The organism is Streptomyces sp. NPDC044704 (assembly GCF_056433525.1).
Genome location: NZ_JBWKGY010000035.1, coordinates 1 through 50,437 on the forward strand (window position 1 = coordinate 1; position 50,437 = coordinate 50,437).

General features: G+C 71.9%; 50 protein-coding genes. 10 read left to right on the forward strand and 40 right to left on the reverse strand.

The window, feature by feature from the left end; translation table 11 throughout:
- Window positions 1-126 precede the first annotated feature (126 nt).
- The 22 genes from AC07B0_RS39110 to AC07B0_RS39215 form a co-directional block, all read right to left on the reverse strand.
- Window positions 127-1,092, reverse strand: coding sequence for a Gfo/Idh/MocA family protein (locus AC07B0_RS39110; protein WP_478900456.1), 966 nt, complete (start codon window positions 1,090-1,092; stop codon window positions 127-129).
- Window positions 1,092-2,504 carry an NDP-hexose 2,3-dehydratase family protein gene (locus AC07B0_RS39115; RefSeq protein WP_469383691.1) on the reverse strand — a complete coding sequence of 471 codons (1,413 nt, stop codon included), beginning with the start codon at window positions 2,502-2,504 and terminating at the stop codon, window positions 1,092-1,094. Before AC07B0_RS39115 ends, AC07B0_RS39110 begins: the two co-directional genes overlap by 1 nt.
- Window positions 2,501-3,805 carry a lipopolysaccharide biosynthesis protein RfbH gene (rfbH, locus tag AC07B0_RS39120; protein ID WP_356879473.1) on the reverse strand — a complete coding sequence of 435 codons (1,305 nt, stop codon included), beginning with the start codon at window positions 3,803-3,805 and terminating at the stop codon, window positions 2,501-2,503. The genes AC07B0_RS39115 and rfbH overlap by 4 nt, the downstream gene beginning before the upstream one ends.
- Complete coding sequence (gene rfbB, locus AC07B0_RS39125) at window positions 3,802-4,812, reverse strand: dTDP-glucose 4,6-dehydratase (protein WP_356879471.1); 1,011 nt, start codon at window positions 4,810-4,812, stop codon at window positions 3,802-3,804. Before rfbB ends, rfbH begins: the two co-directional genes overlap by 4 nt.
- Before the next feature lie 106 nt (window positions 4,813-4,918).
- Window positions 4,919-5,155 carry an acyl-CoA carboxylase subunit epsilon gene (locus AC07B0_RS39130; RefSeq protein ID WP_356879469.1) on the reverse strand — a complete coding sequence of 79 codons (237 nt, stop codon included), beginning with the start codon at window positions 5,153-5,155 and terminating at the stop codon, window positions 4,919-4,921.
- A gap of 32 nt (window positions 5,156-5,187) precedes the next feature.
- Window positions 5,188-6,750, reverse strand: coding sequence for an acyl-CoA carboxylase subunit beta (locus AC07B0_RS39135; protein WP_356879467.1), 1,563 nt, complete (start codon window positions 6,748-6,750; stop codon window positions 5,188-5,190).
- A 30-nt stretch (window positions 6,751-6,780) separates the two neighbouring features.
- Entirely contained in the window at window positions 6,781-7,731 is a 951-nt protein-coding gene (locus tag AC07B0_RS39140; protein ID WP_356879465.1) for an ACP S-malonyltransferase, read from the reverse strand.
- 16 nt (window positions 7,732-7,747) lie between these two features.
- Window positions 7,748-8,581, reverse strand: coding sequence for a 4'-phosphopantetheinyl transferase family protein (locus AC07B0_RS39145; protein ID WP_356879463.1), 834 nt, complete (start codon window positions 8,579-8,581; stop codon window positions 7,748-7,750).
- Window positions 8,578-8,940: an acyl carrier protein gene (locus AC07B0_RS39150; protein WP_356879461.1), complete on the reverse strand. Its 363-nt coding sequence runs from the start codon at window positions 8,938-8,940 to the stop codon at window positions 8,578-8,580. The genes AC07B0_RS39145 and AC07B0_RS39150 overlap by 4 nt, the downstream gene beginning before the upstream one ends.
- 96 nt (window positions 8,941-9,036) lie before the next feature.
- The gene (locus AC07B0_RS39155) at window positions 9,037-9,606 is read right to left on the reverse strand and encodes an NADPH-dependent FMN reductase (RefSeq protein ID WP_478865517.1); all 570 of its coding nucleotides are present in this window, start codon (window positions 9,604-9,606) and stop codon (window positions 9,037-9,039) included.
- The gene (locus tag AC07B0_RS39160; RefSeq protein WP_478900459.1) at window positions 9,495-11,045 is read right to left on the reverse strand and encodes an MFS transporter; all 1,551 of its coding nucleotides are present in this window, start codon (window positions 11,043-11,045) and stop codon (window positions 9,495-9,497) included. The genes AC07B0_RS39155 and AC07B0_RS39160 overlap by 112 nt, the downstream gene beginning before the upstream one ends.
- A 162-nt stretch (window positions 11,046-11,207) precedes the next feature.
- Window positions 11,208-13,523, reverse strand: coding sequence for an SDR family oxidoreductase (locus tag AC07B0_RS39165; protein WP_478900460.1), 2,316 nt, complete (start codon window positions 13,521-13,523; stop codon window positions 11,208-11,210).
- Window positions 13,524-13,525: 2 nt separating this feature from the next.
- Window positions 13,526-14,500 carry an aromatase/cyclase gene (locus tag AC07B0_RS39170; RefSeq protein ID WP_356879455.1) on the reverse strand — a complete coding sequence of 325 codons (975 nt, stop codon included), beginning with the start codon at window positions 14,498-14,500 and terminating at the stop codon, window positions 13,526-13,528.
- Between the two features lie 122 nt (window positions 14,501-14,622).
- Window positions 14,623-15,408: a 3-oxoacyl-ACP reductase FabG gene (gene fabG / locus AC07B0_RS39175; RefSeq protein WP_356879453.1), complete on the reverse strand. Its 786-nt coding sequence runs from the start codon at window positions 15,406-15,408 to the stop codon at window positions 14,623-14,625.
- Between the two features lie 141 nt (window positions 15,409-15,549).
- Entirely contained in the window at window positions 15,550-15,819 is a 270-nt protein-coding gene (locus tag AC07B0_RS39180; protein ID WP_356879451.1) for an acyl carrier protein, read from the reverse strand.
- Between the two features lie 102 nt (window positions 15,820-15,921).
- On the reverse strand, window positions 15,922-17,139 hold the full coding sequence (locus tag AC07B0_RS39185) for a ketosynthase chain-length factor (protein WP_478900461.1): 1,218 nt from the start codon (window positions 17,137-17,139) through the stop codon (window positions 15,922-15,924).
- Window positions 17,136-18,404: a beta-ketoacyl-[acyl-carrier-protein] synthase family protein gene (locus tag AC07B0_RS39190; protein ID WP_356879447.1), complete on the reverse strand. Its 1,269-nt coding sequence runs from the start codon at window positions 18,402-18,404 to the stop codon at window positions 17,136-17,138. Before AC07B0_RS39190 ends, AC07B0_RS39185 begins: the two co-directional genes overlap by 4 nt.
- Before the next feature lie 40 nt (window positions 18,405-18,444).
- Window positions 18,445-18,774 (reverse strand): TcmI family type II polyketide cyclase, encoded by a 330-nt coding sequence (locus AC07B0_RS39195; RefSeq protein WP_356879445.1) that lies wholly within the window; start codon window positions 18,772-18,774, stop codon window positions 18,445-18,447.
- A gap of 33 nt (window positions 18,775-18,807) precedes the next feature.
- Window positions 18,808-19,476, reverse strand: a complete 669-nt coding sequence (locus AC07B0_RS39200) for a TetR/AcrR family transcriptional regulator C-terminal domain-containing protein (protein ID WP_356879443.1) — start codon at window positions 19,474-19,476, stop codon at window positions 18,808-18,810.
- Window positions 19,477-19,615: 139 nt separating this feature from the next.
- The gene (locus tag AC07B0_RS39205; RefSeq protein ID WP_478900463.1) at window positions 19,616-21,082 is read right to left on the reverse strand and encodes an FAD-dependent monooxygenase; all 1,467 of its coding nucleotides are present in this window, start codon (window positions 21,080-21,082) and stop codon (window positions 19,616-19,618) included.
- A gap of 233 nt (window positions 21,083-21,315) precedes the next feature.
- The gene (locus AC07B0_RS39210) at window positions 21,316-22,164 is read right to left on the reverse strand and encodes a hypothetical protein (protein WP_478900464.1); all 849 of its coding nucleotides are present in this window, start codon (window positions 22,162-22,164) and stop codon (window positions 21,316-21,318) included.
- A gap of 176 nt (window positions 22,165-22,340) precedes the next feature.
- Entirely contained in the window at window positions 22,341-23,111 is a 771-nt protein-coding gene (locus tag AC07B0_RS39215) for a response regulator transcription factor (protein WP_467300122.1), read from the reverse strand.
- Between the two features lie 228 nt (window positions 23,112-23,339).
- Here AC07B0_RS39215 and AC07B0_RS39220 point away from each other — a divergent pair, with 228 nt between their 5' ends.
- Entirely contained in the window at window positions 23,340-23,963 is a 624-nt protein-coding gene (locus tag AC07B0_RS39220) for a ScbR family autoregulator-binding transcription factor (RefSeq protein WP_467300120.1), read from the forward strand.
- Between the two features lie 161 nt (window positions 23,964-24,124).
- On the opposite strand, the gene AC07B0_RS39225 is transcribed toward AC07B0_RS39220, so the two are convergent.
- The 6 genes from AC07B0_RS39225 to AC07B0_RS39250 all read right to left on the reverse strand — a co-directional run bounded on the left by AC07B0_RS39225 (window position 24,125) and on the right by AC07B0_RS39250 (window position 29,312).
- On the reverse strand, window positions 24,125-25,090 hold the full coding sequence (locus AC07B0_RS39225) for an SRPBCC family protein (RefSeq protein ID WP_356879433.1): 966 nt from the start codon (window positions 25,088-25,090) through the stop codon (window positions 24,125-24,127).
- A gap of 130 nt (window positions 25,091-25,220) precedes the next feature.
- Window positions 25,221-25,484: an actinorhodin polyketide synthase gene (locus AC07B0_RS39230; RefSeq protein ID WP_356879431.1), complete on the reverse strand. Its 264-nt coding sequence runs from the start codon at window positions 25,482-25,484 to the stop codon at window positions 25,221-25,223.
- Between the two features lie 146 nt (window positions 25,485-25,630).
- Window positions 25,631-26,452: an AfsR/SARP family transcriptional regulator gene (locus AC07B0_RS39235; RefSeq protein WP_356879429.1), complete on the reverse strand. Its 822-nt coding sequence runs from the start codon at window positions 26,450-26,452 to the stop codon at window positions 25,631-25,633.
- Window positions 26,453-26,777: 325 nt separating this feature from the next.
- Window positions 26,778-27,599, reverse strand: coding sequence for an AfsR/SARP family transcriptional regulator (locus AC07B0_RS39240; RefSeq protein ID WP_356879521.1), 822 nt, complete (start codon window positions 27,597-27,599; stop codon window positions 26,778-26,780).
- 289 nt (window positions 27,600-27,888) lie between these two features.
- Window positions 27,889-28,548, reverse strand: coding sequence for a ScbR family autoregulator-binding transcription factor (locus tag AC07B0_RS39245; RefSeq protein WP_356879427.1), 660 nt, complete (start codon window positions 28,546-28,548; stop codon window positions 27,889-27,891).
- Window positions 28,549-28,649: 101 nt separating this feature from the next.
- Window positions 28,650-29,312: a ScbR family autoregulator-binding transcription factor gene (locus tag AC07B0_RS39250; RefSeq protein ID WP_478900465.1), complete on the reverse strand. Its 663-nt coding sequence runs from the start codon at window positions 29,310-29,312 to the stop codon at window positions 28,650-28,652.
- A 532-nt stretch (window positions 29,313-29,844) separates the two neighbouring features.
- Between AC07B0_RS39250 and AC07B0_RS39255 the strand changes: the two genes are divergently transcribed.
- Complete coding sequence (locus tag AC07B0_RS39255; RefSeq protein WP_356879423.1) at window positions 29,845-30,828, forward strand: ScbA/BarX family gamma-butyrolactone biosynthesis protein; 984 nt, start codon at window positions 29,845-29,847, stop codon at window positions 30,826-30,828.
- Window positions 30,829-30,858: 30 nt separating this feature from the next.
- Here the strand turns inward: AC07B0_RS39255 and AC07B0_RS39260 are convergent, their stop codons facing one another.
- Complete coding sequence (locus AC07B0_RS39260) at window positions 30,859-31,833, reverse strand: NAD-dependent epimerase/dehydratase family protein (protein ID WP_469383662.1); 975 nt, start codon at window positions 31,831-31,833, stop codon at window positions 30,859-30,861.
- Window positions 31,834-31,872: 39 nt separating this feature from the next.
- Here AC07B0_RS39260 and AC07B0_RS39265 point away from each other — a divergent pair, with 39 nt between their 5' ends.
- Window positions 31,873-32,346, forward strand: coding sequence for a GNAT family N-acetyltransferase (locus tag AC07B0_RS39265; RefSeq protein WP_356879419.1), 474 nt, complete (start codon window positions 31,873-31,875; stop codon window positions 32,344-32,346).
- Between the two features lie 30 nt (window positions 32,347-32,376).
- Here the strand turns inward: AC07B0_RS39265 and AC07B0_RS39270 are convergent, their stop codons facing one another.
- The 3 genes from AC07B0_RS39270 to AC07B0_RS39280 form a co-directional block, all read right to left on the reverse strand.
- Window positions 32,377-33,357, reverse strand: coding sequence for an AraC family transcriptional regulator (locus AC07B0_RS39270; RefSeq protein WP_469383660.1), 981 nt, complete (start codon window positions 33,355-33,357; stop codon window positions 32,377-32,379).
- Between the two features lie 39 nt (window positions 33,358-33,396).
- A complete protein-coding gene (locus AC07B0_RS39275; protein WP_478900468.1) occupies window positions 33,397-34,281 on the reverse strand; it encodes an NAD(P)H-binding protein in 885 nt (294 codons plus the stop codon).
- 85 nt (window positions 34,282-34,366) lie between these two features.
- Window positions 34,367-34,588, reverse strand: coding sequence for a DUF4287 domain-containing protein (locus tag AC07B0_RS39280; protein WP_356879415.1), 222 nt, complete (start codon window positions 34,586-34,588; stop codon window positions 34,367-34,369).
- A gap of 171 nt (window positions 34,589-34,759) precedes the next feature.
- Between AC07B0_RS39280 and AC07B0_RS39285 the strand changes: the two genes are divergently transcribed.
- Window positions 34,760-35,305, forward strand: a complete 546-nt coding sequence (locus AC07B0_RS39285; RefSeq protein WP_356879413.1) for a flavoprotein — start codon at window positions 34,760-34,762, stop codon at window positions 35,303-35,305.
- Window positions 35,306-35,357: 52 nt separating this feature from the next.
- Here the strand turns inward: AC07B0_RS39285 and AC07B0_RS39290 are convergent, their stop codons facing one another.
- The 6 genes from AC07B0_RS39290 to AC07B0_RS39315 form a co-directional block, all read right to left on the reverse strand.
- Window positions 35,358-35,864, reverse strand: a complete 507-nt coding sequence (locus AC07B0_RS39290; RefSeq protein ID WP_356879411.1) for a DinB family protein — start codon at window positions 35,862-35,864, stop codon at window positions 35,358-35,360.
- 42 nt (window positions 35,865-35,906) lie between these two features.
- Window positions 35,907-37,103: an epoxide hydrolase family protein gene (locus AC07B0_RS39295; RefSeq protein WP_478900469.1), complete on the reverse strand. Its 1,197-nt coding sequence runs from the start codon at window positions 37,101-37,103 to the stop codon at window positions 35,907-35,909.
- 43 nt (window positions 37,104-37,146) lie between these two features.
- Entirely contained in the window at window positions 37,147-37,968 is an 822-nt protein-coding gene (locus AC07B0_RS39300; protein ID WP_356879407.1) for an AfsR/SARP family transcriptional regulator, read from the reverse strand.
- Between the two features lie 109 nt (window positions 37,969-38,077).
- Window positions 38,078-38,809: a ScbR family autoregulator-binding transcription factor gene (locus tag AC07B0_RS39305; protein ID WP_356879405.1), complete on the reverse strand. Its 732-nt coding sequence runs from the start codon at window positions 38,807-38,809 to the stop codon at window positions 38,078-38,080.
- A gap of 74 nt (window positions 38,810-38,883) precedes the next feature.
- Window positions 38,884-39,720 carry an AfsR/SARP family transcriptional regulator gene (locus AC07B0_RS39310; protein WP_478900470.1) on the reverse strand — a complete coding sequence of 279 codons (837 nt, stop codon included), beginning with the start codon at window positions 39,718-39,720 and terminating at the stop codon, window positions 38,884-38,886.
- 239 nt (window positions 39,721-39,959) lie between these two features.
- Window positions 39,960-40,586: a ScbR family autoregulator-binding transcription factor gene (locus AC07B0_RS39315; RefSeq protein WP_478900471.1), complete on the reverse strand. Its 627-nt coding sequence runs from the start codon at window positions 40,584-40,586 to the stop codon at window positions 39,960-39,962.
- A 206-nt stretch (window positions 40,587-40,792) separates the two neighbouring features.
- Between AC07B0_RS39315 and AC07B0_RS39320 the strand changes: the two genes are divergently transcribed.
- The 6 genes from AC07B0_RS39320 (at window position 40,793) to tpg (ending at window position 47,865) form a co-directional block, all read left to right on the forward strand.
- Complete coding sequence (locus AC07B0_RS39320) at window positions 40,793-41,566, forward strand: SDR family NAD(P)-dependent oxidoreductase (protein ID WP_469383716.1); 774 nt, start codon at window positions 40,793-40,795, stop codon at window positions 41,564-41,566.
- A gap of 281 nt (window positions 41,567-41,847) precedes the next feature.
- Window positions 41,848-42,546, forward strand: coding sequence for a ScbR family autoregulator-binding transcription factor (locus AC07B0_RS39325; protein WP_356879399.1), 699 nt, complete (start codon window positions 41,848-41,850; stop codon window positions 42,544-42,546).
- A gap of 181 nt (window positions 42,547-42,727) precedes the next feature.
- The gene (locus AC07B0_RS39330) at window positions 42,728-43,996 is read left to right on the forward strand and encodes a ParA family protein (protein WP_469383641.1); all 1,269 of its coding nucleotides are present in this window, start codon (window positions 42,728-42,730) and stop codon (window positions 43,994-43,996) included.
- Entirely contained in the window at window positions 43,993-44,907 is a 915-nt protein-coding gene (locus AC07B0_RS39335) for a ParB/RepB/Spo0J family partition protein (protein WP_469383639.1), read from the forward strand. Before AC07B0_RS39330 ends, AC07B0_RS39335 begins: the two co-directional genes overlap by 4 nt.
- Before the next feature lie 120 nt (window positions 44,908-45,027).
- On the forward strand, window positions 45,028-47,307 hold the full coding sequence (tap, locus tag AC07B0_RS39340; RefSeq protein WP_478900472.1) for a telomere-associated protein Tap: 2,280 nt from the start codon (window positions 45,028-45,030) through the stop codon (window positions 47,305-47,307).
- 3 nt (window positions 47,308-47,310) lie between these two features.
- Entirely contained in the window at window positions 47,311-47,865 is a 555-nt protein-coding gene (tpg, locus tag AC07B0_RS39345; RefSeq protein WP_356879393.1) for a telomere-protecting terminal protein Tpg, read from the forward strand.
- A gap of 127 nt (window positions 47,866-47,992) precedes the next feature.
- On the opposite strand, the gene AC07B0_RS39350 is transcribed toward tpg, so the two are convergent.
- Complete coding sequence (locus AC07B0_RS39350) at window positions 47,993-48,466, reverse strand: MarR family transcriptional regulator (RefSeq protein WP_356879392.1); 474 nt, start codon at window positions 48,464-48,466, stop codon at window positions 47,993-47,995.
- Window positions 48,463-49,179 (reverse strand): hypothetical protein, encoded by a 717-nt coding sequence (locus AC07B0_RS39355; protein WP_030242136.1) that lies wholly within the window; start codon window positions 49,177-49,179, stop codon window positions 48,463-48,465. Before AC07B0_RS39355 ends, AC07B0_RS39350 begins: the two co-directional genes overlap by 4 nt.
- Window positions 49,180-50,437: the final 1,258 nt, after the last annotated feature.

Genomic DNA, 50,437 nt, shown 5'->3' on the forward strand with positions numbered 1-50,437 from the left:
GGGTGTTGGGGTCCCCCTAGCGTCGGCGGGGGGGGGGGGCGGGCGGCCCCCCCCCCGGGGGGGGGGGGGGGGGGGGGGGGGGGGGGGGGGCCGGGCGCCCCCCCCCCCCCCCGCGGGGTGGCGCCCTCACACGACGTGGGCGCTCCGGTGGATCCGGTCGAGCAGCTCCGCCTGACGCAGCAGGGACGCTTCCGGGCCGGCGGCGGCGCGGACGTCGGCCGCGAAGGCCGCGACGGTGCGGAGCACTTGGTCGTCCGGGGCGAGGCCGATCTCCTCGACGCCGGTGCGGCGTTCGAGGCGGACGGTGGGCGGGTGTCCGGCGGGCGGGGTGAATGCCCGCTCGACGGTGACGCGCCCCTCGCTGCCGGTGATCTCGTAGGCGCTGCGGTAGCCGTGGTCGAGTCCGAACGACAGCTGCGCGGTGACCCCTTCGGGGGTGCGGAGCAGGGCCGTGCCGGCCGTGTCGACGGCCCGGCCGGGGCCGCCCCGGACCAGGACGGCGGCCTCGGTCTCCAGCTGGTCGCCGAGGAAGTGCAGGGCGGCGCGGACGGGGTAGACCCCGGTGTCCCACAGGGCGCCGCCGCCGAGGGCGGCGTCGTAGCGGATGTCCGAGTCGGGCAGCCGGGGGACGGTGAACTCGGCCCTGAAGGAGCGCAGTTCACCGATGGCTCCGCCGGCCACGAGGGCGCGGACGGCGGCGTGCTGGGAGTGGTGGACGAACATCACGTTCTCGCGCAGCACCAGGCCGGCGGCCCCGGCGAGTGCCGTGAGCCGCCGGGTGTCCGCGAGGTCGGTGGTGAGCGGTTTCTCCGCGAGGACGTGTTTGCCCGCGCGCAGGGCCGCCTCCACCCACGTGGCGTGCAGGGCCGCGGGGAGCGGGACGTACACGGCGTCGACGTCCGGGCGCTCCAGCAGGGCCCCGTAGCCGGTGACGGCCTCGCAGCCGGCTTCGGCGGCCGTGTCGCGGGCCTTGGCGGCGTCGCGGCTGGCGACCGCGACGAGTGCGGTGCCGGATGCCGCCCGCAGGGCGGGCAGCATCCGGCGGCGGGCGATGTCGGCGCAGCCGAGCACGCCGATGCGAACGGGCTCCATCAGAGCGTTACCGCCCCCGAGGCCAGGCAGGACAGCAGCGTGCGCGCCTGCACGTTGAGGTAGTGGTTGTGCCGCAGCAGGGTGGTGAGCTGCGCCGGGGTGGCCCACAGGTAGCCGGGGGGCGCGTCGAGCGGGGCCTGGTCCTCGTCGGTGTCGAGGAAGAGGTAGCGGCTCTCGGCGTTCAGGAACCGGCCGCCCTCCTCGGAGTGCAGTGCCTCGTAGCGGATCCGGGCGGGATCGGCGCCGAGGACGAGGTCGAGGAAGGGCGGGCGCTCGTCGCGCGGCAGGTGGTCGTAGTTCCCCGGCGTGTACTGGACCGTGGGGCCGAGTTCCACCGTGTCGGCGAACCCGCCCTCGACGCGGGCGTGGACCAGGACGTGGGGCACGCCGGCGATGCGGCGGGTCAGGAAGGCGGTGACGCCCACCCCGGCCGGTTCGAACAGCGGCTGCGTCCAGCTGGCGACCTCGCGGCTGCCGGCCTGGACGCCGACCGCGACGACGCCGAAGTACCGGCCCTCCTCGTGGTCGATGGACCGCTCGCCGCGCTTCCAGCCGGGGATGCCGGCGAGCGGTACCCGTTCGGCGCTGACGTCGTGGCGGGAGCGCTCGGTGGTGAACCAGGACAGCAGCTCGGTGTCCGAGTGCAGGGAGACGGCATCGGCGTCGGGCAGGGGCGCGCAGGCCAGTACGGTGCGCGCGTCCATGTTGATCACGTTGTCCTGCCGCAGCAGCTCGCCGATCTCGCCGAGGGTCAGCCAGCGGAAGTCGTCGTGCTCGGGCACGTCGCCGACCGCCTCGACGAGCATGTTGCGGTTGCTCTTGCGGTAGAACCACGAGCCGTGTTCGGACTGGAGGACGTCGGCGAGGACGCGGCCGCGGCCGGCCTGGGTGAAGTACTCGATGTAGCGGACGTCGGCGCCCTGGTGGGCCTTGGTGTAGTTGCTGCGGGTGGCTTGCACGGTCGGCGACAGCTGGAGCAGGTTGCGGTTGCCGGGCTCCATCTTGGCCTGCATCAGGAAGTGCGGGACGCCGTCGAACTCCTTGACCAGGATGCCGAGGATGCCGACCTCGGGCTGGCGGATGATCGGCTGGTGCCACGTCCGCTCGCGGCCGTCGGAGGCGGCGGTGACCCGCAGTCCCTCGACGGTGAAGAACTTCCCGCTGCGGTGTCCGAGGTTGCCCGTGTCCGGGTCGAAGGACCAGCCGTCCAGGTCGGCGAAGGCGATGCGGTCCACCCGGAAGCGGTGCGCCCGGCGGCGCTCCGCCAGCCAGTCGTGGACGTCGGCGGTGTGCGCCACCGCGCCCTGGAGGGCGCGGGCCGAGCGGGCCAGGCGCGCCGGGAGGCCCTCGTCGGCGCGGCGGCCCAGGACGGGTGCGGAACGTACGGGGGAGGCGGTGGCGGGGCCCGTCACGAGCGGCCTCCCACGAACTCCTTGACGGAGGAGATGACGTAGTCGAGCATCTCGTCGGTCAGGGCCGGGTACACGCCGATCCAGAAGGTCTGGTCGGTGATGATGTCGCTGTTGGTGAGGTCGCCGACGATGCGGTGCGGCTGGCCGATGTAGGCCGGGTGGCGGGTCAGGTTGCCGGCGAACAGGCGGCGCGTGCCGATCTTGCGGTCCTCCAGGAAGTCCACGAGGGCGGCCCGGGTGTAGGGCGCCTCGGGGTCCACGGTGATCGCGAAGCCGAACCAGCTCGGGTCGCTGCGCGGGGTGGCCTCGGGGAGGATCAGGTGCGGCACTCCGTCGAGTCCGTCGCGCAGCCGGCGCCAGTTGCGGCGGCGGGCGTCGCAGAAGTCGTCGAGCTTGTCGAGCTGGGTCAGGCCGAGGGCCGCCTGGATGTCGGTGGCCTTCAGGTTGTAGCCGACGTGGGAGAAGATGTACTTGTGGTCGTAGCCCTCGGGGAGGGTGCCCATCTGGTACTTGAAGCGCTTGAGGCACTTGTTGGTCTCGCCCGGCTCGCACCAGCAGTCGCGGCCCCAGTCGCGCAGTGATTCGACGATCCGCGCGAGCGCCAGGTTCGAGGTCAGGACGCAGCCGCCCTCGCCCATGGTGAGGTGGTGGGCCGGGTAGAAGCTCACCGTCGTCATGTCGCCGAAGGTGCCGGTGAGCTGTCCGTCGTAGGTGGAGCCGACGGCGTCGCAGTTGTCCTCGATGAGGTAGAGATCGTGGTCCTGCGCCAGCTGCGCGATCTCGGCGACCTCGAAGGGGTTGCCGAGGGCGTGCGCGATCATGATGGCGCGGGTCTTGGGGCCGATGGCCCGGGCGACCCGCTCTGCGGTCGTGTTGTAGGTGCCGAGCTCGACGTCGATGAAGACCGGGACGAGGCCGTTCTGGATGATCGGGTTCACGGTGGTGGGGAAGCCCGCGGCGACCGTGATGACCTCGTCGCCCCGCTTGAGGGCCCGGTCCTCCAGCAGGTGTGAGGTGAAGGCCGTCATGGCCAGCAGGTTCGCGGAGGAACCGGAGTTGGTCAGGTGCGCCTTGCGGTGCCCCAGCTTGCGGGCGAAGCGCGATTCGAACTTGCGGGAGCTGGGCCCCGCGGCGATGCGCATCTCCAGTGCCGCCTCGACCAGGGCGGTGCGGTCGCGCTCGTCCAGGACCGCGCCGGCCGGCCAGATCTCGGTGGTTCCGGGCACGAAGGGCCGCTGGTCCTGGGCGTCCTGGTGGAACTTCGCGGTCTCGTCGAGGATGAGTCCCTTGTGGACGTTCATGACGTGGTTCCTTCCCGGCGCTGTCGGCCGATGTCGTCGCTCTGGTGTTTCGCGGCCTTCCACCAGCCGGGGTTGTCGCGGTACCACGCGACGGTGTCGGCCAGGCCCTGCTCGAAGGGGACGCGCGGTGCGTAGCCGAGCTCCTCGCGGATCTTGGTCTCGTCGAGGGCGTAGCGCAGGTCGTGTCCCTTGCGGTCGGCGACCCGGCGGACCGCGGAGGCGTCCGCGCCGCACAGGGCGAGGAGCCGTTCGGTGATGTGTGCGTTGGTCCGCTCGTTGCCGCCGCCGATGTTGTAGACCTCGCCGGCGCGGCCCTTTTCGAGGACGAGGGCGATGGCCCGGCAGTGGTCGTCGACGTGCAGCCACTCGCGGACGTTGCGCCCGTCGCCGTACAGCGGGACCTGGAGGCCTTCGAGCAGGTTGGTGACGAAGAGCGGGATCAGCTTCTCGGGGTGCTGGTACGGCCCGTAGTTGTTGGAGCAGCGGGTGATCGACACGTCGAGTCCGTGCGTCTTCCAGTACGAGCGCGCGATCAGGTCGGAGGAGGCCTTGGAGGCGGCGTACGGGGAGTTGGGCAGCAGCGGCCACTCCTCCGTCCAGGCGCCCTCGGCTATCGATCCGTAGACCTCGTCGGTGGAGACGTGCACGACGCGCCGTACGCCGGTGGCGAGCGCGGCGTCGAGCAGGGTCTGCGTACCGCCGACGTTGGTGCGGACGAACTCGGCGGCGGAGTCCACGGAACGGTCGACGTGCGACTCGGCCGCGAAGTGGACGATCGCGTCGTGGCCGGGCAGCAGCTCGCGCAGCAGTGCCCCGTCGCAGACGTCGCCCCGGACGAAGTCCAGCCGGGGGTGCTCGACCGGCAGGTTGTCCAGGTTGCCCGCGTAGGTGAGCTTGTCGAGGACGGTGACCCGGGTCGCCTCGTGGCCGGTGTATCCGCCGTCGAGCAGGGTCCGGACGAAGTGGGAGCCGATGAATCCGGCGCCGCCGGTGACGAGCAGCCTCATGCCGCCACCTCGCGAGGCGTCCGGTCGAGGACCTCTGGGACGAGGGGTGTCATGTTCGTGTCTCCTTGCGGGGGAAGGACGAGGAAGGGGTGGGGTGGGGGCGCCGTCAGGCGGATCGCGCCTCGTGGGAGTTGTCGCGCCAGGTGCGCGGACCGAGGAAGCCGCGGACCCGTTCGGGCCGGTTCCAGCCGGCCAGGGCCGGCCCGCCGCCGGCCGTACCGCCGTGCTGGCCCTCGTGGGCCGCCGCCCGGGCGAGTACGACGGCGGTGAGCGCCGCCAGTTCCTCGGCGTCGGGCCGTCCCTTCACCACCCGGATGAGGTGGCCGAGCTGTGGCGCGTCCATGGGCTCCTCGTTCCGTGCCGTGCCGCCGGCGCTCACTGCGGCGGGTTTCCGTGCTTGCGGGCGGGCAGGTCGGCGTGTTTGGCGCGCAGCATGGCCAGGGAGCGGATCAGTACCGACCGGGTGTCGCGCGGATCGATCACGTCGTCGATCAGGCCCCGCTCCGCCGCGTAGTACGGGTGCATGAGCTGGTCCTTGTACTCGGCGATCCGCTGCGCGCGGGCGGCCTCCGGGTCCTCGGCGGCGTTGATCTCGCGGCGGAAGACCACGTTGGCCGCGCCTTCCGCTCCCATCACGGCGATCTCGTTGGTGGGCCAGGCCAGCGCCAGGTCGGCGCCGATCGAGCGGGAGTCCATGACGATGTACGCGCCGCCGTACGCCTTGCGCAGGACCAGGGAGATGCGCGGGACAGTGGCGTTGCAGTAGGCGTACAGCAGTTTGGCGCCGCGCCGGATGATGCCGTTGTGCTCCTGGTCGACGCCCGGCAGGAAGCCGGGTACGTCCACGAGCGTGACGAGGGGGATGTTGAAGGCGTCGCAGAACTGGACGAACCGCGCGCCCTTCTCGGAGGCCTCGATGTCGAGGACGCCGGCCATCGCGGCGGGGTTGTTGGCGACGATGCCGACCACGTGCCCGTCGAGGCGGGCCAGCGAGCAGACGAGGTTCGGCGCCCAGGCGGGGTGGACCTCGAAGTGGTCGCCGTCGTCGACGACCTCCTCGATGACCTTGCGGATGTCGTAGGCCTGCCCGGACTGTACGGGGACCAGGTCGAGGAGCGGTTCGTTCGGCCGGTCGGCCGGGTCTCCGGAGTGCTCGACGGGGGCCAGTTCGCGGTTGTTGGAGGGCAGCAGGGCCAGCAGGTAGCGGACCTCGGCGATGCAGGTCTCCTCGTCGTCGTACGCGAAGTGGGCGACGCCGGAGGTCCCCGCGTGGACGTCGGCGCCGCCGAGGCCGTTCTGGGTGATCTCCTCACCGGTGACGGCCTTGACCACGTCGGGGCCGGTGATGAACATCTGTGAGGTCTCGCGGACCATGAACACGAAATCGGTGAGCGCCGGGGAGTAGGCGGCGCCGCCGGCGCAGGGGCCGAGCATGACCGAGATCTGCGGGATGACCCCGGAGGCCCGGGTGTTGCGCTTGAAGATGCCGCCGTACCCGGCGAGGGCGGAGACGCCTTCCTGGATGCGGGCGCCCGCGCCGTCGTTGAGGGAGACCAGCGGGGCGCCGGCCTTCTCGGCCATGTCCATGATCTTGTGGATCTTCTCGGCGTGGGCCTCGCCGAGCGCCCCGCCGAAGATCCGGAAGTCGTGGGCGTAGACGAAGACCGTACGGCCGTCGACCGTGCCCCAGCCGGTGATCACACCATCGCTGTAGGGCTTCTTCGCCTCCAGGCCGAACCCGGTGGCGCGGTGCCGCCGCAGCGGCTCCACCTCGGTGAAGGAACCCTTGTCCAGGAGCAGCGCGATGCGTTCGTGGGCGGTCAGCTTGCCCTTCGCGTGCTGGCGCGAGGTCGCGTCCCCGTCGCCGTCGCGTGCGGACTCCTTGATCCCGCTGAGCTCGTCGATCCGGGACCGGATCGTGTCGTCCGCTGTGGGCATGGTTCTCCCACCCTTTCTGTGGGTCGATGGTCAGACTGTGGTGGCGGTGTGCGCGTCCACGACCCGCGCCAGCCGCTCCGCGGTGTGCGTCGAGTGGACGTGTGCGCCGGGCAGGATCCGGCGGACCAGACCGCCCAGCACCTGGCCGGGGCCCACCTCCACGAACCGGTCCGCGCCGGAGGCGGCGAGCGTCCCGACGGCCCCGGTCCACCGGACCGGGCTGGTGAGCTGGGTGCGCAGGGCGACGACGGCCTCCGCGGCGGTCGTCACCCAGCCTCCGGTGACGCCGGAGACCAGCGGGACGGCCGGGTCGCGGAACTCGGTGGCGATCAGCGTCTCGGTGAACTCCGCCTCGGCCTCGCCCAGCAGGCTGGAGTGGAACGGGCCGCCGGTGCGCAGCCGTGCCACCCGCGCCCCGGCCGCGCCGGCGGCCGCGGCGACGTGGGCCACCGCCTCGGCCTGCCCGGACACCACCGTCTGCCGGGGCTCGTTCTCCCCCGCCACCTCGACGATCTCGCCGGTGGCGGCCCGGGCCTCGGCGCACATCCGCGCCAGGTCCGTGCGGCGCAGGCCGATCACCGCGGCCGTGGCGCTGCCGATGCGGTCCCCGACCGTGGCGACGAGTTCGCCGCGCAGCCGGACGAGCCACAGCGCCTCGGTCCACTCCAGGACGCCGGCGGCCACCAGCGCCGCGTACTCGCCCAGGCTGTGCCCGGCGACCGCGTCCGGCTCCACGCCCTCGCCGCGCAGCACCTCCAGTACGGCCAGGCTCGTCAGGAAGACGGCCGGCTGCGCGACCGCCGGGTCCTCCAGGTCCTGTGGGGAGCCCTCCCAGCAGATCCGGGCCAGGGGTATCCCGAGGAGGTCGTCGGCGGTGCGGTAGTAGGTGTCGGCGAGGTCCGGCCGCAGGGCGAGCAGTTCCCTGCCCATGCCGGCGCATTCGGAGCCCTGGCCCGGGAAGAGGAAGGCGGTGCGGGTCATCCGGTCACGTCCTTTTCTACGGTCGACTGGCGGGAGACGTACGGTCCTGCTCCGGGGCCGGGGCGCCGCACACGGTGTGGCCGACGGACAGCCAGGCGTCGGGCACCCAGCGGACGTCGACCACGGACGGGGCCGGTCCGGCCACCGCGACGGCGGCGGCGTGGGTGGCGTCGGCGGGAACGCCGACCATGGTCCAGCCGTCCGGATGACGGTCGTGGTCGGTGCCGAGGTAGTCCTCGGCGGGGGATCGGCTCAACCCTGTCCCGAGCCCCTTGAGGAACGCTTCCTTGCGCGTCCAGATCTGCCCGAACAGCTGCCGGCGCGCCTCGCCGCCCTCGGCCTCGGCGATCTCCTTCTGCTCGTCCGGGTGCAGGGCCCGGGAGCAGATGTCCACGGTCTCGGCTCCGGGGAGTTTCTCCACGTCGACGCCCAGGGGCACGGTCGCGACGCCGACCATCGCGACTCCCCCGCTGTGCGAGAGCGAGTAGTGCAGCGGGGGCGGCGGGGGCGACAGGGCGGGGCGGCCGTGCGGCTCGCCGCAGCCCGGGCAGGGCTCCCGCATGAAGCGCACGTCCTGGGGGGCCGTGGCCGTGTAGCGTCCGAGGAGCCGGCGCACCGCCACGTGGGCGGCGGCGTAGAGCAGGCCGTCGGCGCGGCGCATGAAGGACTCGGTGCGCGCCTGCTCCTTGGCGTCGAGCTCGCCGATCGCGAGGGCCTCGGCGTCGTCGCCGATGGGGCGGCGTACGAGCCACAGGTCGACCCGGTCGGCGGACAGGGTGAAGTCGGGCGGTGCGAGCTCCTGGTGGTTCACCACCGGACGCCCGACGGGCAGCAGCGTCGTCAGGGTCATGCCGGCACCGGGGCCCCGTGCAGGTGTGCCTCCGGACCGAGCTGGCCGGCGAGGCAGTCGATGAGTTCCTGGGCGCTGTTGGCCAGCAGCAGGCGCTGCAGGTTCACGTCGACGCCGAGCGTCGACTCCATCCGGTACTGGAGTTCGATCCCGGAGATCGAGCCGATGCCGAGGCAGCCCATGGGGCGGCCGGTGGTGTCGACGAGGTGGGGTTCGATGCCGAGGATGCGGCCCAGCTCCTCGCGTACGTACTGCTCCAGGATCCGGGTGCGTTCGCGCAGTCCGGCCGTGGCCAGCACCGTCATGTCGGGCCGGGTCATGTGGACGAGGCCGGTGTCGGTCTCGTAGGTCTGTGACATGTGAAGTGTGTTCATGAGGCTTTCCGGTTCGGGGCGGACGGGGAGGTTGCGTCCCCGTCCGCCCGTGGTCGGGACTGCGGGGCCGGGAGCCTGGCGTCAGGCCTGGTACGGGCTCTTCGCCCGGGCGTCGCGCAGGGCGGTGCCCCACCACGCGAGCTGGTCGAGGAGCACCTTGGCGGCGTTGGCCGGGCCCTGCGGATCCTTGGGCTGCCCGTCCTCGCCGAACTGCTCCCACGCGGAGTGGAAGCTGATCGCGTCGCGGACGGTGACCGCGTGCAGCTCGGCGAAGACCGGGCGCAGCTGCTCCACGGCGCGCAGGCCGCCGGCGAGGCCGCCGTAGGAGACGAAGCCGACCGGCTTGGCGCGCCACTGCGTGTAGTGCCAGTCGATGAGGTGCTTGAGGGAGGCCGGGAAGCTGTGGTTGTACTCCGGCGTCACGACCACGTACGCGTCGGCCTGTTCGAGCCGCGGGGAGACGGCGGCGAGGGCCTCGACGGCCTCCGGGGAGGGCTCGCTCGACAGGGCGGCCGGCAGCTGGTGCTCCGTCAGGTCGATCACGTCGACGACGAGGTCCTCGCGCCGGCGGGCCTGCTCGGCGAACCAGGAGCCGGGGACGGGTCCGAAGCGGCCTTCGCGGACGCTGCTGATGATGACGGCGAGGCGCAGGGGCTCAGTGGACATGGTGGTGCTTCCTTTCGTGGACAACTCTGTGGGCGGGGCGGCCCGGCGGGCCGGTGCAGGCCGCCGAGGGCGACGCAGGCGCCGGCCGATCCGACGACGGTGACCAGCCCGAGCGCGCGGCCCGGACCCGCCGTGTACAGCGCGGAGGCGAGCGCGACCGTGAGGGCGGCGCCCAGCTGCACGCAGGTCTGGTAGAGGCTCCCGGCGGCGCCCTGGAGCGCGGCGGGGACGGAGCCGGTCGCCTGGAGGTGCAGGGCGGTGAAGGCGAGGACGAAGGCGGCGCCGACGAAGGCCGTCGCCGGCAGCAGGTCGGTGTAGCCCGTGGCGGCGTCCACGGCCCGCGGGTGGAGGGCGTAGCCGACGGGGGCGGCGGCCGCGCCGGCGGCGACGGCCCGCGCGGGACCCAGCCGGGCGGCGATCCGGGCGGAGTGCAGCGCCGTCAGGGCGAGCGGGACACCGGCCGGCAGGAAGGCGAGGGCCGTCTGCCAGGGGCCCCAGCCGGCTCCCCGCAGCTGGAGGGCGGCGATCAGGAGGAAGGCGACGTAGGAGCCGTTCAGCGCGGCGGCGGCGGCCGCGGAACGCAGCAGCGGTGCGTGGCGGAGCAGTTCGACGGGCACCAGCGGGCGGTCCGCGCGCCGTTCGGCCCGCAGCAGGACCGCCCCGAGCAGCAGGGCCGTCGCCGAGGCGGCGGCCGCCGCGGGCAGGTCCCGGCCGGGGCCGTACCCGTGCGCCAGGGCGTACACCAGGAGCAGGACCACGGCGGTGAGGCCGAGACCGGCCGCCACCGTGTACCGCCCGGACGGGTCCGGCGCCGACGGTGCGGGCGCGGCGCCTTCGCGCGGGATCAGCCGCGTACCGGCGGCCAGCAGCAGCAGCGCGACGGGGGCCGGGAAGGCGAGCGTCCAGCGCCAGTCGGCCTCGGTGAGCAGCCCGGACAGCAGCAGCCCCGAACAGAACCCGGCGGCGCCGAAGAAGGAGTACAGCGACATCGCCCGGCGGCGGGCGGCGCCTTCGGGCACGGCGGACACGATGATGGCGAGTCCCGTCGGCGCGGTCAGCGCGACGCAGCCGCCCTTCACCACCCGGGTGACGGTCAGCAGGGCCGCGGTGTCGGTGAGCGCCCCCGCCAGTGAGGCGACGGCGAAGACGAACAGCGCGGCGAGGTAGACGCGGCGGCGGCCGAACCGTTCGACGAGCCGGCCGCCCAGCGGCAGCAACCCCGCGAAACCCGCCGCGAATCCGCTGACGGCCCACTGCACGCGGGGTACGGACAGGCCCAGGTCCGCGCCGACGGACGGCAGGGCCACCAGGGTCGCGGACACCTCCAGAGCGTCGACCAGCATGTTCGCGGCGAGGACGGCCACCAGGGCCCAGCGGGCCCGGGGCCGCCCGCCGGAGGGCGCGGATGGCGTCGAGGACTGCATGCTCGCGTTTCGCTCGAAGGGGCGGAAAGGGGAGGGGCGGGCCGCCGGGGAGGGATCCCCGGCGCCCGCCCCGGCGCCGGCGCGGCGCGGGATGTGCGCCGGCGGTCTGTGGCCGTCCGCGCGGTGGACGTGCGCGGTGGGCGTGCGCGCGGACGGGGCGGGTCAGCCGAGCAGCGTGCCGCCGGTGGCGTCGACGAAGGAGCCGGTGATCCAGCGCGCCTCGTCGGTCGCGAGGAAGGCCACCACGTCGGCGACGTCCTCTGGCTCGCCCACGCGGTTGAAGGCGGACAGGGCCGCCATCTGCTCTACGGCCTCGGGTACGTCGAACACCGGGTTGTCGTTGCGCGTGATGCCGGGCGCCACCGAGTTGATGGTGATGCCCCGCGGGCCCAGCGCCTTCGCGAAGTGCAGGGCGAGCTGTTCGAGCGCCCCCTTGCTCATCGCGTAGGCGATCTCGTCCGGGTTCGCGAACCGGGTCAGGCCGGAGGAGATGTTGATGATCCGGCCGCCGTCGGGCATGTTCCGCAGCGCCCGCTGGATCAGGAAGAAGGGCGCCTTGGCGTTCACCGCGAAGATCCGGTCGAACTGGTCGGGGGTGATGTCGGCGGGTCCCACGCCCCCCATCACCCCGGCGTTGTTGACGAGGACGTGGAGGTCGGTGCTGCCGGTGCGGTCCAGCAGGTCCCGTTCCAGGGAGTCGAACAGCCCGTCCACGTCTCCGGGGACGCCCAGTTCGGCCCGTACCGCGAAGGCGCGCCCGCCGTCGCGTTCGACCTCGGCGACGACCGAACGGGCGGCCGCCTCGTCACTGGTGTAGTGGACGGCGACGAGCGCGCCCTCCTCGGCGAGCCGTACCGCGGCCGCCCGGCCCATGCCCCGGCTCGAACCGGTGACCAGCGCGGTCCGGCCCGTCAGCCGGTCCGCACCGCTCCTGCGGTCCCTCGCCACCCGCACGGCCGGCGACGCCGCCACCGGCCCGAGCACGGCGGCGCTCCGCTGCGGGACCCGGGACGGGAGCGGCCCGAACCACCGTTCCAGGGCGGAGGTGAGCTCCTCGCCGCCGGAGTCGTCCGCCCAGACGACGTGGCCGTCCGGCCGGACGAGCAGGGCCGTCGCGCCGGCGCCCTCCGCGGGGGAGGCCGTCGCCACGGTCACCCGGTCCGCCCAGGGCTCGGCGGCGGCGCGCAGCGCCGCCCGCCGTGGCTCGTCGTCCGGGGCGAGGAGCAGCAGGCCCCGCCCCGACCGCAGCAGTTCGGAGGTGGTGGTGGCGCCGACGGCGGCCATCGCCCCGGTCTTCGGGAGCCGCAGGCCGAGCAGCGGACCGCCGCCCGGGGCCACCTCGTAGCGGACGTCCAGGCCCGAGATCATGCCGGCCAGGTGGGCCCGTACGTCCTCGTGGCCGGTCAGTTCCGCGAAGACCTCCCGGATCGCGTCGACCTCGCCCCCGCCGAGCAGGAGCAGCGCCTGGGTCCTGATGTTGCTCTGGACGGCCTGGCCGATCGTGTGGCGTTCCTCGTGGTAGGTGTCGAGGAGGTGGTCGCCGGCGCGGCCGGTGACGGTGGCGGCCAGCTTCCAGCCGAGGTTGAAGGCGTCCTGGAGCCCGAGGTTGAGGGCCTGGCCGCCGATCGGCATCTGCTGGTGCGCCGCGTCTCCCGCGAGCAGGAGCCGGCCGCGGCGGTAGTGCGCGGCCTGCCGGGAGGCGTCACCGAAGGAGTTCACCCACAGCGGGGTGCCGTCGCCGATGTCCTCGCCGGTGATGCGCTTCCAGGTGTCGGCGACCTCTTCGAAGGAGGGCTGTCCGCGCCGGGGTGCGGCCCCGAACTCGTGCACCATCACCCGGGTCACCCCGTCGGGGCGCCGGGCGGCGACGACGAGTCCGCCCTCCAGCCGTTCGAAGCGGCGGCCGGGTACGTCGATGCCGGTCACGTCCGCGCGCAGCAGTTCGCGGGTGGCGTCGGTGCCGGGGAACTCGAAGCCGCCCAGCCGGCGCACGGCGCTGTCCTCCCCGTCGCAGCCGACCACGTAGGCGGCCCGCAGGCGCGCGGGTGCCTGGTCGGGGCCCTGGACGTCGACGACGACCCGGTCCCCGGCCGTGGTGAGGCCGGTGACCTCGTGGCCGCGCCGGACGTCGGCGCCGAGGTCTTCGGCCCACTGCCCGAGGACTTCCTCCAGTCGGGTCTGCGGCACCTTCCACTGCCCCGGGTAGGGGCCGGGCAGGGCGAGTCCGAAGGGGATCCCCCCGAAGTGGCCGGCGGGATCGTTCGGGACGTCGCCCAGCGCGTCGAGCAGGCCCCGGGCGTCGAGGATCTCCATCGTGCGGGCGTGCAGGGTGGACGCCCGCGATTCGGTGGTCGGCGCGGTGAGCTTGTCGAGGACCACCACGTCCGCGCCCGCCAGCCGCAGTTCCCCGGCGAGCAGCAGCCCGACGGGGCCCGCGCCGACCACGATCACCTGGGTGTCGGTGTAGTCCCCAGACATGATCAGCCCTTGTTCTCTGTGTGTCCGGCCCGGCCGCCCTCTTCGGCGTAGCGCTTGGCGTGGCCGAGGGTGGCGCGGCTGTTGGTGCTGAGGGCGTTGCGGACGAACTCGCGGGCGTCCTCGACGGTGGCCTGCTCACCGAGCACCTTGGCGATGTTGTCGGTGTTGATGGTGACGGTGTGCTGCGAGGAGGCCGCCACGCCGCGGTCGTTCTCGGCGAAGGTCCAGTAGCCCGTGTGCAGGGTCATCAGGGCGGGCAGCACGGTCTGCTTGTACGCGATCTTCTCGTGGGGGAAGGTCACCCGGTAGGACTTGGTGGTGTGGGTGGAGCCGTCCTTGGAGTGGGTGGTGTCCATCTCCAGTTCCTGGAGGCCGGGCGTGTCCTCGGTGAGGCGGACGACGGCGACGTGCGGGAGCCGCTGGGGCCACAGGTCGGCCTCGTTGACGAAGTCGAAGACGTCCTTGGCGCTGCCGTCGATCTGGACGGTGTCCTCGAAGGAGAAGGTGAGGTCCTCGGCGGCGTGGGCGAGCTCGACGTTGGTCTTGAGGGCGGCGAGTTCGGTGCGGGAGTTGCGGTCGACGGCCTTGTCGATCCAGGCGAGGCTGCCGGGGTCGTCGTCGACGGCCCGGTAGTCGTGCAGGAGACGTACCCGGGAGGCGTCCTCGCCCAGGGGCTCGATGATCCAGGTGCCGCCCATGGCCGCGATGGGGGGTGCGGGTATCTCCTGGCGGAAGGTGATGACGAGGCCCTCGGGGTCCAGGGTGCGGCGCGAGGTCCAGTTCTTGGGCTCTCCGTTGGCCGTGGCCCAGATGCGGATGCGTTCCTGGTGGGGGCCGTCGGGGGTCTGGTCGACGTAGATGGTCGGCGGGAAGATCCGCGGCCAGTTCCTGACTTCGGCGATCAGGCGGTAGACGGCGGCGGCCGGGGCCGAGATCGTGATCTCGTGCTCCACCTCGCGCAGGCCGGGCTGCGACATGCTGATGACTCCTCGGAACTCGGATTCGGAACTCGGGTCGGAACTCGGACGGGATACGGGATACGGGATACGGGATACGGCGTACGGGGTACGGGGTACGGGGTCGGCCGATCGCGGGGCGATCAGAAGTTGCCGAGGCCGCCGCAGACGTTGAGGGCCTGCGAGGTGATGGAGGCGGCCGTGTCGGAAGCCAGGTAGCCGACGAGACCGGCGACCTCTTCGGGGGTGGAGTACCGCCCGAGGGGGATCTTGGCCTGGAACTTCTCCAGGACGGCTTCCTCCGTGGCGTTGTAGGCCGCGGCGTACCCCTGGCGGACCCGTTCGGCCATGGGGGTCTCGACGTATCCGGGGCAGACGGCGTTCACGGTGATGCCCGTGGGCGCCAGTTCGTTGCCCAGCGCCTTCGTGAAGCCGACCACTCCGTGCTTGGACGCCGAGTACGGGGCGCCCAGGACCACTCCCTGCTTGCCCGCGGTGGAGGCGATGTTGATGATGCGCCCGCGGTTCTTCTCCCGCAGGCCGCCCGTGGTCAGGGCCTCGCGGGTGACGCGGAAGACGCTGTTCAGGTTCGTGTCGATGACGTCGTGCCACAGCTCGTCCGCGATGTCGGCCGTCACGCCGCCGCCCGAACGGCCGGCGTTGTTCACGACGACGTCGATGCCGCCGAAGCGGTCGACGGCGGCCTGGATCCAGGTACGGACGTCCTCGGTGGAGCGGACGTCGACGACGGCGCCGTCCACGTCGAGGCCTTCGCCGCGGAGCTGTTCGACGGTCTTCGCGACCGCGTCGGCGCTGCGGGCACCGATGAACACCCGGTGGTCCTGCGCGGCCAGGAGACGGGCGACGGCCAGCCCGATCCCGCTCGTGGCACCCGTGACGACGGCGACCCGTTCGCGCTGATCCGACATGTGTCTCTTCTCCAAAGAAGGAAGGGGGGAGGGTGAGGAAGGGCGGCCGCCGCACGCGGGCGGCGGCCGCCCGGGTGGCCGGGCGCGGGTCGGTCCGAACGCTGCTCCGTCGAAGCGCCGGCCGGCCCGCGGCCGTCCCGGTCAGGCGTCGACGAGGGCCTTGAGGCTCTCGTTGATGGCCCCGACCAGGGAACGCGGCGTGGTGTGGTCGGCGAAGACGTCGTCGTCGAGGGTGATGCCGAACTCGCGCTCGATCCGGCCCCCGGTCTCCAGGAGGGCCAGCGACTCGTAGCCCAGCGCCTCGAAGTCGGTGTCGAGGACGTCGCCGTCGAGGTCGACGCCCTCGTCGGCCCCGGCGCCCTCCAGGAGGATGCGCTTGAGGTCCTCAAAGGTGAATTCCTGCTTGGACAAAATGGATCCCTTCATCGGAATGCCGCGACCGGGACATGGCCGCGGGGCACAGAGAACGCCCGCCTCCCGGGGTGCCGGAGACGGGCGCCGGTTCGGGAGCCGTCAGTCGACGGCGCGCACCACGACGGCGGAGTTGAAGCCTCCGCGGCCGCGTGCGAGGACGACCGCCGTGCGCACGGACGCGGTCCGCGGCCGGCCGGCGACCAGGTCGAGGTCGTAGGCGGGGGACAGCTCGACGTTCGTGGTCGGCGGGATGAGGCCCTCCCGCATGGCGAGGACCGCCGAGACCACGTCCACCGGCGCGCCGCCCGCGTTGAGCCGGCCGGTCATCGTCTTGGGCGCGGTGACCGGGACCCTGCGCGGGCCGAAGACCGCCGTGATGGCGTCGGCTTCCTGCCGGTCGAGGTCCCGGGTGCCCGCCGCGTCGGCGAAGACCACGTCGACCTCGGCCGGATCGCAGTCCGCGTCCGCGAGGGCGGTCTCCAGCGCCCGCCGCAGGCCGGGCTCGCGTCCGCTGCCCGGGCGGGGGTCGAGCGTGGCTCCGTAGCCCGCGAGTTCGCCGTAGACGGTGCGGGCGCCCCGGGCCCGGGCGCTGTCCTCGTCCTCCAGGACGATCAGCGCCCCGCCCTCACCCGGTACGTAGCCGCAGGCGGCCTCGTCGAAGGGCAGGTAGGCCCGCTCGGGTGCGTCGCTGGTGGACATCAGGCCGCCGGCGAGGTGGGCGGCCCAGCCGAGGGAGCAGACCGACGCTTCGAACCCGCCCGTGGCGATCAGCTTGCCGCCCTTGCGGAGCTGGCGGCGGCCGTGGGCGAGGGCCTCCAGGCCGCCCGCCTGGTCGCCGACGACCACGCCGACGGGGCCGCGCAGGTCGTTGCGGAGGGAGATCTGTCCGCTGTTGACGGCGTAGAACCAGGCGAAGGACTGGTAGGCGCTGACGTGGTTGGGGCCCTCGCCCCAGAGCTTGCGGAGCTCGTTCTCGCCGAACTCGAAGCCTCCGGAGCCGGCCGCGGTGACCACGCCCATGTCGTACGCGTCGATGTCGCCCGGCGCCACCCCGGCGTCCGCGAAGGCCTGGTCGGCGGCGACCAGGGCGAGCTGGGTCACCCGGTCGGTCTGCGGGACGAGCCTGCCGGGGAGGTGGTCCTTGGCGTCGAAGCCGTGGATCTCGCCCGCGAGCCGTGACGGGTAGGGCGAGGCGTCGAAGCGGGTGACGGGCCCGATGGCGTTCTTGCCGATGCGGGTCGCCGCCCAGAAGTCCTCGACGCCGAGCCCGCTGGGCGCGGCCACGCCGATGCCGGTGACCAGGGTCCTGCCGCTCATGCGGTCCTCCTGTCTGGCCGGGCCAGCACCATCGCGCTCTGGAACCCGCCGAATCCGCTGCCGACGGTCAGGACGGCATCGGTGCGGTGTTCCCGCGCGACGAGCGGCACGTAGTCGAGGTCGCACTCGGGGTCGGGGGTGTGCAGGTTCGCCGTGGGGGGCACGACGTGGTGCTCCATCGCGAGGAGGGAGGCGGCGATCTCCATGGATCCGACGGAGCCGAGCGAGTGCCCGATCATCGACTTCACGGAGCTCACCGGCACGCCGTACGCGTGCGGGCCGAGGGCCAGCTTGTACGCGGCCGTCTCGTGCCGGTCGTTCTGCTTGGTGCCCGAGCCGTGCGCGTTGACGTAGTCGATGTCGGCGGGGTTCAGGCGTGCCTCGTCCAGCGCCACGGTGATGGCCTCCGCCATCTCACGGCCGTCGGGGCGCAGTCCGGTCATGTGGAAGGCGCTGGAGCGCGAGGCGTACCCGGCGATCTCCGCGTAGACGTGCGCGCCGCGGCGGCGGGCGCTCTCCAGCTCCTCCAGGACGAACACCGCGGCGCCCTCGCCGAGGACGAATCCCTTGCGGGAGGCGTCGAAGGGCCGCGAGGCGGTCTCCGGCTGGTCGTTGAGCGTGGTCGTCGCCTTGATCGCGTCGAAGCACGCCAGGGTGAGCGGCGTGATCGGGGCGTCGGCGGCGCCGGTGATCATGATGTCGGCGGTGCCCTCGCGGATCAGGTCGACGGCGTGCGCGACCGAGTCGATGCCGGAGGTGCAGCCGGTGGAGACCACCGTGGCCGGGCCTTCCGCGCCGACGGCCCACGCCACTTCCGTCGCGAACGAGCTGGGCACGAAGTGGTCGTACAGGTGGCGCGGCGCGTAGCCGTGGTCGACGGGCGCGAGCCGGCCGTCGTCGCTGACCAGCCGGTACGCGCGGTCGAGGCTGCCCACGGCGCCGACCGCGGTGCCGAGGCTGACCCCGGTCCGGTACGGGTCGAAGCCGGCGAGGTCGAGGCCGCTGTCGGCGAGCGCCTCCCTGGCCGACACCACGCCGAACTGGGCGGCGCGGTCCATGCGGCTGATCTCCTGCGGGGTCAGCCCGTGCGTTTCGGGGTCGAAGTCGGCTTCGGCGGCCACCTTGGAGCGGAACGGGGCGGGGTCGAAGAGGGTGATCCCCCGTGTCGCCGTACGTCCCGAGCTCAGCAGGCTCCAGAAGTCCTTGGTGCCGATGCCTCCCGGCGCCAGCACTCCGATCCCCGTGATCACTACCCGGCGAGCCACCGGTGCTGCCCTCCCCTCGTGTCGGCCTGGCGGAGCGTCATCAGGAGGCCGTCCAGTCGTAGAAGCGGGTGGCCATGGCGTCGGCGGGGGTGCGCCAGGTCGCCGGGTCGTAGGGCTGGATGAAGGGCATCAGGTCGTGGCTGATCTTCATGAACCGCGGGTCCGTGCGGGAGTCCTGGATGCGCTGGCCGCCGTCGTCGTCGGCGAAGTCCTGGAGGTGGAAGTAGAGGCCCTTGTACATGAACAGCCGGCGCCGCAGGGTCCCCATCCGCTCCGGCATGTCGGTCTTGTCGAACTCCGTGAAAAGGTGGGCGACTTGGTCCTTCGACATGCTGTCCATCCGGGCCACGATCAGATTGCTGTGCTGCATCCGTTCTCTCTCTTCCGTGAGGGGGGGCGTTCTTCAGGCGTGGTACAGGCGGATGAAGTCGGCCACGCCGTCCGCGATGAGTGCGTCGGCCTCGGCCTCCGGCAGCGGCAGCGCGCCCAGGAAGGAGCGCTGGACGACGGTGGAGGGGACCAGCAGGATGAAACGTTCCGCCGCCTGGTCGGCGTCGGGGATGTCGAGCAGGCCGCGGGCCGCGACGCCCTGGAGCCGGCGGGCGAGCTCGCGGCGTGCCTGACGGGGTCCGGCGTCCTGCCACTTCTGGACCGCTTCGACCGGGAGGCGGGTGACCTCCGCGCTGATGTGGCGGACGATCGCGAAGTGTTCGCGGAAGGCCTCCAGCGGCGCCAGCCACGCCCGGCCGAGCGCGACGAGGTCCTGCTCCAGGTCGGTGATCTCCTCCAGGTAGCTGTCGGCCACCGCCGCGAGCGCGGCGGCGACGGTGACGGAGCTGTCCAGCAGCACGCTCAGCAGCAGCTGTTCCTGTTCCGGGAAGTGCCGTCTCACGGCGCCCGGCGCCACGCCCGCCTCGGCCGCCGTCGCCTCGGCGGTGCAGCGCGTCCAGCCCTCGCGGGCCAGGACGGTCCGGGCGGCCCGGACGATGCCGCGGCGTTCCTCGGCCGGATCGCGGCGGTCCGCGCCGTGTCCGGCGTCGGGGCGCGCGATCGTTGCATGCGGCGTTGCCATGTGGGTCTCTCCTCGTGACGTGCTCGTCCGACCGCCGGATGCGCCGGTCGTCAGGGGGTACCGGGCATCGGGAGGGCCGGCCGTCGCGCGGGCCGGCCGTGGCGGCCGGTCGTCGGGGGCGGCCGCCGGGCGCCGGTCGTCAGGGGGCGCCGAACCACCGTTCGAGCGCCATGGGAAGGTCGTGGTGACTGCCCGGCGCCGCCCAGGCCACGTACCCGTCCGGCCTGATCAGCAGGGCGGTGGTGTCGTCCGTGCCGTCGGCTGCGGACGCCTCGTGGGGCCGGACCGTGACGGTGTCGACCCGGTCGGCCCAGGCGGCGGCCCGCTGCCGCAGCCGCGGGTTGTCCGCCAGGTCGAGGAGCACGCCGCGGGCGGGGTGCAGCAGTTCGGTACTGGAGGTGCGGCCGCCCGGGCCGCTCAGCTCCAGGTGCGGCATCCGCCGGCCGAGGAGCGGGTGGCCGCCCTTGCCCACGTCGTAGGAGATCTCCAGTCCGGTCACCATCGCCGCGAGGTGGCGGCGCACGTCCTCGTACGCCATCAGCTCGCGCAGCGAGTCCCGCAGCGGCTGTACCTCCGCGCCGCTCAGGAACAGCAGGCCCTGGGCCCGGGTGTTCATCAGCAGCCGCCGGCCGACCGCGTGCCGCTCGGAGTGGTACGTGTCGAGCAGGGCCGGCGGAGCCGTGCCGCGGGCCACCGCGGCGAGCTTCCAGCCGAGGTTGACCGCGTCCTGGATCCCGGTGTTCATGCCCTGCCCGCCGGCGGGCAGGTGGATGTGCGCCGCGTCCCCGGCCAGCAGGATCCGGCCGCGCCGGTACTCGGTGACCTGCCGGGTCGCGTCGCCGAAGGCGCTGACCCACACCGGTTCGGCGGCCGAGATGTCCTCGCCGGTCAGCCGCTGCCAGGCGGCGGCGACCTCCTCGAAGGACGGGGGGCTCTCGCGCCGCCGCGGCGGGGTGCCGCGCTCGCACACCACGATGCGGGTGGTGCCGCCGGGGAGCGGGCCCACCATGACCATGCCGCCCGGCAGGGTCTCGCCGATCATGCGGGGCTTCAGCTCGATGCCCTTGACGTCGGCGAGGTACATCTCCATGGTGGCCGCCGTGCCCGGGAAGTCGAAGCCGGCCGCCTTGCGCACGGTGCTGCGACCGCCGTCGCACCCCACCAGGTAGGCGGCGCGCAGGGTGTGGTGTCCGTCCGGTCCGCGCACCTCGACGTCGACGCCGTCCCCGTCGTCGTGTACCGAGAGCACCTCGTGGCCGCGCCGGACGTCGGCGCCGAGGCCGGTGGCCCAGTCCTCCAGGTGGGTCTCGGTGACGGACTGCGGCACGGTCTTGGCCGCCTGGCAGGCGCCGTCGAGGACCCCGAAGTCGAGGGGGAGACCGCCGAAGTGACCGAGCGTGCTCTTCTCGATCTCGCCGAACCGCCCGAGGAGGCCCCGCTGGTCGAAGGTCTCCAGGGTGCGTGCGGTGAAGCCGAGGCCGCGCGATTCGCCCGTACGCCGGTCCAGGCGTTCCAGGACGACGACGGCGACTCCCGCCAGCCGCAGTTCGCCGGCGAGCGTCATGCCCGCCGGGCCCGCGCCGACGACGATCACAGGGGCGTCCATCAGGTCTCCTCGAATTCGCCTCCGGAGACAGTGCACCGGATCTTGACTACAAGGTTCTTCGGAGACGAGAGGGCATTCAATGGCGCCGGATTCAGGACTCGGTCAGGTTCCACAAGGGCCGGTCCGCTGCGTCGGAACCCGGCCAAGCGCAGGTCAAGTACAGGTCAGAAGGCTCGACCCGGGCCCCGCCGGATGCCGTGCGCGGTCCTGCGCGTCGTCGTGCGCGAAGGGTGTCAGCCGCGCGCCGCACGGCGGCTGAAGCAGGCACGGACATCGGTCTCGCTGTAGTACGTGCGGCCCGCGCGGTTGCGCCTGCGCCAGCGCTCCTCGCTCGCCAGCCGGTAGACGGTGCCCGTCGGCGCGTGCCACAGCCGCGCGATGTCCGCGGCGGTCAGCCAGCGTTCGGTGGCCGTGGCCGCCGGAGCGGTGCCGGCCGGATCCGCCGACTCCATGCAGTGACTGAGCTCGCTCCACCGGTCGCTCGTCCAGCGGTGCTCCGCGTCGGCGTCGCACACGATCGCCGGACCGTCGGCCCGCGCCGCTTCACGGACGGCCAGGGCCAGTCCGCCCGGACAGCCGTGCTCGGGGCAGACGCCGATCCGGACGGCGCGGGCCGGGTCGGGGAAGGCGGCGCGCCGTCCGGCCCGGACCAGCCGGGCTATCTCCTCGGTGGCCTCCGCGGCGGCCGAGTGGGCCGCGAGCCAGTCGGCGTTGCGCAGCAGGAAGGCGGTGAGCGCGGCGACGGTGCGCGGCGGGGAGGTGACGCCGCGCTGCTGCGCGACCAGGCCGCTCCAGGAGCCGAGTACGGACACCATCCGGGAGCGGACGTCCGCCGCGGCCGTGTTGAAGGGCAGTCCGGGGAGTTCGCCTCCCGTGGTCCGCTCGCGCAGGCTGCCGGGGGCTCCGCCGCCGAGCATCCGCCCGCACTCCTCGTAGAGGTGCGCCAGTTCGCCCAGGCCCGCGGCGAAGTGGTCCCGGCAGGCCCGGCACAGCCGGCTGCCCTGGAGCGTGCGCCGGCGGGTCCGGCCGTCGCCGCGGCCGCCGCGGCAGCCCTCCCCGTGGCACAGCGCCGTCACCGTCATGTCCTTCCCCCCTCGGTTCGCCCCGGTCAGCCGTCGTCCCCCCGCCGGCCGCGGAGGCGGTTCCGCCCTCTGGTTCTGCTTTCTGGTTCTGCTCGCTGCTTCTGGTCCTGCTTCTGGTCCTGCTTCAGGTCTGCGGTCGTGCCGACTCGGGCTCGGGATCCGGTCGGTCCGCCGGCTCAGCCCTGGCCGAAGCGGAAGCCGACGCCGCGGATCGTGATGATCCACCCGGCGCCGATCTTGTTGCGCAGGGTGCTGACGTGCGTGTCGACGGTGCGGCGGGACCAGGAGTCCCCCCACACCTGCTGCATCAGCATCTTGCGGGGGATGACGGTGTCGGGGTGGGAGGCGAGGAGGTAGAGCATGTCGAACTCCTTGCGCGTGGTCTCGACGGGCTCCCCGTGCAGGGTCACCTCCCGCGTTCCCGCGTCGATCCGCAACGGCCCGCTGGTGATGGTGGCCGCGACGGGCCGGGCCGGCCGTGACCGGCGCATGACCGCCTCCATCCGGGCCATCAGCTCGCGGAAGCCGTAGGGCTTGGCCAGGTAGTCGTCCGCTCCGGCCTGGAGGCCCAGGACCCGGTCCAGCTCGCTGCCCCGGGCGGTGACGGCGATCACGGGGATCTCGTGTGCGGAACGGATGCCCCGGCAGACCTCCAGGCCGTCGAGGTCCGGCAGTTCGAGGTCGAGGAGCACCAGGTCGGCGTCGGCGTAGCTGCGCAGCGCCTCGCTGCCGGTGGCGACGATGTCGACCTCGTGGCCGTGGCGGCGCAGGCCGCGGGCCAGGGTCTCGGCCTCGACCGCGTCGCTCTCGACGATGAGGATCCGCCACAGCGCCGACTGGACCGGACCGCTCTGTGGCGCCCTCAGACCCTCCGCAAGCGAGAACCCGCCGTTCACTCCCGCGGCGGCTGTGTGAGGTTCCAGCACAGCGTAGGAACGCTGGTTCATCTGCCCCCCTCCCTCAAGCTCGGTTGAGCCAACGTCAAGAAGATACAAACCGCTTCGTCGGTTTGTCAAAGACTGTAAGTGTTCCTCTCCCGCGCGACATACCCTCCAAATCGGGCCAACGGTCGCTCAGATATCCCGTCATTCAGCCATGGAGGCCACCCCACGCGCTATCCAATACCAACGGGACGGTTTAATATCGATAGGAAACTGATACAGGAGCAATGCGTGATGAAACAAGAACGCGCCGTCCGAACCCGCCGGGCACTGGTCGAATCAGCGGCGGCGGTGTTCGGGCAGCGCGGCTACGCGGACGCGACACTGAGCATGATCAGCGCCGGAGCGGGGGTCAGCCCGGGCGCGCTCCACTTCCACTTCGAGAACAAGGCGGCGGTCGGCGCGGCCGTCGAGGCCGCCGCCGCCCGCGCCCTGCGCGCCGTCGCCCGCGAGGTGTACGCGGAGCGGACCTCGGCCCTCCAGGCGCTGGCCGACAGCACGCAGGCGCTGGCCCGGGTCCTCCTGTACGACGTGGTGGCGCGGACCGGCCTCCAGCTCGCCCGGGAACCCGCGTACGTGTCGGCTTCCGCCCTCCTCGGCGAGTGGCACGCGTACGTCCGCCGGCTGCTCACCGAAGCCCGCGCGGAAGGCGCGCTGGCCGCCGGCCTGTCGGACCGGGGCGTCGTGTCCACGGTGGTGGCGGCCACCTACGGCTTCGCGGTCCTGGGCCGGGACGACCCGCAGTGGCTCTCCCGCCGGACCCTGGCCGACTTCTGGCGGGTGGTCATGCCGTGTCTGGCCGGCCCCGCCGTCCTGCCCGCCCGCGACACCCCGGGATCCGCCGGCCGGACGCGGTAGACCCGCTCCGGTCCGGCTCGGGTCCAGTACGGCTCCGGTCCGGCTCCACCCGGGTCGGCCACGGCCGGACCCGGACCGCCGCCCCGCCCCCGCCCCACGCGCCCGGCGGCCCCGGCGCCGGGGCGGTCGTCCCGTCGCGCCGGGGCCGCCGGGCCCGCCCCTCACACCGAGCGCAGGCTCCGTACGGATTCCCGCGCGTGCTGCTGGGCCGGCCCGAGGGTGGCCCTGCTCTCGGCGCCGAGCGCCTCGCGGACGAACCGGCGCGCCCGGGCCAGGTCGGCGTCGGGGCCGAGGACCCGTTCCACCGTCCGCTCGTTCAGCAGGACGTCGTGCCGGGCGACCACGGTGACGCCCGTCGCGTCCGGCTCCACCGACCACTCGCCGGTGTGCGCGCTCAGCAGGGCGTGCGGCCGCAGCTGCTTGAAGACGATCCGGCCGGCCGCGGGGAAGCACACCCGTACGGCCTCGGTGGTGTAGGCGGAGCCGTCACCGGCCAGGTTGACCAGGGTGGTGTGCTGGACGCCGGGGCTGTCCTCGGTCACCTCTGCGCGCACGACGTGCGGAACCCGCCCGGGCCAGGAGGCCGCCCCGTAGAGGAACTCGTAGACCGGCTCGGCCGGCCCCTGGACGCGTACGGACTCCTCGAAGGACAGCGCCGCCCCGTCGAGGCGCCCCCAGCCCTCCGCCGCGGTCCGCAGCCGGTCGAGCGCGGTGCGGGCACCGGCCCGCGCGGACGCGAGGATCCGCTCGGCGTCGGCCGCCCGCTCCGCGGTGACGGTGACGTCCTGCTCCAGCGTCAGCCGGGACCAGCCGGGGGCCAGTTCCTCCACGCTCCAGCTGCCGCCCGTCGTGGTGACGGGGGACGCGGACCGTTCCTCGCGGAAGTCGACGCGCAGGCGCCGCGCGTCCAGGGTCCGCCGCCACAGCGACGGCTGCGGGGTCCCGTCGACGAAGGCCCACTGGTAGTACCGGTCCGTGGTCCCGTCGAAGTCGAGACGCTCCACGTGGATGCTGTCCGGCAGGAGCAGCGGCCACTGCGTGGTGTCGGCCACCAGCGCGTACAGGACTGCGGCCGGCGCGGCCGCGTCGACCGCGTGTGACATCCGGTGTGCTCGCTCGACAGACATCAGACACCTCTCTCAACGCTTGACGCAGAGCCTGTACTGGTCCGCTGGAATCCGCGTGGAGCACGGGTGGAGTTCCGCGACGGCCCGGCATCCTGCGCCTCGGGCGGCCGGTCGGGCCGGCCGCCGTGGATCAGACCCCCGCCCGGCTGCCCAGCACGCCGTTGACCACGGCGAGGAAACGGCGCGGGGTGTCGGCCAGTTCGAGGAGCTCCCCGTCGAGGAGGACGTCGAACCGCCGCTCGACGGAGCCCATGGTCTGCAGGACGCACAGGCTGTCGTAGCCGAGCTCCTCCCAGTACATGTCCTGGACTTCCTCGCTCAGCTCGACGCACTCGTCCTCGCCTCCCCAGGCCCGCAGGATGCGAGTCAGGTCGGTGAGTTCCAGCCGGTCCATGGCTTGCCTTTCTCCTCGTCCGCCGGCGCTCGGGCGCAGACCGGCTCGCCGCGAGCCTGGCCCGGCACGGTGGAGAGTCACTGGGCTCCGGGCCCAGTCCCGCTGGAGCGCGCCCGTCGGCCGCCCCGCCGTCACGGAGTGCGGCCTCAGGCCGCGTACAGGTCGAAGGTGGAGCTGCGGCGGGGTCCGGCCACCACGTCCAGTGCCGGGTCCACCCGCAGCATCGCCTGGTGCAGGCGCTGCAGTTGCTGCGAGGGCTCGACTCCCAGTTCGCCGATCAGCCGGGCCCTGAGCCTGCGGTACACGTCCAGCGCGGTCGCCTGCCGGCCCGAGCGGTACAGGGCGACCATCGCCTGCGAGTGCAGGCCCTCGTGCTGCGGGTTCCTGGCCATGAGCTCGGTGAGCTCGGCGAGGAGCTCGGTGTGCCGGCCGAGCCTCAGGTCTACGTCGATGCGCCGCTCGGTCGTCACGAGGCGGCTCTCCGCCAGCCGCAGCACCTCGATCTCCAGGATCGGTCCCACGCGCACGTCCACCAGCGCGGGCCCCTGCCACAGGCCCAGCGCCTTGCGCAGCAGGTCCGCCGCGCGCTCGTCGTCACCGTCGTCGAAGGCCTGCTGGCCGCCGGCGACGAGGGCGTCGTAGGCGTGCACGTCCACGGACTCCGGCGGGATCTGGAGCAGGTACCCGCCGTGCCGGGTGGCGAGCACGTCCTTGGCCGTGCCCGGGGCGCCCGGCCCCATCGCGGTCCCCAGCCGGCGGCGCAGCTGGAGGATGTACGTCTGCAGGGTGGTCAGGGCGCTCTCCGGGAGCTTGGTCCCCCAGATCTCCTCCATCAGGGTCGGCACGGGCATCACCCGGCCCGGGTAGAGCGCGAGAAGCGCCAGGATCTGACGCGGCTTGCCTGCCGTGGGAACGATCGATGCCCCGTTGACCTCGGCACTCAACGGACCCAGAACCTGAATCTTCACGGTCTCCCGTCTCCCCTCCGTATTTCGTCGACATACTCTCGGTTTTCAGCATTCGACCGGATGACGATAAGTCAGCACGGGGCCTCATCACCGAGATCTCAAGCCGACGTCGAGCAGAACTCCGCAGCACGCGAACATTTGACGGATTCCACCCACATGATTCCGGTTAAGATTCAAACCCCCGGAATCACAGGCGTGAGAGCCTGGGTCACACCCTTCCGGTTCACGCCTCGAAAATTCCTTTGAAGGATTTTTCACCACACCTTCGAAGCAGTCCGGCACACCGCCGCGGCAATTAAGCGGACTGCGATCTTCGATTACTGGATCAGCCGACCTGGGCGAGCCGCTTTCGGGCGGCCGCCGGGGTCGCCGCCGGGTTTTCCGGGCCGGTCATCAGGATCGACCGCTGGAGGCTGCGCAGGGCGGAGGACGGCTCGATGCCGAGCTCGCGCACGAGCGTGGCGCGCAGCCGCTGGTAGACGCTGAGCGCCTCGCCGCGGCGGCCGGAGCGGTGCAGGGCGAGCATGAACTGCCCGTGCAGGTTCTCGTGGATGCGGTAGCGGCTCGCCAGGACCGTCAGCTCCGCGAGGAGCTCCCGGTGCCGGCCGAGCTTGAGATCGGCTTCGATGCGCTGGTCGAGGGCGCACAGCCGGGTCTCTTCCAGGCGGCGCGTCTCCATGTCGAGCTGCACCCCGCCCTGCACGTCGGCGAAGGCCGGCCCCGACCACAGGGCGAGGGCCTCGCGCAGCAGCCGCGCCGCGCCCGCCGCGTCGCCCGCGTCCATCGCCCGGTAGCCCAATCCGGCCAGCCGGTCGAATTCACGGACATCGCTGGTCCCGCCGGCGCTGTTCAGCATGTAGCCGCCGGGCAGGGTGACGAGCACGTCCTTGGGCGTCCGGCTGCCGTCGGTGTCCTTGAGCGCCGTCGCGATCAGGGCCCGCAGCTGGAGCACGTACGTCTGCAGGGTGGTGCGGGCGCTGCGCGGCGGCTCGGCGCCCCACAGTTCCTCGATCAGCGCCGAGACCGGCACGACCTGGTCCGCGTGGAGGGCGAGCAGTGCCAGCACCTGCCGGGGCTTGGCTGCGGTCGGCGTGATGGAGACCCCGTTCTCCCGCACGGCCAGTGCGCCCAGTACATCGATGTCCACGCCGTACTCCCCTGCTTCGTCCATGGATGAGCCCTTGACTTTCGCTGGAATGAGCAAAAAACAGCTGAGCCGGTTTGTCAATACCAAACCGGCTGTGCCGTTTCTCTCGGCCTGTGGTCACGCAAAACGACCAAAACAAGCTCTGACCTGCGGATTCAGCCTTCAGAAGGGGCTCTGGAGCCGCTTTCAGGGGCCCTCAGATCCAAGAAAAAAACCCCTCGGGAAGATCGCCGAGGGGTATGGGGGCGCCAGAACCAACCGACTGGTCCGGCCATCCGGTCGCATTGATCTAGGTCGCGTGGGACGTACGGGCCGAGCCGGATCCGGCGGGGAGCAGCTCCCCGAGCGAGCCGTGCGCGGCGATCCGCGGGAGCACCAGCTGCCAGTACCGGGTGACGGAAGAGGGTCCGAAGCGGTGGGGTTCGCCGGCTCCGAGGACCCCGAAACCGACCATCGCCGCCACGACGGCGGCGGCCGCCGACCGCGGGGACACCCCGTCGGCCAGCCGGCCTTCCTCGTGGGCGGCCCGGAACATGGACTCGACCCAGCGCTGCCACTGCACGCGCAGGTCCCATCCGGCTCCGCCGCCGCGGGCGGTCAGGGTGACCGCCCCGGTGCCCGCGCAGAGCCCGAAGCCCGCGCTGACGACGGGATCGCGGGCCAGCAGCTCCATGAGCTCGTGCGTGGAGTCGACGAGCGCCTGGAGGGCGTTGCCGCCGGAGCTCCGGGACACCGTGATCGTGCGCAGGGTCGCGGAGGCGCGGTGCGCCACGGCTTCCGCCAGCGCGGTCTTGCTCCCGAAGTGGAAGTGCAGCCCGCCGGCGCTGACGCCGGCGCGCTTGCTGATGGCCGCGATGGAGGCGGTGACGAACCCCTCCTCGGCGAACACCTCGGCGGCGGCACGGACCAGGACCTCACGCGTGCGGGCAGCACGTTCCTGCTTGACCATGAGAACTCCACAAACCGCCCTAGCGGTTTGCCGTGGGCTGGACGTCCGCCCATGTTCTGTGCCGATCGTCGAAGCGGATCTGAGTCCTCCTCGAGCCCGGCTCAGGTGTGGGCGTGCTCCTCGACCGACGCGGCCGCGGCCGCCTCGTCCAGCAGCCTGATCTCCGCCGCCACCTGCGAACCCCGGTTGGGCCCCAGATCCAGCCGCGCCAGCACGGCGGGCACCGCGACGCTCGGGTAGAAGTGCTGGTAGAAGACCGAGACCCGGTACTCGATGTCCGCGCGGTCGGTCAGGGTCTGCGAGTAGATCTGCACCCCCGCCCAGCCGGCGGACAGGGCCCAGGCCGCCTCGGCGGTGTTCACGTGGGGGAGCAGCTCCCCCTGCGCCTTGGCCTGGAGGATCACGTCCTCGGTCACCTGGATCCAGCCGGGCACGGATCCGCCGCCGAAGATCTCGCGCATGTCCGGCCCGAGGGACAGTCTGGTACCCGCGCTGAGCAGGGGGTTGTGGCGCACCCGGTATGCGAGCACCATGCCGAGGTCGAAGAGTTCCTGGAGCTTGACCTCGCGCGGCGGGACGGTCCCCTCGGTGAACTGCTCGTCGAGGATGCCGCGTGCCAGGTCCTGCTTCGAGGCGAAGTGAAAGTAGAGCGCGCCCTTGGTGACCCCGGCCTTGGCGAGGATGTCCGCGATGGTCGCGGCCTCGAAGCCCCGTTCGTCGAAGACTGCCGCTGCCGCTTCCAAGATCACACGACGCGTGCGCACTGCACGCTCCTGACGTGCCACGATGCCTCCGATACACAGTGGGTGAACTACGGACGGATCCCCTAGAGGACCCCCTCCCCCCATTGAAACCAACCAGAAGGTCCGTATTTTATCAACCCGCAAACCATAACGCCTACACGCGCGCGAGCCACCCTCCACTCCCCCTGAAGGACACGCGCGGTGACGGGTTTGTTGATCATGAAGGCCCACCGGCGCCGGGTGCCCGCTCGAAGATGACTCGCAGTCACCCTGTGAAACAACCGCCCGGTCGGTTCTTTATCTGGCCCACATGGCTTGATTTACCCCCCTCTCGACCACCCCTCTGATAGGCCTCCTACCCCGCAGTTACCCCTGTGCGGCCTGCGGCCGAAGTGCGGGCGTGGCATGCGGGCCGCCGTCCCCGCCTGGGTTCGACGGGGGCGCGTTCGATAAGTGGAACGCCGTATTTCCTTGCAAATAAAACCGGAGAGTACGTATCTTACGTCTTCAGAGTGCTCGTTTCATCCGTCACCTCGGCTCTGCGGAGAGGTCCATGACCCTGCTCACGTTCGAGAACAACATCACCGCACCGGCTACCCCGCGCACGGCGGGCGGTCAGTGGACGACGCGCTGTAACGACACCCAGCCGCTCACCAGCACCGTTCCCCGCGAGTACGTCCACCGGAGCGCGGTCGCCGAGGTGTTCCTGACGGGTTACGAGCGCATCGGCGACGACGTCTTCCGGGTGAGCGCCCAGTGGCCCCGGGCCCACACCTTCTTCACGAGTGCGGACGGTCTCAGCCACGACCCGGTGCAGGCCGCGGAGACCATCCGCCAGTCGGCCCTCCTGCTGGCCCACGCCGAGTACGGCGTGCCCCTCACCCACAACGCACTGGTCTGGAGCCTCGGTTTCAAGACCGAGCCCGCCGAAATGCTCATAGGCGCCAGCCCCAGTGATCTCGAAATGATCGTGGTCTGCCGGGACTTCGCCTGGCAGGGCAACCGCTTCTCGGGCTTCATCGAGGTGACGATCCGGAGGGGAGACCGGATCGCCGCCACCGGTACGGGGCTCTTCAGCTGCGTGTCCCCGGCGGTCTACCGCAGATTGCGCGGGGACTACGCGACCGCGTCCTCCGCGGCGCTCCGCTCGGACCCGCGCCCGGCCCCGGTCCCCGCCGAGCTGGCCGGCCGGGTCTTCCCGTCCGACGTGGTCCTCTCCGCCGGCGACCGGCCGGGCCGCTGGCTGCTCAGCCCCAACTTCGGGCACCCGGTCCTCTTCGAGCACCCCAACGACCACCACCCGGGCATGGTCCTGATCGAGGCCGCCCGCCAGGCGTCCTGCGGTGTCCTGGAAGGTGAACCCTTCAAGCCGACCGGCATCGACACCTTCTTCCACAACTACGCCGAGCTCGAACTCCCCTGCTGGATCGAGACCGAGCTCGCCCACTCGACGGACCCCGCCGTCCGCGTGGTCCAGGTCACCGGGTACCAGGGCGAGGTGAAGACCTTCGAGGCCACCGTCACCGGAACCGTCTGAACCCCCGCGGCCCCGCCCCCCACGGACCGGTCAGAGCCCCAGCCGCTCCCTGTACCAGGGGGCGTACGCCTCGAACCCGTCCGGAAGCCGCGGCCCGGGTCCGGCACCGACCAGCTTCCACAGCGCCCCGCTGTCGTACCAGTGGTCGGTGGTCAGCAGGGAGAGCCTGCGCCGGGTGGCCGGATCGCCGGCCGCCCCCATCCGCTCCAGCGCCTCGTCGAGGGTGATGTCGCCCTCCGGCAGGGGCATTCCGAGCGCCCGCCCGACGGTGGTGATCAGCTCCCGGGAGGTCACGGGCTCCGGATGACTCGCGTGCAGCACCTGCCCACCGGGCACTTCGGGCAGCCGGGCCAGGTGCGCGACGGCTCCCGCGAGCGCGTCCACGGAGATCATCGAGATCCGCGCACGGCCGCCGTCCACCCAGTTCGGCAGCCTTCCCATCAGCTGCACCAGTGCGGGAACAAGCCAGATGTCGCCACGACCGTAGACGAGGTGCGGACGCAGCACCGTTCCGCCCGCCGCGAGGACCATCCGCTCGCCCTCCAGCCGCGTGACGCTGGTCGCGGAGGAGGGCCGTTCCTCCAGCTCCCCCTCGGCCTCGCCCCGGTGCGGAACGTCCCGGTACACGGCGGCGGTGCCCAGTTGCACGAAGCGCCGTACGCCGGCCCGCGCGGCTTCCGCCAGCAGCGCGCGGGTCCCTTCGGCGTTGACCGCCCGGCACTCCTCCTCGGTGCCGCCGATGCGGGCGGCCAGGTGCAGGACGGTGGTGACGCCCTCGCAGATCCCGCGCAGCGAGGCCGGATCGGTGAGGTCGCCGGTCACGACCTCGGCTGCGTCCGCGCCGGCCGGTGCGTGCCGGTGATGGGTGAGCAGCCGCAGCGCGGGCCCGTCGCCCGCCGACAGCAGGGCGCTCACGTGGGAGCCGACGAAGCCGGCGCCGCCCGTCACGAGGATCCGCTCGGGTGTCAACTGCTGCCTTCCGCCGGTGCCGTGGTGCCAGGTCACCAGTTTATGGCGGCCCGCGCCGGACCGTACGCTGAGAACATGATCAGCTCATCACTCCGTCTGGTGCCCGTCACCGAGGAGAACTTCGAAGCGGTGTGCGCGGTACGCGTCGCCCCGGCCCAGGAGCACCTCGTCTCCCCCGTCGTGAAATCGCTGGCGGAGGCCTACGTCCACGGACCGGTGGCCTGGCCGCGGGCCGTCGTGGACGGCGACGAGGTGGTCGGCTTCGTCATGGCCTTCGTCGACATCGTGTGGAACCCCGCGAAGGACCCGGACGAACGGCGCTCCGGCATCTGGCGGCTGAACGTCGCCGCCGGCCACCAGGGCAAGGGCTACGGCCGGTTCGCGGTGCGGGCCGTCCTGCGGGAGCTCCGTGACCGCGGCGCGGCCGAGGCCTACGTCTGCTGGAGCGGTGCCGAAGGCACCCCCGAGCCCTTCTACCTGGGGCTGGGCTTCCAGGTGACGGGCGAGCTCAGCGGCGACCAGACGGTGGGCGTCCTCCCCCTCGTCTGACCGCCAGAGGACACGGGCGGACGGCACTCCTCAGGGGAGCACCACGGTGCGCCCCGGTGCCGCCGTGACCGGAGCCGCCCCCGCCCGGAACTCCTGCGGGCTGACCCCCCGTACCCGCTTGAAGGCCGCCGACAGCGCGAAGGGGCTGCCGTAGCCGACCCGGCGGGCCACCGTCGCGACCGTGGCGTCCGGCTCGCGCAGCAGGTCGGCGGCCAGTGCGATGCGCCAGCCCGTCAGGTAGGCGACCGGCGGCTCCCCGACGAGTCCGGTGAAGCGGCGGGCCATCGAGGCCCGCGACACCCCGGCCTTGCGCGCGAGTTCCGCGACCGTCCAGCCGTGCGCGGGGTTCTCGTGCAGCAGCCGCAGCGCCACCCCCACGACGGGGTCGCCCTGGGCCCGGTACCAGGCCGGGGCCCCCGCTCCGGGGGCGGCGAGCCAGGCCCGCAGGACCCCGATCAGCAGCAGGTCGAGCAGCCGGTCGAGGACGATCTCCTGACCCGGCTCGTCCCGGGACACCTCCGAGGCCAGCAGCGTGATCAAGGTGGCGTCCGCGGTGCCCGCGGGGCGTACCAGCACCGTGGGCAGGGCGCCCAGCAGCCGCCGTCCGATCTCGCTGGGCGCCTGGTAGGTACCGCTCAGCAGCACCACCGACCGGGGGCCGACGGCCGGTGCGCCCCAGGTGCGCACGCCCAGCGCCATGCTGTCGGTGACGTCCTCGCCGTCCCCGGTGCTGCACCGCTGGTCAAGGCCGACGGTGACCAGCACCGGAGTGTCCGGGGCGTCCGCGAGGGTGTACGGCACGGGTCCGCGTACGACGGCCACGTCACCCGGCCCGACCAGGACCGGCTCGCCCCCGTCGGGCAGCAGCCAGGCCGCTCCCCGCACCGGTGTCATCACCGACAGCGGGGCCCGGTCCTCGACCCGCAGCGACCAGGGCGGGTCGAAGACGGACTTCAGCAGGAAGGCGCCGCGGGCCTTGGGCCCGTCGAGCAGTCCGGTCAGCGTGTCCATGCCCCCATCCTCCCCGTCGCGCGCTCCGCCCTCACCGGCTCAGACGTCCCAGACGCCGGTGGCGGCCGCCTCGCGGGCGTAGTCCGCGAAGTCCTTCGGCGCGCGCCCCAGGACCTCCTCGACACCGTGGACCAGGTGCGCGTTGCGCCCGTCCAGGATCAGCGCGAACAGGTCGGCGAAGTCCTCGGGCAGACCGTGCTCGCGCAGCACCGCCCGGTATTCGGCGTCCGGCACCGGGACGTAGGCGATCTCCCGGCCGGTCGCCCGCGACAGTTCGGCGGCCACGTCGGTGAAGCCGAGCAGGCGCGGTCCGGACAGCTCGTACGTCCTGCCGACGTGCCGGTCGTCGGTGAGCGCGGCCACCACCACGTCGGCGATGTCGTCGGCGTCGACGAAGGGTTCGACGGCGTCGGCCGTCGGCAGGGCGATCTCCCCGGCCCGTACGGCGTCCAGGAAGAAGCTCTCGTCGAAGTTCTGGTTGAACCAGCTGGCGCGGACCACGGTCCAGTCCGCGCCGGAGGCCTTCAGCAGGTGTTCGCTGTGCTCGGCGGCCTCCTCGCCCCGCCCGGACAGCAGCACCAGCCGGCCGGCTCCGGCGGCCACGGCCACCTCGGCGAACGCGCCGACCTGCTCGGCCGCCCCGGGGAAGGCGAGGTCGGGGTGGTAGGTGACGTACACCCGGTCGACGCCTTCCAGCGCCGGCCCCCAGGTGGCGGGCTCGTGCCAGTCGAAGGCGGGTGCGCCGCCGCGCGACCCGATGCGGACCGCCCGGCCCTGGAGGGACAGCTTCTGCGCGACCCGCCGGCCGGTCTTGCCGTTGCCCCCGATGACGAGGGTGAGCGGCCCTCCGACGGAAGCGTCAGCGGCAGTCAGGTCGTTCGTCGTCTCGTTCTCGTTCGTCGTCTCGTTCTCGTTCTTCGTCATGCCCTCAGTCAACCGCCGCTCCGCGAGACGGAACATGGCCGAGGAGCTCACCCGCATACGCGTGCGTCCACCGCCCCGCACGCCGCTACCGCTCCGCGTGCTGCCCCTCCTCCGCGAGGGTGTGGGCGACCAGCGCGTTGGCGTGGCCGTGCCCGATGCCGTGCTCGGCCTTGAGCCAGGAGACGAGCTCCATGTGCCGGGTCAGCGGCGAAGAGCGGATGAGCGTCTTCCACTCCTCGACGGGACGGCCGTACTTCTTCTCGATGGAGGGGAAGTAGCTCGCGGGGCCCTTCACAGGCTCGGTCATGTCCGGTTTCCTTCCGCTGCGCGCGCGGTTCGTCCGCCGCTCTCGGATGTATGACCGGCCCTCCGCCCGGAACTCATCGGTGCCGCGGCGAAAACTTCGCGCGGCTCCGGAAACTTGCTCCGGTGCCCCCTCAAGGGCGGCCGCGGACAAGGAATGTGATCACATGTCCGTATGACGAGGACTCTCTACCTGCTCTGTTCCGCCGCCCCGCCCGTCTTCGACGTGGCCCACGTGATCGAGGACGCCCAGTCGCGCGGCTGGGACGTGTGCGTGGGCCTGACCCCGACGGCGGCGCGGTGGGTGTCCGGGAGCCTCGACGGTCTCGCCGCGCTGACCGGCAATCCGGTGCGCTGGCAGTACAAGATGCCCGGGGAGCCGGACGTGTGGCCGGCCGCGGACGCCCTGCTGTTCGCGCCCGCCACCTTCAACTCCGTCAACGCCTGGGCCCTCGGCCTCACCGACCGTTTCGTCGTCGGCGTCGCCGCCGAGGCCCTCGGCAAGGGCACCCCGGTGGTCGCCATGCCCTGTACGAACGCCGCGCTCGCCGCGCATCCCCAGTTCGAGCAGTCGCTGGCGGTGCTGCGCGGCGCGGGCGCCGAACTCCTCTACGGTGAGGGCGGGTTCGTGCCCGGCCCGGCCGGACCGGACGCCCCGCCGCACTTCCCCTGGCAGGTGGCGCTGGACGCCGTGGACCGCACCGGCACCGCCCCGGCCTGACGGGCCCACCGCCCGGGCCCCCGGTTCTGAGGGGCGGCCCGCCCGCCGGCGGCTACTCGCCGGTGGTCCCGTCGATCGCCTCGCGCAGCAGGTCGGCGTGCCCGTTGTGCCGGGCGTACTCCTCGATCATGTGCGCCAGCACGTAGTGCAGGGAGTACCCCTGGTCCTCGTACCGGCCCTGCACGTCGAGGGATTCCGCCGCGGCCACGACGGCCCGGGAGCGCGCGCAGGTGTCCTCCCAGATCCTGAAGGACTCCTGCGGGTCCGCGTCCTCGACGTGGAACTCCGTCCGCTCCCCGGCCTCGTTCTGCGGGAAGTAGCCGCGTACGTCCTCGCCGCCCACGACGTTGCGGAACCAGCCGCGCTCGACCTCCGCGAGGTGGCGCACCAGCCCGAGCAGGCTGAGTTCCGACGGGGGCACGGCCTTGCGCCGCAGCTGCTCGGGGGTCAGTCCCGCGCACTTCATCATCAGGGTGTCGCGCTGCCACTGCAGGACGCTGGTGAGGGTCTCGCGTTCGTCGCCGGTCAGTACGGGCCGGGTCCGCTGTTCGTCGTTCACCGGGTGATGATCACACCCGTACGGGCGGCCCCTCGCGGAGTTTCACATGCCGGACGTCCGGCCGGACGCGGCGAGCTCCCGGAAGAAGCCGCGGATGTCGTCCACCAGCAGGTCCGGCACCTCCATGGCGGGGAAGTGCCCGCCCCGGTCGTAGGAGGTCCAGCGCACGATCGAGTCGGTGCGCGCGGCGACGTGCCGCAGCGGGATGAAGTTGTCCCGGGGGAAGTCCGCGAGCGCGGTCGGGGTGGCCGACACCTCGGGCGGCTTCCCGTGGTGGTCCGCGTGGGCCCGCTCGTAGTAGATGCGGGCGGCGGAACCGGCCGTCCCGGTGAGCCAGTAGAGCATCACGTTCGTGAGCGTGCGGTCCCGGTCGAGGGGGCAGCGCGGGTCGCTCCACTCGGCGAACTTCTCGCCGATCCAGGCGAGCAGCCCGGCCGGGGAGTCGTTCAGCCCGTACGCGAGGGTCTGCGGCCGGGTCGCCTGGATGTCGGCGTAGCCCTGCCGTTCCCGCGCCCAGACGCGGTACCGCTCCCAGGAGGCCCGCGTGCGGTCCCGTTCGGCGGGGCTCAGCGGGGCCAGTTCCGCCTCGGTGGGCTCGGTGGTGGCGCCGGCGCCGGGGATCAGGTTGAGGTGCACGCCGATGACCCGCTCGGGCCGGATGCGGCCGAGTTCGCGCGAGATCGCGGCTCCCCAGTCACCGCCCTGGACCCCGTACGCCGGGTAGCCGAGCCGTTCCATCAGTACGGCGAAGGCGCGGGCGACCCGTTTGAACTCCCAGCCCCGCTCGGTGGTGGGTCCGGACAGGGTGAAGCCGGGAATGCTGGGGAGCACCAGGTGGAAGGCGTCGGCGGGGTCCCCGCCGTGCGCCCGCGGATCGGTCAGCGGGCCCGCGACCCGTTGGAACTCGACGAACGATCCGGGCCAGCCGTGGGTCATCAGCAGCGGTGTGGCGTCCGGTTCGGGGGAGCGCAGGTGCGCGAAGTGCACCCGGGTGCCGTCGATGACGGTGGTGAACTGCGGCCAGTCGTTCAGCCGTGCCTCGGCGGCCCGCCAGTCGTACTCCTCGCGCCAGTACCGTACGAGCTCGCGGACCTCGGCCAGCGGGATCCCGTAGTCCCGCCCGGCCCCGTCGAGTTCGTCGGGCCACCGCACGCGCCGCAGCCGCGCCGCGAGGTCGTCGAGGTCCTCCTGCGGCACGTCGAGCCGGAACGGAACCAGTTCCCCGCCAAGATCTTCCATGCCCCCCACGATGCCACCTGGCCCCGGCGGCCCGGGGCCCGGGTCAGGCCGCGTACAGGTCGAAGGTCGAGCCCCGCTTCGGTCCCGCCGCGACGTCCAGCGCCGGGTCCACCGCGAGCATCGCCTGGTGCAGCCGCTGCAACTGCGGGGACGGCTCGACGCCCAGGTCCCCGATGAGCCGCTGGCGCAGCCGGCGGAACACGTCCAGGGCCGCCGCCTGCCGGCCGGACCGGTACAGCGCCACCATCATCTGCGAGTGCATGCCCTCGTGCTGCGGGTGCCGCGCGGTCAGCTCGGTCAGCTCGGCGAGGAGCTCGGTGTGCCTGCCCAGCCTCAGGTCGACGTCGATGCGCCGCTCCATCGTGACCAGGCGGCTCTCCTCCAGCCGCAGCACCTCGATCTCCAGGACCGGCCCCACGCGTACGTCGACCAGCGCGGGTCCCTGCCACAGCGCGAGGGCCTCCCGCAGCAGTTTCGCCGAGCCCTCGTCGTCGCCGTCGTCGAAGGCGGCCTGTCCCCGCGCGACCAGCGTGTCGTAGGAGTGCACGTCCACGGATTCCGGCGGCACCTGGAGCAGGTAGCCGCCGTGCCGTGTCGTGAGCACCTCCTTGGCACCCCCGGGCCGGCCGGGCCCCATGGCGGTGCCGAGCCTGCGGCGCAGCTGGAGCACGTACGTCTGCAGGGTGGTCAGCGCGCTCTGCGGCAGGTTCTGGCCCCAGATCTCCTCCATGAGGGTCGGCACCGGCATCACCCGCCCCGGATACAGCGACAGGAGGGCCAGGATCTGCCGCGGCTTGCCCGCCGTCGGCACGATCGAATCTCCGTTGACCTCGGCGCTCAACGGACCCAGAACCTGAATCCTCACGGTCTCCCCCTCCGCACTCCGTCGAGTCGCCTCGATCGCTTCCGACTTACCTTGACCTGCGAAAACAATCACTCATTGCCCGGCTCCGCGCGGACGGCCGCGGTGGCGGCTACGCCCCGGTCCCCAGGAACTCGTAGCGCCTTTCCACACCGATCGCGCGGGTGCGCGCGCCGACTGCGCCCGTCCGGTACTCCCCGACCCGCTCTTCGCCCACCAGGCTCGGCAGCAGCAGCCCCCACAGGGCGGCCACCTTCCGCTGGAGTTCCCAGTACGACAGCCCGGTTCCGGCCAGTACCTCGATCCCGCAGAGCGCGGCGGCCACCAGTGCCTCGGCGCTCTCCCAGCGGTCCACGGCCGGCATCCCGTCCCCGTCGCCCGCGCCGGTACCGATGCCGGCGGGGGGTTCGTCCACCGGCAGTTCGCCGGTGTCCCGCGCCATCCGCAGCAGTTCGCTGACCGCGGTCAGCCAGGCCCCGTGGAAGTCCACGGCCGTCAGGTGCTGTCCCGCGCATTCCTTCGTGATGCGGAAGCTCGCCGGGATCGCCGGGTCCTCGTGCAGCATCCGCGCCAGCCAGTGCGTCGTGTCGATCAGCGCCTGCAAGGGGGAGGCTCCGCTCTCCCGCAGGCCGCGCACCGCTTCGTGCAACAGCCCGCACCCGCGCTGCTGTACGGCGTCGGCGAGCTCGTCCTTGGAGGCGAAGTGGAAGTACAGCGCCCCCTTCGTCACCCCGGCCGCGCCCGCGATCTCGCCGAGCGTCGCGTTGGCGTATCCGTTGCGGTGGAACATCTCGGCCCCGGCGAAGACCAACCGCCTACGGGTCCGCTCCGACCTCTCCTGCACCGCTCCGTCTCCTTCCGCCCCCGCTGCGTCCACGCCCTGTCCCCACCCCGGCTCCGGTCGGCACCGGCGCCGGCTCAGGCCCGCACGAGCCGCTCCGACCGCGCTCCCGTCCCGGCGGCCAGGGGCACGGCGGGCGCCATGCCCTCCGGGCCGGCCATCAGGATCGACCGCTGCAGCCGGCGCAGCGCGGGCGACGGCTCCAGGCCGAGGTCCCGTACGAGCGTGGCGCGCAGCCGCTTGTACACGTCCAGCGCCTCGCCGCGGCGGCCGGAGCGGTGCAGGGCGAGCATGAACTGCCCGTGCAGGTTCTCGTGCGTGCGGTAGCGGCTCGCCAGGACGGTCAGCTCGGCGAGGAGCTCCCGGTGGCGGCCCAGCTTCATGTCGGCCTCGATCCGCTGGTCGAGGGCGCACAGCCGGGTCTCGTCGAGACGGCGCGTCTCCATGTCGAGCTGTACCCCGCCCTGCACGTCGGCGAAGGCCGGCCCCGACCAGAGGGCGAGGGCCTCGCGCAGCAGCCGCGCCGCGCCCGCCGCGTCGCCCGCGTCCATCGCCCGGTATCCCATGCCGGCGAGGCGGTCGAACTCGCGCACGTCGCTGGTCCCGCCGCCGCTGCTGAGCAGGTAGCCGCCGGGCAGGGTGACCAGTACGTCCTTCGCGGTCCGCGTGCCGTCGCCGCCCTCCAGGGCGGTCGCGATGAGCGCGCGCAGCTGGAGCACGTACGTCTGGAGGGTGGTGCGGGCGCTGCGCGGCGGTTCGACGCCCCACAGTTCCTCGATCAGCGCCGAGACCGGCACGACCTGGTCGGCATGGAGGGCCAGGAGGGCCAGGACCTGCCGGGGCTTGGGGGCGGTCGGCGTGATGGAGATTCCGTTCTCCCGCACGGCCAGTGCGCCCAGTACATCGATGTCCACGTCGTACTCCCCTGTCCTTGGATGAGTCGCAAGATTCAGTAGAAAACAGTCCCAGCGGTTTGTCAATACAAAACCGGTTGCGCCGTTTTCCCCGTGAAGGCACTCCGGTTACGCTCGAAAAGTGACCTTGACCTGGGGTTTTAACCGAAACGCAGGCGTTCCGCGGGGGACGCTCCCTCTCTCGGACCGGCTCTCAGCAGGGCCATCTAACACCCAAGAGGGGGATTAAATCAAACCGTTCAGTTTGTTTCGTGCTCGTCTGGGCGGTCTGCCGGTCCGTGTTCCTTCCCGGCGATGCCGGGGAGGAGGACGGACCAGACCCGGGTGAGGGTGGGGGCCGTGAACCAGTCGGGGTCGGCGGTGCCCAGCACCTCCAGCCCTACGAGCGAGGCGACCACCGCCGGCGTCACGTCCCGCGGGGTGACGCCCTCGGCGAGGAGCCCCCGCCGGCCGGCGGCCTCGATCAGCTCGCCGGTCCATTCCCGCCACTGGCCGCGCAGGTCGACCCGGCTGCGGTGGGTGACGTCGGCGGACAGCGCGAAGCCGGCGCGTACGACGACGTCCCCGGCGAGCAGCGCCATCAGCGTGTACGTCGAATCGACCAGTACGGTCAGCGGGTTGCCGGAGCGGCCCGGTTCCCCGGCCGTGCGGATGATCACCCGCAGCGCGGCGGCGGCGCGCCCCTCGACCGTGGAGGCGAGCTCGTCCTTGCCGCTGAAGTGGAAGTGGAGGGCGCCCGAGGTCACCCCTGCCCTTCCGCTGATCCCGGCGATCGAGGCGGTGGCGAAACCCTCCTCGGTGAACACCTCGGCGGCAGCGCGCACCAGGGATTCCCGCGTGCGTGCCGCACGCTCCTGCTTGACCATTGGGGGCTCCACACACCGCATTCGCCGCATTCGCGGTCATCCCCGGAACAGGGGTTCTGGATCCAGGCGGCCACAGTCGGCGCCGCCGCCGGAGGCAGACCGGACTATCGCCGGAGCCCCTGAACGCACAACCGGTCAACGGGTACGTAATAGCTTCTGACCAGGGATCACTCTGTTCAAGGTTGCCGTGTTACGTTCACCGGATGATGACGACGGACAGCACGGGAACGCTTGCGGGTAGATCTGCGTTGATCACCGGTGCGAGCGCCGGGATCGGCGCCGCTGCTGCACGCGTGTTCTGCCGGGAGGGTGCGTCGGTCACCCTCATGGCCCGCCGCGAGGCGGAGCTGGCGGCGCTGACCGAAGAGCTCCGCGCCGCGGGCCACCAGGCTCGCTACGTCGTCGGCGACGTCTCGCGTTCCGAGGACGTGGCCCGCGCCGTCGAGACCGCGGTGACCGCTTTCGGCCGGCTGGACGCCGCCTTCAACAACGCGGGTACGGGTACCGTTCCCGCCCCCATGCACCTCCTCGACGAGGAGGCGTACGACACCGTCATGGACACGAACGTCCGCGGCGTCTGGCACTGCATGCGCCACGAGATCCGCGCCATGCTGGAGTCCGGCGGCGGCGCCATCGTCAACAACAGCAGTACCGCGGGTCTCGTCGCGACCCCCGCCGCGTCCCCGTACATCGCCTCCAAGCACGCGGTCCTGGGCCTGACCAAGGCCGCCGCCTCCGAGTACGCGGACCAGAACATCCGCATCAACGCCATCGCGCCGGGCACCACCCGCAGCGAGCTGATCGACTTCTGGCTCCAGCAGAACCCGGACATGGAGCAGATCCTCCTCAACTCGGCCGTCCTGCCCCGCATCGCGGAGCCGGAGGAGATCGCCGAAGCCGCGGCCTGGCTCTGCAGCGAACGCGCGTCGTTCGTCGTCGGCACCACCCTCTCGGTGGACGGCGGCTGGACCACCCGCTGACCCTCCCCCACCGTTAACGCCGTTAACGCTCCCCGCCGTATCACCGTTAACGGCGTTAACGCCGTTAATCGGAACCCACTCCCCCACTTAACGGCGTTAACACCGCCGGCCCTCCCCCATGCCCGGAAGCCCAGCAATAAGTAACACCGCAAACCCTCCCAGCCGCCCCCAAACCCCCACCTCCCGCTGCCATAAAAGTACTTGGCGACTGGTTTTCTTTGAGGCGGCAGCACTACATTGAGCCCGTACCACCGGACAGGACTGGCATCAGGAGAACCCACGTGGCGAGGGTCAGGCAGGGACGAGCCGAGATCACCCGGCAGGCCATCCTCGACGGGGCGGCCATCGCCTTCGATCACGGCGGCTTCGGCGGCACCAGCCTCAGCGACGTGGTCAAGCACGCCGGAGTGACCAAGGGCGCCCTGTACTTCCACTTCCAGTCCAAGGAAGCCCTCGCCCGCACCCTGATCGACGAGCAGTTCCAGGTGGCCGAGGGGGTCCCCGAGATCGAGGACCCGGGTCTCCAGACCGTCATCGACCTGACCCACCAGATGGCGTCCGGGCTGCGCAGCAACGTCCGCGTCCGCGCCGGGATCCGCCTCGTCATCGAGTTCGGATCGTTCACGCACCCCGACCCGTCGCCCTACAACACCTGGATCGACACCTGCCACGGATGTCTGACGCCGGCCCAGGAACGCGGCGACGTACTGCCCTCGCTCAACACGTACGACCTCTCGACGCTCATCGTCGGCTCGTTCACCGGCATCCAGGTCACCTCCCACGTCCGCACCGGCCGCGAGGACCTGCACGCCCGGGTCGACGACCTGTGGAACCACCTCCTCCCCGGCATCGTGCCCGCCGACCGCATCGCCCGCTTCGATCCCTCGGGCTCGCCCGGCTGCCGGGCCCTGCTCTGCCCGCCGGCCGACGACATCCCGCACTCCCGCTCCCAGAACCCCGGGGCGGTCGCGGTCGGCTGACGACACGACAGGGCGGAACGACAGACGGTACGACAGGGCGGCCTCGCACACGCCGTGGTGAACCACGGGGGTGCTCGCTACGGCGGGTGCGAGGCCGCCCTGTCGCATCTCTGCCCACTTCGTTAGCAAAACTCTGGCGTGGCGCTCACGAACACCCAAGAACGTTAGTAAAGTCCCTCTCATGACTTCGCCCTCGTCCCAGAACGACCGAGACAAGGTCGTCTCCAAGCTCCCCCCGTGGCTCCGTCAGGAGTTGAAGATCCGCACCGCCCAGCTGCGGATCGACATCCAGGACGCCGTCCACCAGGGCATCGCCCACTGGAGCGCCCTCGCCTCCGCCCCCTCCCCCGTCGACACCTCCGGCGCCGAGTCGTTCTCGACGTGGCTGCCCGTCGGCCAATGGGAGTCGTTCCGTACGGACTCCAAGGACCGCGGCGTCTCCCTCACCCAGGGCCTCGCCCAGGCGGTGCGCCTCTGGCTGGAGATGAACCCGGCCCCCACCGTCCAGCGGCCGGCGGTCGTGCGCCGCATCGTCGTGTGCAACCAGAAGGGCGGCGTCGGAAAGACGGCCGTCACCGCGGGCACCGCGGAGGCCCTCGCGGAGGATCCCTCGACCCTCCACCCGGTCCGCATCGCCCGCCAGCTGGCGCGCCTGGTCCCGGCCGAGGGCCAGGAACACCCGGACCAGGCGGTGCCCTCCACCACGCCCCTGGACCTCGAAGACCTGCCGGGCCTCGGCATGCGCGTCCTGCTCGTCGACTTCGACCCGCAGGGCCACCTCACCAAGCAGCTCGGCCAGCAGCCGCTGCCCATCGGCGGCGACAGCCTCACCTGCCACATGGCGGGCGAGGCCAAGGGGCCCCTCTCCGACCTGATCGTCGCCATCCCCGACGAGCGTTTCGGCGACCGGCTGCACATCCTGCCCGCGTGCACGGACGCCTTCCTGCTCGACGTCCGTCTCTCCACCGTCCGCGCCCGCGAGGCCGCCCTCGAACGGGCCCTCGCCCCCGTCGAGTCCGACTACGACGTCATCCTCATCGACTGCCCGCCCAGCCTCGGCCTCAGCATGGACGCCGCCATCTACTACGGCCGCCGCCGCGACGCCGAACAGCCGGGCGCCTCCGGGGCCCTGATCGTCGTACAGGCCGAGGACTCCTCGGCCGACGCCTACGATCTGCTCACCTCCCAGATCAACGATCTGCGCGACGACCTCAGCCTCGACATCGACTACCTCGGCCTCGTCGTGAACCTCTACGACGGCCGCCGCGGCTACATCGCCACTTCCTCCCTCCAGGCCTGGATGGACATAAAGGATCCGCGGGTCGTGGCGATCGTCCCCGACCTCAAGGAACAGCGCGAAGCCGTACGTGTGAAGCAGCCGCTGTTCGTCTACGCACCCAAGGGCGACCAGGCCGTCGCCCTGCGCGCGCTCGCCAGGGAGATCTCATGAGCAAGGCCGACAAACTCGGAGTCTCGGCTTCGTTCGCCCGGGCCCAGCCGGTCGGCGTCAGCTCGCGCCGCGCGGCCATCGCCGAGGCGACGGGCGCCCCGACCTCCGGGGTCGTCCCCCCGTCGGAGGTGCCCATCGAGGCCCTCGCCCACAACCCCTTCAACCTCCGCGAGGACCTCACGGACCTCGACGAGCTGGCCCAGTCCCTCACGGTGCGCGGCCAGCTCCAGCCCCTCGCGGTCGCCACCCGCATGGCGTTCATGGAGGCGCACCCGGGCCAGACCGACGGCCTGGGCCGCGCCCCGTACGTGGTCATCGACGGCAACCGGCGCCTGGCCGCCGCCCACCTCGCCGGTCTCAAGACGATGCACATCCACGTGAACGACTCCCTGTCCGCCTCCGCGGCGGACATCCTCGAATCGGCACTGATCGCCAACGTGCACCGCGTCGACGTGGCCCCCATGGACCAGGCCCGCGCCCTCCAGGAACTCGTGGAGGTCCACGGCTCACAGGCCCAGGTCGCCAAGCGGCTCGGGAAGACGGCGGCGTGGGTGTCCCAGCGCCTGACCCTGCTCAACCTGACCCCCACCCTCCAGGAGAAGGTGGAGACGGGCGAGCTCAAGGTCGAGCCGGCCCGCCGCATCGGCCGCCTCCCCCAGGAGCACCAGGCCGCGGCCGCCGACGAGACCATTAACGCCGTTAACCCCCCGCGCCAGCGCACCCGCCCGGCGCCCCCGACCGTTAACGGCGTTAACGCCGTTAACGCCCCGAAGCCGGCTCCCGCCCCCGCCCCGTCCCCCCGCATCACGATCTCCACCCACTCCCCGGAGACCATCGCGGACGCCCTCACCGCCCACCTCACCCCGGACGACCTGAAGGCCGTCACCGAACTGCTGATGCAGCGCATCTGAGCCGGGCACCCACGCCGGGGGCGTTAACGGCGTTAACGGCGTTAACGCCCCCACGTGCGTTTCAGGTGCGTTCAACAGTGCGGTTCACATAAGCTGCACCCGGAGGTAGTGATGAGCGAGATGAACGAACAGACCGCCCTCTTCGCAGCGGTCGACGCCCTGCTGGAAGAGGCGGCCGCGCAGGACGGGCTTCCCCACCCGGACGAACGCAAGCGCCTGCGCGAGGCCGCCGGTCTGAGCCAGGACCAGATCGCCAAGGCCCTGTCCGTCCGCCGCGAGACGGTCACCTCCTGGGAGACCGGCCGCACCGCCCCCCGCCCCCCGAAGCGCGCCGCCTACGCCCGCCTCCTCGAAGGCCTCGCCGCCCTCCACCCCATTAACGGCGTTAACACCGCCACCCCCACACCCCCCGCCCCCGGCGAGGCCGCCAACACCACACCCACCGAGCCAACCCCGAACACCATCCCCGTTAACGGCGTTAACGCCGTTAACGCCGCGGCTCCCACCGAGCCCACCCCGGACCCCACCGTTAACGGCGTTAACGCCGTTAACGCCGAAATCCCCACCCCGCCCCCCAGCCCGGCACCCGTTAACGCCGTTAACGCCCTCAACCCCGCACCCCCGGTCACCCACCCCTCGCCGGCCCCCGCCCCCCAGCAGGCACCCCACCCCCGAGCACCGCAGGCACCCGCACCCCGGACCTCCCGCCCCAAGCCTCCCCTCCCCCTGGACGGCCACGGCCCCCTGGCCGTCCTCGACGGGACCGGCCACGCCCACGCCGCCGGCGGTCTCGTCCTCCCCCACCCGACCTCCGGCCTGCCCGACCTCATCACCTGGGCCCTCGGCCCGGACGCCGACCTCCGCGCGCCCCGCCTCCACCGCAACGGCAAGGACGGCGACCCCCTCCTCGTCCTCACCCCCGCCGCCACCGAGGCCCTCGGTCTCCCCCTCACCCTGGAAGACCGCCGCGCCCTGCGCCTCCCCGACCACCACCCCGTCGTGAAGCAGCTCGCCAAGGCCAAGTGGCAGCTCACCCGCCGCGGCTTCGGCCCGTGGGCCCGCGTCTACCGCCCCGCCACCCCCGGCACCGGCCGCCAGTGCGTACAGCTCGCCGTCCTCCCCTGGGGCGCCCTCGACGCCCGCGCCTGGGGCGAGGACACGCCGGACCTCCCCGCGCCCGAACTCGCCGAGCTGCTGACCACCTACGCCGCCCGCGTCCTGACCCCCCGCGGTTCGACCGCCGTCACGGGCCTGGAACTCATGACGGCCCTGCGCCCGCCCACCCGCGCCGCCCGCGACGAAGCCACCCGTACCTGGGTCTCCGCCCCCGTCGCCGGATCGCTCACCCGCCCCGTCGACCCGGCCCCGCCGGAGGCCCCCGACGAACACCCCGTGGTCGCCGCCCTGTACCCCCGCGCCCACCAGCGCACCCCCGACGAGGTCCTCGACGAGGAGGCGTACGACTGGATCCGCGACCCGGAACTCCTCACCGACGCCGAGTGCACCCGCACGCACGCGGTCGGCATCGACGTCAACATGGCCTTCGCGGCGGCCGCGAACCGCCTCCCGGTCGGCACCGGCCCGGCCATCCACACCACCTCCCCCCGCTTCGACCCCAAACTCCCCGGCTGCTGGCTCGCGGACCTCTCCTCGATCGAGCTCGACCCGCGCCTCCCCAGCCCCTTCACCCCGCACGGCAAGCGGCCCACCGGCCCCGCCTGGTACGCGACCCCGACCCTCGCCTACGCCCAGGAGCTCGGCCACGACGTCCACCCCACCGAGGCCTGGATCCGCCCCGAGAACGGCCCCTACCTCGACGCCTGGTACACCCGGCTCCGCGACGCCTACCTGGCGACCATGGCCGACCTCGGCGTCACCCCGGCCCTCACCGAGCCCGAGTTCCTGCGGGCCATGGCCGCGTACAAGGAACACCCCCGGGGCAGCGCCACGGCCGTCCTGTCCGCCATCAAGTCGACCGTCAAGGGCGGCATCGGCAAGCTCCGCGAACGTCCCCAGGGCGCCGGGTACCGCCCCGGCGAAGCCTGGCCGGCCCTCGAACGCCCCACCTGGCGCCCCGACATCCGCGCGGCCGTCATCTCCACGGCCCGCGTGAACATGCACCGCAAGATGCAGAAGCTCGCCACCGCGGCCGGCCTGCACCCCATCGCGGTCCTCTCCGACTGCGCGGTCTACCTCTCCGACGGCCCCGGCCCCCTCGACTTCCTCCCCCACACCCCCGAGGGCAAGCCCCTCCCCGGCGGCTTCCGCCTCGGCGTCAGCCCCGGCATGGTCAAGCACGAAGGCACCCAGCCCCTCCTGTGGGCCGTGCAGATGCTCGACGAACGCCTCAACCCCGCCCGCCACATCAAGGGCCACGACGCAGCAGCAGACGGCGAGTAATCCATGTCCGACATCTCCGACAGCCTCACCAAGGCCGACGAACTCCACTTCACCCGCCCGATCCCCAGGTCCGCGGGCGCCCAGATGCGCTTCCTGGTGAAACAGCTCAAGTCCACGAAATCGGCGGCGAGCCTCCTGGGCATCTCCCAACGCACGGTGGAGCGCTACGTCAAGAACCAGCTGAAGCAACCCAAGCCGGAACTCGCGGCCCGCCTGGAGGCGGAGGTACGCCGCCGCTGGCAGCCCCTGGTCCGCAAGCGCGCCCGCGCCAAGGCCGCGGCCACGACCGGACTGGTGATCGAGACCCGCGCCCGCTTCGGTTTCACCGCCGCCCCCGGCACCACCGACGACGGCCGCATGCGCCGCATCACCCAGCACCTGCCCCCCGAGTACGCGAGCCGCCTCTTCGCCGCCCAGGACACCGGCGCCACCGAGGCCCAGCTCCGCCACATCACGGCCGAGGCGCTCCAGGAGATCTACTTCAAGGACAACGGCGCCCGCGCCACGGCCCTCCTGGTCGAGTTCACCGACATCGACTACGTCGACTTCGCGTTCTGACGTTCCCTCGGCAGACCCAAAGGGCCCACAAGCCCGTCTGCGCCCCTGAAAACCCAGGAGGGCCCCGGGATAAACCCGGGGCCCTCCAACGCCGCTGAGACCCCCTCAGAGGCCCTCAGCGACCGCACTACCCGACGGCGTGCAACGTCCTGCGCCGCTTCGACTCTGCAGCCTTCTTCGCCGCGGCCTGCGCCGCCCGCTTCTTCCGCTGCTCGGCCAACTGGTCCTGGTACGCCGCCACCGCCTCGTGGTAGCTCGCGACGTACCCGCGCGCGTCCAACCGCTCCTCGGCCGGCATCCCGTTGACCGCGGCCACGGCGTCCTCGAACGAGTTGTACCCGGCCAGCATCGGATTGATCTGGTAGACCCCGTTCCTGACCTTCCGCACCAGCTTCGCGAGCTCCAGGCTCCGCAGCGCGGCGTTGACGCTCGGCCGGCTCAGCTCCAGCAGCCCCCCGATGGTGGCCTGATCGATGAGGATCCGCCCCCCGGGCTCGCTCAGCGAACGCAGCTTCAGCAGCACGCGGTACGCCGCAGGCGGAAGGTCGAGGTCGGAGAGAAGCCCGTCGGCGTTGACCGCAGCGAATCGCAAGGTGCTCACTGAGCTGTCCCTTCTTCCTTGCGCTGCGCCCGGCTCAGCCGACGTGCAGCGCGCTCTTTGGACCGTTCGGCCCGCAGTTCCTCGATTGCCTGCCGCATGTGGTCCAGCGACGGGAACCGCACCAGGTCGGGCAGGCTCGTATCGCTGCGAATCTGCGAGATGGTGCTGTGCTGCTCCACCTTCACGAACTCACCCGCCGTCTCCGTACCCGGGATGAACTCAGCCACCCGGTAACTGTAGGGCGGGTTGAACTGGTACACACCCCGCCGCACCTTGAAGACGATCCCATGAGACATGACGGTGTGCAGCGCCTCCGACGTCTTTGTCCGACTGACGTCAAGGATCGTAGCCATCTCCTCCTGGGTAAGTGGAATCCGCCCCCCCGCCCGTTGGCAAGCAATGAGCAGCAGGATCAGCCTCAACGGCAGCGCTTCACGGAAGTACTGCGCGATGACCAGGAAGAACTCCAGGCTGTCCATCGAAAACGCATTTGGCTGACTCTGCGTCCCGTAGAACTCCAGCGGCTTGCGCTCGCCGTCCAGCGTGAGCTTCCGGCTCGGATACCGCCTGGCAAGACTGTCCAGGTCCTTGACCGGAGCCAGCGGCTGACTCCACGCCGAAATCGCGTCATCAACGGGGAGATCAGGACGCGGCGCGCGCGACGGACTCGGCCGGCGGCGCTGTGGCTCTGATGACACGAGGATGCTCTCCACTTCGTTGATCTGCAGAGAGAGTATGTCAACAAGGGTGACACTAATGTCACGCTCGTTGACGTTCGGCGTGTCTTGTGTCCCCCCAGGAGGGACACATCTCAGCCACCCCCCTCCCTCAGCCCCCACCGGGGGCCCTCCCCCAACCCACCCCTGCACCGACGCAGTTCACCGACACATCTCCGGAAGAACGTCAGCCTACCTGACGTTTTAGCCCAAAAACCGTCAGTCTCCCTGACGTTTTGCCGTCGCTCTGTCCCCCCACCAGCGACACATCGCCCGAGTTATGTCCCTCCTGAGGGGACATAACTTTCCCCCCGCACCCCGCCTGACCTGCGCAAACGCATCTCCGTACCCTCTATAGGCCGTCCCCTGCCGCGCTGCGCGCACTGAACGCCGTCGTGAACCCCCAAGCAGAGCCACTCCCCTGACCCCCCAACACCCAGACCCCCGCCAAACAACCACCGGACAGCGTGTCCATAACCACGCAGAATCTGACTGATTCCTATCTCTATCCCCAGATCACTTTGAAGCACTACCCCCCAAACCATTAACGCCGTTAACACCCCCACACCTCTCCCCGAGATAACTCTGAGCACTCCTCAAGCAAACTCCAACCAACCCCCAATCCCACCCAAAAACCTTCAGCACAAAGCGCCCCTCCACCCTGACCTGCTATTTCCCCCACTCCATCCCACAACTAGAGAACTGCTCCTCCCAGTCCAACCACCTCTCCTCCCACCCCCTTTAGGTAACTAAAAGTCACTGACCCCTCACACCCCCAACCCCCAAGCGATGACAAACCGAACGTTCAATCTGACGGTGTCTGACAACACCACAGAACTGACAGACCATCTGAGACCACCTGAAGCACCCAACAAAACAACCCCACGGCCCACCAAAGCCCCAGCCTCACCAACGAAACCCCCTCCAACTCAGCTAAGCCCGTGGCTTCCGAGCTCGGGAGCTCCCAAGCCCCACCAAGCGAAACCCACCAGCCCCCAGCGGAGCAGGGCCCTTTCCCAGCCGCGGAGCGGCTGGACCCGGCCAAAGGCCGGCCCTGGCGAGGCGAAGCCTCGCCCCGCCGAGCGCAGCGAGGCGGTCTCCCTTCCCAGGCGCGCAGCGCCTGGGAACCCGGCCAAAGGCCGGCCCTCGCGAGGCGAAGCCTCGCCCCGCCGAGCGCAGCGAGGCGGCCTCACTTCCCAGGCGCGCAGCGCCTGGGAACCCGGCCAAAGGCCGGCCCTCGCGAGGCGAAGCCTCG

Bases quoted from the DNA above. Each gene is read 5' to 3' on its own strand.
- AC07B0_RS39110 (WP_478900456.1), bottom strand. From the start codon at position 1,092: ATGGAGCCCGTTCGCATCGGCGTGCTCGGCTGCGCCGACATCGCCCGC.
- rfbH (WP_356879473.1), bottom strand. From the start codon at position 3,805: ATGAACGTCCACAAGGGACTCATCCTCGACGAGACCGCGAAGTTCCAC.
- rfbB (WP_356879471.1), bottom strand. From the start codon at position 4,812: ATGAGGCTGCTCGTCACCGGCGGCGCCGGATTCATCGGCTCCCACTTC.
- AC07B0_RS39130 (WP_356879469.1), bottom strand. From the start codon at position 5,155: ATGGACGCGCCACAGCTCGGCCACCTCATCCGGGTGGTGAAGGGACGG.
- AC07B0_RS39135 (WP_356879467.1), bottom strand. From the start codon at position 6,750: ATGCCCACAGCGGACGACACGATCCGGTCCCGGATCGACGAGCTCAGC.
- AC07B0_RS39140 (WP_356879465.1), bottom strand. From the start codon at position 7,731: ATGACCCGCACCGCCTTCCTCTTCCCGGGCCAGGGCTCCGAATGCGCC.
- AC07B0_RS39145 (WP_356879463.1), bottom strand. From the start codon at position 8,581: ATGACCCTGACGACGCTGCTGCCCGTCGGGCGTCCGGTGGTGAACCAC.
- AC07B0_RS39150 (WP_356879461.1), bottom strand. From the start codon at position 8,940: ATGTCACAGACCTACGAGACCGACACCGGCCTCGTCCACATGACCCGG.
- AC07B0_RS39160 (WP_478900459.1), bottom strand. From the start codon at position 11,045: ATGCAGTCCTCGACGCCATCCGCGCCCTCCGGCGGGCGGCCCCGGGCC.
- AC07B0_RS39165 (WP_478900460.1), bottom strand. From the start codon at position 13,523: ATGTCTGGGGACTACACCGACACCCAGGTGATCGTGGTCGGCGCGGGC.
- AC07B0_RS39170 (WP_356879455.1), bottom strand. From the start codon at position 14,500: ATGTCGCAGCCCGGCCTGCGCGAGGTGGAGCACGAGATCACGATCTCG.
- fabG (WP_356879453.1), bottom strand. From the start codon at position 15,408: ATGTCGGATCAGCGCGAACGGGTCGCCGTCGTCACGGGTGCCACGAGC.
- AC07B0_RS39185 (WP_478900461.1), bottom strand. From the start codon at position 17,139: ATGAGCGGCAGGACCCTGGTCACCGGCATCGGCGTGGCCGCGCCCAGC.
- AC07B0_RS39195 (WP_356879445.1), bottom strand. From the start codon at position 18,774: ATGCAGCACAGCAATCTGATCGTGGCCCGGATGGACAGCATGTCGAAG.
- AC07B0_RS39200 (WP_356879443.1), bottom strand. From the start codon at position 19,476: ATGGCAACGCCGCATGCAACGATCGCGCGCCCCGACGCCGGACACGGC.
- AC07B0_RS39205 (WP_478900463.1), bottom strand. From the start codon at position 21,082: ATGGACGCCCCTGTGATCGTCGTCGGCGCGGGCCCGGCGGGCATGACG.
- AC07B0_RS39210 (WP_478900464.1), bottom strand. From the start codon at position 22,164: ATGACGGTGACGGCGCTGTGCCACGGGGAGGGCTGCCGCGGCGGCCGC.
- AC07B0_RS39215 (WP_467300122.1), bottom strand. From the start codon at position 23,111: ATGAACCAGCGTTCCTACGCTGTGCTGGAACCTCACACAGCCGCCGCG.
- AC07B0_RS39220 (WP_467300120.1), top strand. From the start codon at position 23,340: ATGAAACAAGAACGCGCCGTCCGAACCCGCCGGGCACTGGTCGAATCA.
- AC07B0_RS39225 (WP_356879433.1), bottom strand. From the start codon at position 25,090: ATGTCTGTCGAGCGAGCACACCGGATGTCACACGCGGTCGACGCGGCC.
- AC07B0_RS39230 (WP_356879431.1), bottom strand. From the start codon at position 25,484: ATGGACCGGCTGGAACTCACCGACCTGACTCGCATCCTGCGGGCCTGG.
- AC07B0_RS39245 (WP_356879427.1), bottom strand. From the start codon at position 28,548: ATGGTCAAGCAGGAACGTGCTGCCCGCACGCGTGAGGTCCTGGTCCGT.
- AC07B0_RS39255 (WP_356879423.1), top strand. From the start codon at position 29,845: ATGACCCTGCTCACGTTCGAGAACAACATCACCGCACCGGCTACCCCG.
- AC07B0_RS39265 (WP_356879419.1), top strand. From the start codon at position 31,873: ATGATCAGCTCATCACTCCGTCTGGTGCCCGTCACCGAGGAGAACTTC.
- AC07B0_RS39270 (WP_469383660.1), bottom strand. From the start codon at position 33,357: ATGGACACGCTGACCGGACTGCTCGACGGGCCCAAGGCCCGCGGCGCC.
- AC07B0_RS39275 (WP_478900468.1), bottom strand. From the start codon at position 34,281: ATGACGAAGAACGAGAACGAGACGACGAACGAGAACGAGACGACGAAC.
- AC07B0_RS39280 (WP_356879415.1), bottom strand. From the start codon at position 34,588: ATGACCGAGCCTGTGAAGGGCCCCGCGAGCTACTTCCCCTCCATCGAG.
- AC07B0_RS39285 (WP_356879413.1), top strand. From the start codon at position 34,760: ATGACGAGGACTCTCTACCTGCTCTGTTCCGCCGCCCCGCCCGTCTTC.
- AC07B0_RS39295 (WP_478900469.1), bottom strand. From the start codon at position 37,103: ATGGAAGATCTTGGCGGGGAACTGGTTCCGTTCCGGCTCGACGTGCCG.
- AC07B0_RS39315 (WP_478900471.1), bottom strand. From the start codon at position 40,586: ATGGTCAAGCAGGAGCGTGCGGCACGCACGCGGGAATCCCTGGTGCGC.
- AC07B0_RS39320 (WP_469383716.1), top strand. From the start codon at position 40,793: ATGACGACGGACAGCACGGGAACGCTTGCGGGTAGATCTGCGTTGATC.
- AC07B0_RS39330 (WP_469383641.1), top strand. From the start codon at position 42,728: ATGACTTCGCCCTCGTCCCAGAACGACCGAGACAAGGTCGTCTCCAAG.
- AC07B0_RS39335 (WP_469383639.1), top strand. From the start codon at position 43,993: ATGAGCAAGGCCGACAAACTCGGAGTCTCGGCTTCGTTCGCCCGGGCC.
- tap (WP_478900472.1), top strand. From the start codon at position 45,028: ATGAACGAACAGACCGCCCTCTTCGCAGCGGTCGACGCCCTGCTGGAA.
- tpg (WP_356879393.1), top strand. From the start codon at position 47,311: ATGTCCGACATCTCCGACAGCCTCACCAAGGCCGACGAACTCCACTTC.